General features: G+C 37.0%; 59 protein-coding genes and 1 pseudogene (2 of these 60 only partly in view). 14 read left to right on the top strand and 46 right to left on the bottom strand.

Features of this window, described 5'->3' with window-relative positions; genetic code table 11:
• Positions 1-1,211: the 3' portion of an FAD-dependent oxidoreductase gene (locus tag RE431_RS10535; RefSeq protein WP_309561937.1), read on the top strand. 133 nt of this gene lie to the left of the window's left edge; 1,211 of the gene's 1,344 nt are visible here — the last part of the coding sequence; its start codon lies beyond the left edge, outside the window; it ends in the stop codon at positions 1,209-1,211.
• Between the two features lie 32 nt (positions 1,212-1,243).
• Here RE431_RS10535 and msrA read toward each other — a convergent pair whose 3' ends face one another.
• From msrA to RE431_RS10515, 4 genes are all read right to left on the bottom strand, one after another.
• Entirely contained in the window at positions 1,244-1,906 is a 663-nt protein-coding gene (gene msrA / locus RE431_RS10530) for a peptide-methionine (S)-S-oxide reductase MsrA (RefSeq protein ID WP_309561936.1), read from the bottom strand.
• Between the two features lie 2 nt (positions 1,907-1,908).
• A complete protein-coding gene (locus tag RE431_RS10525; RefSeq protein ID WP_309561935.1) occupies positions 1,909-2,475 on the bottom strand; it encodes a hypothetical protein in 567 nt (188 codons plus the stop codon).
• Positions 2,476-2,652: 177 nt separating this feature from the next.
• Positions 2,653-3,432 (bottom strand): zinc ribbon domain-containing protein, encoded by a 780-nt coding sequence (locus tag RE431_RS10520; RefSeq protein ID WP_309561934.1) that lies wholly within the window; start codon positions 3,430-3,432, stop codon positions 2,653-2,655.
• Between the two features lies 1 nt (position 3,433).
• On the bottom strand, positions 3,434-4,528 hold the full coding sequence (locus RE431_RS10515) for a Nif3-like dinuclear metal center hexameric protein (RefSeq protein ID WP_309561933.1): 1,095 nt from the start codon (positions 4,526-4,528) through the stop codon (positions 3,434-3,436).
• A gap of 89 nt (positions 4,529-4,617) precedes the next feature.
• On the opposite strand from RE431_RS10515, the gene lpxK reads away from it, so the two are divergent.
• Positions 4,618-5,622 (top strand): tetraacyldisaccharide 4'-kinase, encoded by a 1,005-nt coding sequence (gene lpxK, locus RE431_RS10510; RefSeq protein WP_309561932.1) that lies wholly within the window; start codon positions 4,618-4,620, stop codon positions 5,620-5,622.
• Between the two features lie 107 nt (positions 5,623-5,729).
• Here the strand turns inward: lpxK and RE431_RS10505 are convergent, their stop codons facing one another.
• From RE431_RS10505 to RE431_RS10480, 6 genes are all read right to left on the bottom strand, one after another.
• Positions 5,730-7,964, bottom strand: coding sequence for a hybrid sensor histidine kinase/response regulator (locus tag RE431_RS10505; protein ID WP_408914514.1), 2,235 nt, complete (start codon positions 7,962-7,964; stop codon positions 5,730-5,732).
• A 41-nt stretch (positions 7,965-8,005) separates the two neighbouring features.
• Complete coding sequence (gap, locus tag RE431_RS10500) at positions 8,006-9,013, bottom strand: type I glyceraldehyde-3-phosphate dehydrogenase (protein ID WP_309561930.1); 1,008 nt, start codon at positions 9,011-9,013, stop codon at positions 8,006-8,008.
• 7 nt (positions 9,014-9,020) lie between these two features.
• On the bottom strand, positions 9,021-9,902 hold the full coding sequence (lipA, locus tag RE431_RS10495; RefSeq protein WP_309561929.1) for a lipoyl synthase: 882 nt from the start codon (positions 9,900-9,902) through the stop codon (positions 9,021-9,023).
• A 77-nt stretch (positions 9,903-9,979) separates the two neighbouring features.
• On the bottom strand, positions 9,980-10,549 hold the full coding sequence (locus RE431_RS10490) for an RNA polymerase sigma factor (RefSeq protein ID WP_309561928.1): 570 nt from the start codon (positions 10,547-10,549) through the stop codon (positions 9,980-9,982).
• Positions 10,540-11,643 carry a glycosyltransferase gene (locus RE431_RS10485; RefSeq protein ID WP_309561927.1) on the bottom strand — a complete coding sequence of 368 codons (1,104 nt, stop codon included), beginning with the start codon at positions 11,641-11,643 and terminating at the stop codon, positions 10,540-10,542. Before RE431_RS10485 ends, RE431_RS10490 begins: the two co-directional genes overlap by 10 nt.
• Positions 11,644-11,648: 5 nt before the next feature.
• Positions 11,649-11,855, bottom strand: coding sequence for a membrane or secreted protein (locus RE431_RS10480; RefSeq protein WP_309561926.1), 207 nt, complete (start codon positions 11,853-11,855; stop codon positions 11,649-11,651).
• Between the two features lie 167 nt (positions 11,856-12,022).
• Between RE431_RS10480 and RE431_RS10475 the strand changes: the two genes are divergently transcribed.
• Positions 12,023-12,640, top strand: coding sequence for a fasciclin domain-containing protein (locus RE431_RS10475; protein ID WP_309561925.1), 618 nt, complete (start codon positions 12,023-12,025; stop codon positions 12,638-12,640).
• Between the two features lie 53 nt (positions 12,641-12,693).
• Here the strand turns inward: RE431_RS10475 and murB are convergent, their stop codons facing one another.
• From murB to RE431_RS10460, 3 genes are all read right to left on the bottom strand, one after another.
• Positions 12,694-13,707, bottom strand: a complete 1,014-nt coding sequence (murB, locus tag RE431_RS10470; RefSeq protein WP_309561924.1) for a UDP-N-acetylmuramate dehydrogenase — start codon at positions 13,705-13,707, stop codon at positions 12,694-12,696.
• Positions 13,707-14,903 carry a pyridoxal phosphate-dependent aminotransferase gene (locus tag RE431_RS10465; RefSeq protein WP_309561923.1) on the bottom strand — a complete coding sequence of 399 codons (1,197 nt, stop codon included), beginning with the start codon at positions 14,901-14,903 and terminating at the stop codon, positions 13,707-13,709. Before RE431_RS10465 ends, murB begins: the two co-directional genes overlap by 1 nt.
• A gap of 132 nt (positions 14,904-15,035) precedes the next feature.
• Positions 15,036-15,428 carry a DUF1573 domain-containing protein gene (locus RE431_RS10460; protein ID WP_309561922.1) on the bottom strand — a complete coding sequence of 131 codons (393 nt, stop codon included), beginning with the start codon at positions 15,426-15,428 and terminating at the stop codon, positions 15,036-15,038.
• Positions 15,429-15,563: 135 nt separating this feature from the next.
• Between RE431_RS10460 and RE431_RS10455 the strand changes: the two are divergent.
• Positions 15,564-18,131, top strand: a pseudogene (locus RE431_RS10455) (valine--tRNA ligase); the annotation flags it as partial.
• Positions 18,121-18,168: a hypothetical protein gene (locus tag RE431_RS15645; protein ID WP_408914516.1), complete on the top strand. Its 48-nt coding sequence runs from the start codon at positions 18,121-18,123 to the stop codon at positions 18,166-18,168. The pseudogene RE431_RS10455 and the gene RE431_RS15645, both read left to right, overlap by 11 nt.
• 91 nt (positions 18,169-18,259) lie before the next feature.
• Here RE431_RS15645 and RE431_RS10450 read toward each other — a convergent pair whose 3' ends face one another.
• From RE431_RS10450 to rsfS, 6 genes are all read right to left on the bottom strand, one after another.
• A complete protein-coding gene (locus tag RE431_RS10450) occupies positions 18,260-18,532 on the bottom strand; it encodes an acyl-CoA-binding protein (protein ID WP_309561920.1) in 273 nt (90 codons plus the stop codon).
• Between the two features lie 8 nt (positions 18,533-18,540).
• Entirely contained in the window at positions 18,541-19,197 is a 657-nt protein-coding gene (locus tag RE431_RS10445; protein WP_309561919.1) for a phosphatidylserine decarboxylase family protein, read from the bottom strand.
• A complete protein-coding gene (locus tag RE431_RS10440) occupies positions 19,187-19,990 on the bottom strand; it encodes a phosphatidate cytidylyltransferase (RefSeq protein ID WP_309561918.1) in 804 nt (267 codons plus the stop codon). Before RE431_RS10440 ends, RE431_RS10445 begins: the two co-directional genes overlap by 11 nt.
• 3 nt (positions 19,991-19,993) lie before the next feature.
• Positions 19,994-20,605 carry an LUD domain-containing protein gene (locus RE431_RS10435; RefSeq protein WP_309561917.1) on the bottom strand — a complete coding sequence of 204 codons (612 nt, stop codon included), beginning with the start codon at positions 20,603-20,605 and terminating at the stop codon, positions 19,994-19,996.
• A 96-nt stretch (positions 20,606-20,701) separates the two neighbouring features.
• Entirely contained in the window at positions 20,702-22,762 is a 2,061-nt protein-coding gene (gene ftsH, locus RE431_RS10430) for an ATP-dependent zinc metalloprotease FtsH (protein ID WP_309561916.1), read from the bottom strand.
• A 26-nt stretch (positions 22,763-22,788) separates the two neighbouring features.
• Complete coding sequence (rsfS, locus tag RE431_RS10425) at positions 22,789-23,160, bottom strand: ribosome silencing factor (protein ID WP_089666629.1); 372 nt, start codon at positions 23,158-23,160, stop codon at positions 22,789-22,791.
• A 92-nt stretch (positions 23,161-23,252) separates the two neighbouring features.
• Here rsfS and RE431_RS10420 point away from each other — a divergent pair, with 92 nt between their 5' ends.
• Positions 23,253-23,984: a biotin--[acetyl-CoA-carboxylase] ligase gene (locus tag RE431_RS10420; RefSeq protein ID WP_309561915.1), complete on the top strand. Its 732-nt coding sequence runs from the start codon at positions 23,253-23,255 to the stop codon at positions 23,982-23,984.
• 51 nt (positions 23,985-24,035) lie between these two features.
• On the opposite strand, the gene RE431_RS10415 is transcribed toward RE431_RS10420, so the two are convergent.
• Together RE431_RS10415 and pyrE are read right to left on the bottom strand one after the other, a co-directional pair.
• Positions 24,036-24,428, bottom strand: coding sequence for an SRPBCC family protein (locus RE431_RS10415; protein WP_309561914.1), 393 nt, complete (start codon positions 24,426-24,428; stop codon positions 24,036-24,038).
• A 1-nt stretch (position 24,429) separates the two neighbouring features.
• Positions 24,430-25,071 (bottom strand): orotate phosphoribosyltransferase, encoded by a 642-nt coding sequence (gene pyrE, locus RE431_RS10410; protein ID WP_309561913.1) that lies wholly within the window; start codon positions 25,069-25,071, stop codon positions 24,430-24,432.
• An 8-nt stretch (positions 25,072-25,079) separates the two neighbouring features.
• Between pyrE and RE431_RS10405 the strand changes: the two genes are divergently transcribed.
• Positions 25,080-25,703, top strand: a complete 624-nt coding sequence (locus RE431_RS10405) for an NUDIX hydrolase (protein WP_309561912.1) — start codon at positions 25,080-25,082, stop codon at positions 25,701-25,703.
• Here RE431_RS10405 and RE431_RS10400 read toward each other — a convergent pair.
• Complete coding sequence (locus RE431_RS10400; RefSeq protein WP_309561911.1) at positions 25,671-27,422, bottom strand: M14 family metallopeptidase; 1,752 nt, start codon at positions 27,420-27,422, stop codon at positions 25,671-25,673. The two genes, RE431_RS10405 and RE431_RS10400, sit on opposite strands and share 33 nt — an antisense overlap.
• 176 nt (positions 27,423-27,598) lie before the next feature.
• On the opposite strand from RE431_RS10400, the gene RE431_RS10395 reads away from it, so the two are divergent.
• Positions 27,599-29,890: a TonB-dependent receptor family protein gene (locus tag RE431_RS10395; protein ID WP_309561910.1), complete on the top strand. Its 2,292-nt coding sequence runs from the start codon at positions 27,599-27,601 to the stop codon at positions 29,888-29,890.
• 71 nt (positions 29,891-29,961) lie between these two features.
• On the opposite strand, the gene coaD is transcribed toward RE431_RS10395, so the two are convergent.
• Positions 29,962-30,417, bottom strand: a complete 456-nt coding sequence (gene coaD / locus RE431_RS10390) for a pantetheine-phosphate adenylyltransferase (RefSeq protein WP_309561909.1) — start codon at positions 30,415-30,417, stop codon at positions 29,962-29,964.
• A 51-nt stretch (positions 30,418-30,468) separates the two neighbouring features.
• Complete coding sequence (locus RE431_RS10385) at positions 30,469-31,446, bottom strand: D-alanine--D-alanine ligase (protein ID WP_309561908.1); 978 nt, start codon at positions 31,444-31,446, stop codon at positions 30,469-30,471.
• Between the two features lie 101 nt (positions 31,447-31,547).
• On the opposite strand from RE431_RS10385, the gene RE431_RS10380 reads away from it, so the two are divergent.
• From RE431_RS10380 to RE431_RS10365, 4 genes are all read left to right on the top strand, one after another.
• Complete coding sequence (locus RE431_RS10380; RefSeq protein ID WP_309561907.1) at positions 31,548-32,171, top strand: PASTA domain-containing protein; 624 nt, start codon at positions 31,548-31,550, stop codon at positions 32,169-32,171.
• Complete coding sequence (locus RE431_RS10375) at positions 32,161-33,219, top strand: RluA family pseudouridine synthase (RefSeq protein ID WP_309561906.1); 1,059 nt, start codon at positions 32,161-32,163, stop codon at positions 33,217-33,219. Before RE431_RS10380 ends, RE431_RS10375 begins: the two co-directional genes overlap by 11 nt.
• 97 nt (positions 33,220-33,316) lie before the next feature.
• Entirely contained in the window at positions 33,317-34,078 is a 762-nt protein-coding gene (gene yaaA / locus RE431_RS10370; RefSeq protein WP_309561905.1) for a peroxide stress protein YaaA, read from the top strand.
• 102 nt (positions 34,079-34,180) lie between these two features.
• Entirely contained in the window at positions 34,181-34,852 is a 672-nt protein-coding gene (locus RE431_RS10365; protein WP_309561951.1) for a uracil-DNA glycosylase family protein, read from the top strand.
• 6 nt (positions 34,853-34,858) lie between these two features.
• Here RE431_RS10365 and RE431_RS10360 read toward each other — a convergent pair whose 3' ends face one another.
• The 12 genes from RE431_RS10360 to RE431_RS10305 form a co-directional block, all read right to left on the bottom strand.
• Positions 34,859-34,993 (bottom strand): 30S ribosomal protein THX, encoded by a 135-nt coding sequence (locus RE431_RS10360; RefSeq protein ID WP_089666642.1) that lies wholly within the window; start codon positions 34,991-34,993, stop codon positions 34,859-34,861.
• Positions 34,994-34,996: 3 nt separating this feature from the next.
• The gene (locus tag RE431_RS10355; protein ID WP_309561904.1) at positions 34,997-35,140 is read right to left on the bottom strand and encodes a hypothetical protein; all 144 of its coding nucleotides are present in this window, start codon (positions 35,138-35,140) and stop codon (positions 34,997-34,999) included.
• Between the two features lie 76 nt (positions 35,141-35,216).
• On the bottom strand, positions 35,217-35,981 hold the full coding sequence (trpA, locus tag RE431_RS10350) for a tryptophan synthase subunit alpha (protein WP_309561903.1): 765 nt from the start codon (positions 35,979-35,981) through the stop codon (positions 35,217-35,219).
• A gap of 81 nt (positions 35,982-36,062) precedes the next feature.
• Positions 36,063-37,244, bottom strand: a complete 1,182-nt coding sequence (trpB, locus tag RE431_RS10345; RefSeq protein ID WP_309561902.1) for a tryptophan synthase subunit beta — start codon at positions 37,242-37,244, stop codon at positions 36,063-36,065.
• Between the two features lies 1 nt (position 37,245).
• On the bottom strand, positions 37,246-37,959 hold the full coding sequence (locus RE431_RS10340; protein WP_309561901.1) for a phosphoribosylanthranilate isomerase: 714 nt from the start codon (positions 37,957-37,959) through the stop codon (positions 37,246-37,248).
• Positions 37,960-38,748, bottom strand: coding sequence for an indole-3-glycerol phosphate synthase TrpC (gene trpC / locus RE431_RS10335; RefSeq protein ID WP_309561900.1), 789 nt, complete (start codon positions 38,746-38,748; stop codon positions 37,960-37,962). It lies immediately after the preceding gene.
• Positions 38,749-38,752: 4 nt separating this feature from the next.
• Positions 38,753-39,748, bottom strand: coding sequence for an anthranilate phosphoribosyltransferase (gene trpD / locus RE431_RS10330; RefSeq protein ID WP_309561899.1), 996 nt, complete (start codon positions 39,746-39,748; stop codon positions 38,753-38,755).
• Positions 39,749-39,838: 90 nt separating this feature from the next.
• Positions 39,839-40,462 (bottom strand): anthranilate synthase component II, encoded by a 624-nt coding sequence (locus RE431_RS10325; protein ID WP_309561950.1) that lies wholly within the window; start codon positions 40,460-40,462, stop codon positions 39,839-39,841.
• Between the two features lie 10 nt (positions 40,463-40,472).
• A complete protein-coding gene (locus tag RE431_RS10320; protein WP_309561898.1) occupies positions 40,473-41,867 on the bottom strand; it encodes an anthranilate synthase component I family protein in 1,395 nt (464 codons plus the stop codon).
• Between the two features lie 224 nt (positions 41,868-42,091).
• Positions 42,092-42,661, bottom strand: a complete 570-nt coding sequence (locus tag RE431_RS10315; protein WP_309561897.1) for a YceI family protein — start codon at positions 42,659-42,661, stop codon at positions 42,092-42,094.
• Between the two features lie 19 nt (positions 42,662-42,680).
• Entirely contained in the window at positions 42,681-43,334 is a 654-nt protein-coding gene (locus tag RE431_RS10310; protein ID WP_309561896.1) for an NAD(P)H-dependent oxidoreductase, read from the bottom strand.
• Positions 43,318-43,734 (bottom strand): MarR family winged helix-turn-helix transcriptional regulator, encoded by a 417-nt coding sequence (locus tag RE431_RS10305; protein WP_309561895.1) that lies wholly within the window; start codon positions 43,732-43,734, stop codon positions 43,318-43,320. Before RE431_RS10305 ends, RE431_RS10310 begins: the two co-directional genes overlap by 17 nt.
• A gap of 183 nt (positions 43,735-43,917) precedes the next feature.
• Here RE431_RS10305 and RE431_RS10300 point away from each other — a divergent pair, with 183 nt between their 5' ends.
• Positions 43,918-44,232, top strand: a complete 315-nt coding sequence (locus RE431_RS10300) for a rhodanese-like domain-containing protein (RefSeq protein WP_309561894.1) — start codon at positions 43,918-43,920, stop codon at positions 44,230-44,232.
• A gap of 159 nt (positions 44,233-44,391) precedes the next feature.
• On the top strand, positions 44,392-45,081 hold the full coding sequence (locus RE431_RS10295) for an outer membrane beta-barrel protein (protein ID WP_309561893.1): 690 nt from the start codon (positions 44,392-44,394) through the stop codon (positions 45,079-45,081).
• A gap of 50 nt (positions 45,082-45,131) precedes the next feature.
• Here the strand turns inward: RE431_RS10295 and RE431_RS10290 are convergent, their stop codons facing one another.
• The 10 genes from RE431_RS10290 to RE431_RS10245 all read right to left on the bottom strand — a co-directional run.
• On the bottom strand, positions 45,132-46,955 hold the full coding sequence (locus RE431_RS10290) for a sodium:solute symporter family protein (protein WP_309561892.1): 1,824 nt from the start codon (positions 46,953-46,955) through the stop codon (positions 45,132-45,134).
• 278 nt (positions 46,956-47,233) lie between these two features.
• Positions 47,234-47,827 carry an HD domain-containing protein gene (locus tag RE431_RS10285; protein ID WP_309561891.1) on the bottom strand — a complete coding sequence of 198 codons (594 nt, stop codon included), beginning with the start codon at positions 47,825-47,827 and terminating at the stop codon, positions 47,234-47,236.
• 327 nt (positions 47,828-48,154) lie between these two features.
• Positions 48,155-49,690 (bottom strand): alanine/glycine:cation symporter family protein, encoded by a 1,536-nt coding sequence (locus RE431_RS10280; RefSeq protein ID WP_309561890.1) that lies wholly within the window; start codon positions 49,688-49,690, stop codon positions 48,155-48,157.
• Between the two features lie 83 nt (positions 49,691-49,773).
• Positions 49,774-50,904 (bottom strand): helix-turn-helix transcriptional regulator, encoded by a 1,131-nt coding sequence (locus RE431_RS10275; RefSeq protein WP_309561889.1) that lies wholly within the window; start codon positions 50,902-50,904, stop codon positions 49,774-49,776.
• 44 nt (positions 50,905-50,948) lie between these two features.
• Positions 50,949-51,803 (bottom strand): 23S rRNA (adenine(1618)-N(6))-methyltransferase RlmF, encoded by an 855-nt coding sequence (gene rlmF, locus RE431_RS10270; RefSeq protein ID WP_309561888.1) that lies wholly within the window; start codon positions 51,801-51,803, stop codon positions 50,949-50,951.
• 51 nt (positions 51,804-51,854) lie between these two features.
• The gene (locus RE431_RS10265) at positions 51,855-53,279 is read right to left on the bottom strand and encodes an exonuclease domain-containing protein (protein ID WP_309561887.1); all 1,425 of its coding nucleotides are present in this window, start codon (positions 53,277-53,279) and stop codon (positions 51,855-51,857) included.
• 166 nt (positions 53,280-53,445) lie between these two features.
• Positions 53,446-55,242 (bottom strand): vWA domain-containing protein, encoded by a 1,797-nt coding sequence (locus RE431_RS10260; protein ID WP_309561886.1) that lies wholly within the window; start codon positions 55,240-55,242, stop codon positions 53,446-53,448.
• Positions 55,243-55,352: 110 nt separating this feature from the next.
• Positions 55,353-55,826 carry a nuclear transport factor 2 family protein gene (locus tag RE431_RS10255; protein ID WP_309561885.1) on the bottom strand — a complete coding sequence of 158 codons (474 nt, stop codon included), beginning with the start codon at positions 55,824-55,826 and terminating at the stop codon, positions 55,353-55,355.
• The gene (locus RE431_RS10250) at positions 55,823-56,443 is read right to left on the bottom strand and encodes an SGNH/GDSL hydrolase family protein (RefSeq protein ID WP_309561884.1); all 621 of its coding nucleotides are present in this window, start codon (positions 56,441-56,443) and stop codon (positions 55,823-55,825) included. Before RE431_RS10250 ends, RE431_RS10255 begins: the two co-directional genes overlap by 4 nt.
• Positions 56,444-56,470: 27 nt before the next feature.
• Positions 56,471-56,863: the 3' portion of an NAD-dependent epimerase/dehydratase family protein gene (locus RE431_RS10245; RefSeq protein WP_309561883.1), read on the bottom strand. It continues 669 nt past the right edge of the window; the window shows 393 of its 1,062 coding nt (coding positions 670-1,062); the start codon falls outside the window, past its right edge; it ends in the stop codon at positions 56,471-56,473.

Genomic DNA, 56,863 nt, shown 5'->3' with positions numbered 1-56,863 from the left:
CGGGGAGGTCTATTAACCTTGCGATGTCAAACAGAGGATGGAATGCTTTGCGTGAAGCTGGAGTAGAGGATGAGATCAGGGATTTGGCGTTACCTTTGGATAAAAGAGCTATGCATGTTGAAGGCAAGCCGGTATACTTTCAGAAATATGGAGAAGAAGGGGAGGCTATCTACTCAATTTCCAGGGGAGTATTAAATAGAAAAATGATAGATCTTGCGGAAGTGGCAGGTGCTGAATTTCGCTTTGAGGAAAAGATCTGGGATGTAGACATGCAGGAAGCTAGACTCTACACAGGCGAATCTGAAAAAAGCGTTTGGAAAGAATATCAATTTGATTTGATCTTTGGAGCTGATGGAGCCTTTTCAAGAGTCCGTCATAAAATGCAAAGACAGAGCCGGTTCAATTATTCCCAACATTTTATTGATGTTGGATATAAGGAATTAACCATTCTTGCGAATGAAGATGGAACTCATAAACTGGATAATTCTTCATTTCACATTTGGCCACGTGGCAATTTCATGCTTATAGCCATGCCTAATTTAGATGGAACTTTTACCTGTACGCTGTTTATGCCATTTGAGGGAGATACTTCTTTTGAAACGATAAAAACCGAACAGCAGGCAGATGCGTTTTTCGAAAATTATTTCCCGGATATTAAGGATGAGATCTCTAATCTAAAAAAGGATTTTTTCAAGAATCCAACCAGTGCTATGGTGACAATTAAATGTTTCCCATGGTCTTATTATGATAAAATAACCTTGGTTGGAGATTCAGCTCACGCGATCGTTCCGTTTTATGGACAGGGAATGAATGCCGGATTCGAGGATATTTCAGTATTGAATTCAAAAATAGACAAATACGGAGATGACTGGGAACAGATCTTCCAGGAATATCAAACCGAAAGAAAACCAAATGCAGATGCCATTGCAGAATTAAGCTATCGTAATTTTATAGAGATGAGCAGCAAAACTGCAGACCCGATGTTTTTATTAAGGAAAAAGATAGAAAAGAAATTCGCTCAGGCTCATCCAGAATTATGGGCGCCATTATATTCCCGGGTTACATTTTCTGATAAAGCTTATTCAGAAGCGTTGAAAATCGGGGATTACCAGAGAGCCATCATGGATGAGGTGATGAAAACACCAAATATTGAGCAGAATTGGGATAGCCCAGAAGTGGAAAAGAAAATTATAGCTCTAATCAAAAAATAAAAAAAGCTGCCAGGAGGCAGCTTTTTTTATTTTTAGTGAGCATCTTCTTTTAAGATGTCAGGAAACTTTTCTTTGAATCTATTCAATCTCGGGATTGATACTTTCTGAATATATGGATTCTGAGGATTGTTCTTCTCGTAATTCTGATGATAATCTTCCGCAATCCAGAATTTCTGAAATGGCAATATTTCCGCCGCTATTGGCTCATTATAATTTTTAGCAACTTCCGCTTTAACTTCTTCTATGATCTTTTTCTGTTCAGCATTTTGATAGAAAATAATAGAACGGTATTGTGAACCTCTATCTGGTCCCTGACCATTTACCTGAGTTGGATCTTGAGAACCAAAATAGACCTCTACTAATGTCTTAAAACTCACCACTTCCGGATCATAAATTACTTCTACAGCTTCTGCGTGACCAGTTTTTCCTGTATTGCTTTGTTCGTAAGTTGGGTTTTTAGTGTGACCTCCAGAGTAACCAGAGATGGCTTCGTCTACACCTTCTACGCTTTCATAAACTGCTTCAACGCACCAGAAACACCCACTGGCGAAATAGGCCTTTTCCATACCATTTTCTGCCGGAACACTTACAGGTTCGGCATTGGCAATTTCAGCGTTTGTAACGCTATTATCTTTAGTTTGGTTTCCGCAGGCTAAAAATGCCAGGCTTAATAGATTTACTAATAAAAATTTCATTGTTATTTTCTTTTATAAGTTGCTTCCAGGGTTTTCTTACCCAATAATGCATAATCAATGGCAATATCCCCGTCAATAGAAAAACCTTTCCAGTCAAGCTTGAAGCCATTATCTGCAGGTGTAAAAACAGCAATAGGCGTACCAGTTTCAAATTTATCCCAGGGAATATCTTTATTCGCGGTACGAGAAGATTTTCCTTCATAATAGATTTCTATATTTTCTCCTTTTTGTTGAAAACTGGCATTAATAAATAGTTCGTTTTCTTTCAGGCATAATTCAGAGGTGCTGGTCGTAACTTCGATACAAAAACACTGGCAGCTATTATCCTCCATATGATCTGTATTAATATAGTTTCCGGTGAAATCTTCAAAGCTTGCAGGTTCAGCCTTACCAACTTCGGTTTGACTTGTAGTATCCTTGGATTTTTTATCCAGATTTTGTTCTGAGTTCTGATCTCTGTTCTGATTTATATTCTGTTCAGGATAGGCTTCAGTATCATTTTCTTTCTTGGTATCATTGCAGGAAGTTAAACTTAAAAATAAGCCTAACAGGATTATTGTAATTCTCATAATTAACGAAATTGGGTTAGCTAAAGATAGCCTTTATAACAGCGTTTATTGTGAAATACTTGTTAATCCGGTATGTCTGATATTCGGGTATAAAAAAACTGCCTGAAAAACTTTTGCTTCAGATCCTAAGATCTTACTGTTATTCTCCAGGCAGTTTATATTTAAAACTTAAAAAGTTTAGAACTTCTTAAACATACTTTCCATTTTTTCCTGCTCTTCTTTAGCAAGTTCTTCATCTACTAAGATTCTTCCACTATGTTCATCTGTGATGATCTTTTTACGACCAGCAATTTCCATGATTACCTGTGGTGGTATTGTGAAGAAAGAACCTCCAGAAGCTCCACGCTCTACAGGTACTACTGCAAGGCCGTTCTTTACGTTGCTTCTAATTCTTTTATAAGCCGTTACAAGTCTCTCTTCGATATTCTTCTCATATTCCTGAGATTTATCGATCAAAGCCTGCTCTTCTTTCTCTGTTTCCTTAAGAATTTCATCAAGCTCGCTTTTCTTGTGCTTAAGATGCTCCTCACGCTCAGAAAGCTTCTCCTTAGTTTGAGAGATCACTTCTTTCTTTTGCTCGATCTTAACTTTGTATTCTTTGATGTGCTTTTCCGCAAGTTCAATTTCCAATTCCTGGAATTCAACTTCTTTACTTAAAGCATTAAATTCTCTGTTATTACGAACGTTCTTCTGCTGCTCAGAGTATTTTTTGATAGTAGTCTTAGACTCCTCAATCTGGTTCTTCTTGTTCTTGATGTCATTATCAATCACCTCTATATCTGCATCCAGTTTCTCCAGGCGTCTGTTTAAACCTGCTACCTCGTCTTCCAGATCTTCAACTTCAAGAGGTAATTCACCACGTACGTTTCTGATTTCGTCAATTCGCGAATCCACCAACTGAAGATCGTACAGTGATCTTAACTTCTCTTCTACAGTAACATCGTTTTTTTTCGCCATATTATAAATAATGTATTGGATTGGTATTTGTATCTGCTAAAATAAGTGCAAAACTACTAATTTTTTTGCTAAGAAAAGAATATAGTAAATTTTTTGTAAACTGTTCACTTTCATAGTGTCCAATATCTGCTAACACTAGCTTTTCCTCGGCTTTGTAGAAGTCGTGGTATTTAAAATCTGCGGAAATATATATATCTGCACCTGCGGCTTTCGCATTATCAATAGCAAATGCACCGCTTCCTCCTAAAACAGCTACCTTTTTCAAGGGTTTTTTCAATAATTTGGAATGTCTAACACATCCGGTTCTAAAGGTACTTTTTAATTGCTTCAGAAACTCCTTTTCTTCTATTTGTTCAGGTAATTCACCGATCATTCCCATTCCAAGATGCTGATTCTTGTTTTCCAGTGAGATCACTTCATACGCAACTTCTTCATAGGGGTGTGCCTCAAATAGGCTATTCAGTATCTTTGATTCCAGGTGAGCAGGATACGTGATCCCTATCTGGGTCTCATCCTCAAAATGGACTTTTCCTCTTTCACCTTTTACAGGATTAGAATCTTCATTTCCCTTGAAGCTGCCTTTACCGGTTATATTAAAACTACAGTGATCATAATTCCCAATGCTTCCGGCACCAGCTTTAAAAAGAGCCGATCTAACATTTTCTGCATTATCAACAGGCACGAATGTGGTCAGTTTTTTAATGGAATCTGTTCTTGGAATTAGGATCTTTCGGTTCACTAGTCCTAACTTTTCAGCGATCATATCATTCACTCCCTTATGCTGATTATCTAAAGCCGTATGAATTGCATAAATGGCAATATCATGTTTAATTGCTTTCAGAACCGTTCTCTCCACATAATTCCTGCCGGTAAGTTTTTTAAGACCTGAAAAAATGATGGGATGAAAGCTAATTATAAGGTTACAATTTTTTGAAATCGCCTCGTCTACAGTTGCTTCTAAAGTATCTAAGGTGATAAGAGCCCCGGTAACTTCTAAATTAGAGTCTCCTACGAGTAGACCCACATTATCAAAATCTTCTGCATATTTAGTGGGAGCAAAATCCTCAATAAGACTTATTACGTCCTTTATGATCATAATTTAATATTTTAGCTATCAGTTTGCCAAATGAGAAACATCAGTCTATCCTGTTGTCTTTCAAATATAAATATTCTATAAAGCCTTACATGCCGAATTTCAGAAAATTACTTTATCCGTTCTCCGTATTATATCATGCGGTTACCGGTATGCGTAACATATTATATGATCAGCAAATACTGAATTCTGAATCATATGATCTTCCGGTGATCTGTGTGGGGAATCTGAATACGGGTGGTACGGGGAAGTCTCCTATGGTTGAATATTTAATATCTCTTCTGAATAAAAAATACAAAGTTGCTACTTTAAGTAGAGGTTATAAACGGGAAAGTAAAGGCTTTAGATTGGTTGAAACCGATGATAGCGCTGCAATGACAGGAGATGAACCTTTGCAGTTTAAAAATAAATTTCCAGAAAGTTTTATCGCTGTAAATGCGAACAGGAGGGAAGGGATTGCCGAATTGTTGAAATTTTCCCCTGATGTTATTCTTCTTGATGATGCTTTTCAACACCGAAAGGTGAAAGCGGGGTTTTATATCTTGCTAACTGCTTTTGGAGATCTTTACATTAATGATCTTTTGCTCCCTGGTGGTAATTTAAGAGAGTCACACATTGGAGCAGAGCGCGCCGATGTTATAGTGGTAACTAAATGTCCGGAAGATATTTCTGTTGCTGAAATGAACAGAATCACCTCAGAGCTAAAACCTTTACCAGGTCAGGACGTATTTTTTAGCAGTATCGGGTATTCTAACATTTTGTATTCTGATATTGGGAATATTCCGCTAGGTGAATTGAATTCAGAAGAATTCACTTTAATCACCGGTATTGCCAGGCCGCAACCTTTGGTAGAGTATTTACAGAATAAAAATCTACAGTTCGATCATCAGAAATTTCCTGATCATCACAATTTTAATGATAGTGAAATAAGAGAATTGAATAAACTTCAGAAGATCGTAACTACGGAAAAAGATTTTATGAGGTTAAAAGGAAGAATAGATTCTGACCGCTTATTCTATCTGCCCATCAGGACCAAATTTGTAAATAATAGATCTGAATTTAACTCGAAAATACTGGAGTTTGTAAATAAAAAATGAGGTGCGGAAACACCTCATTTTACTTTGGCTAATTCAAACTATATAAGTCTCTTTATCTCTATATAATCCTACTAGCTATTCTTTTTACAAAGCCTGTGCCAAAGATCTTAAATCGCTGTTTCTCTGGCTGCTAGGTACTTATTGATCTTGTGGAAAAACTCTTCTGTCTTATATGGTTTGGGGATAATATCATTAAAACCATTCAGGTAAAATTCGTCAAGGTTATCGTCAAGTGTTACTGCCGTTAAGGCAATAATCGGAATTTCAGGATCGAACTTTCTAATTTCGATGGTAGCTTCTATTCCCGTAATTCCTGGCATGTGAATATCCATCAGGATAAGATCAAATTCATTATTCTTGACCTTTTCAATCGCAATGCTACCGTTATCGGCTACATCACAGATGACTTTATTCTTTTCGAGGATCTTCCTCGTAATCATCTGGTTGATCTTATTATCTTCAACTACAAGGATGCGCTTATCAATCATTATATCATTGGTAAGCTCAGTTTCCTTCACATTAACCGGAGTATCGGCCACAGTGTTTTTGATTTCTGCTTCCGGAGCTTCAAAATCAAGTTCGAAAGTAAATTTAGAACCTTCACCTAACTCGCTTTCCAGTTCAATTTCACTATTAAGAAGACTAAGTAGGTTCTTAACAATAGAAAGTCCAAGACCTGTACCACCAAACTTCCTGTTAATTTGTGTGGATCCCTGTGTAAAGTTTTCAAAAATTGCTTTTTGCTTTTCTTTACCAATACCTTCACCGTTATCCTTTATTTCAAATAGAAGCGATACCGTTTTTTCTTTCTGCTTGGTTTGCTTAACTGAGATCCAAATATCACCATCTTCAGTAAACTTAATTGAGTTTCCAAGTAGGTTGATAAGGATCTGAGAAATCTTAAGCGGGTCCCCAACAAGCTTTTTCGGTATATTCTTGTCGAAGTCGAAGTGTATCTTAGTGTTCTTTTCGTCAGCTGAATTTTTCAGGGCGATAAGAACATCAGACATTCTCTTTTCAAGGTCGAAATTAGACTTCACGATTTCTACTTTATTCGCTTCAAGTTTATTCAGATCAAGAATGTTATTGATCAGAGATAATAAATATTCTCCCGAGAATTTCAAGGAATTAAGATGCTCTTTCTGACTTTCAGTAGGGCTTTCTTCCAGTAATAAGTGAGTTAAACCGGTTACCGCATACAACGGAGTTCTTAATTCGTGGGTGATTGTTGTTAGGAATTGGGCTTTTGCCATAGAAGCTTTTTCTGCGTTCTCCTTGGCTAGTATCAATTCTGAATTCTTTTTCTGTAGTAATTCGTTCGCTCTGGCTCTTAGATTATTGTTCTTATAAAGAGAAAGGGTTAACAGTGATAAAATCGTGATAAGGGCGACACTTAGTATTGTGGTAAGCTTGTTAACCTTCAATGTTCTTTCCTGTTCGGCATTCTGCATTGTTAATTCATCCAGCGTACTTTTTAAGGCATCTACACCTTCTCTTGCATTAGCTTCAGTAAGTAAAGCCTCCTTATTAATATTAAAAACGTACTCTCGAACCTCATTGTTCTTCTGAAGGTATTTTAAAGCTGCTGCAAGATTGTTTCTTTGTTCAGCAATTTCACTCAAAATACCATAACTATACATGGTCATACCTGTATAATCTTCTTTTTGTGCGAGTTCTAAAGCGATTAGAGCGGAATTTTCTGCTTTTTCAAATTCACCTTTAAAATTATAAGCCCTCGCAAGGAAATAATGCAATCTTGAAAGCTCATAATTATTGGTGCTTTCCTGAAGGTATATTTCTGCGTTCTTTAATTCAGCAATAGCCCTATCTCTTGTATCTTCATTGCTAAGCCAAATCACTGCTTTATTCAGGGATATAAGACCTAATTGCTCCTCATCATCTTCTTTTTCGTAATATGTTTTTGCTAGATCAAGGTATTTTATGGCGCGGTCTAGTTCACCTTTGGAATTAAGAATCTTAGAATATAATACATACGAGTAGGCGAGTCCAGACTGATCATCAATCTCTCTCTGGATGGAAATGGCTCTTTCTAGTTGAGTAATACCCTTGTCGTATTCGTGACGAACCTGGAACATTCTCGCAAGAATACCACTGGTTAGGGCTATATAACGCTTATGATCGATCTCTTTAGCGTACTCAAGAGACTGATTTAATTGTTTTTGCGCCTTATCAAATTCCATCATATCGATAGAATGTTCGGCTTTGGTTAGTAATTCCCTTATTTGTTCAGGCTTCGGATCGGCCTTAACCATCTTTGAGTCCTGAAATCCAAAGGTGATAAAACAACAAAAAAGTAAAATTATAAGCTTTAAGTTCTTCATTCGGGAAAATAGCTAGAAGCTGTTAATGTGGTTAAATATAGCTATTTATCGTTAATGAGTGAAATTAAATCGATAAGACGATTGGAGTATCCAATTTCATTGTCATACCATCCAATCAGTTTTACTAGCTTATTACCAATAACAGAGGTCATTTGTGCATCAAAAATGCAGCTTGCGCTGCGGTCTAAAATATCTACAGATACTATCGGGTCTTCGGTATATTCAATAATACCTTTAAAGGCACCTTGAGAAGCTTTTTTAAACAAAGCATTTACTTCTTCGATTGTAGTATCCTTTTTTACGTTCAGAGTCATATCGGTAAGCGATCCATTAGGCACAGGGACTCTAATTCCACAGCCACCAATGACGTCACTTAAATCTGGGAAAATACTGGTTAAAGCTTTCGCTGCTCCAGTAGTTGTAGGAATAATTGATTGTGCTGCAGCTCTACTTCTTCTAAGATCTTTATGTGGTTTATCATGTAAACTTTGATCAGAAGTATAAGAATGAACTGTGGTAATATATGCCTGAGTGACTTCGAGATGATCATGTATCACCTTAAGCATAGGAGCAGCATTGTTGGTTGTGCATGAAGCATTGGAGATAATCTTTTCTGAACCATCTAAGATCTCTTCGTTTACTCCAAGAACCACCATTTTGATCTTATCATCCTGAGGTGGAACCGATAAGATCACTTTATTTACGCTACCTTTTAAATGACCAGTTAAGCTTTCTTCAGTTTTAAATTTCCCTGATGATTCTACCACGAAATCTACATCATGATTTTCCCATGGAATATCAACCGGTTCCTTATGATTTAAAAGTGGAAATAATTCACCGTCAATATAAATTCCTTCCTCGCTGGAAGTTATTTCATTTGGAAGCCTTCCATGAATGGAATCGTATTTCAGTAAATGAGCCAGGCTTTTAGAATCATGAATATCATTTATGGCAACCACTTTAATGAATGGATGATTTAAAAGTATTCTAAAGAGATTTCGCCCGATTCTGCCAAAACCGTTGATGGCAATATTGATAGGTTTAGCCATTCACTGACTAGTTAATGTGTTTTTGTGCTTTATAAGAAGATCTTACCAAGGCGCTACTTTCAACATGTCTGAAACCTAATTCAAGTCCTATTTGCTCATATTTCTTGAATTGATCTGGTGTGATGAATTGTTTAACCGGTAAATGTTTTTTACTAGGTTGTAGATATTGGCCAATAGTAACCACATCAACTCCGGCCTCACGAAGATCCTTTAAAGTCTGAATTACTTCTTCTTCCTGTTCTCCAAGGCCTAGCATGATCCCAGACTTGGTTCTTCTAATCCCGTTATCTTTGAGATATTTTAGAACAGCAAGGCTTCGGTCATATTTGGCCTGAATTCTAACTTCACGAGTAAGTCTTCTAACAGTTTCCATATTATGCGAAACCACTTCAGGTGCCACTTCGATAATTCGGTCTATATTTCTTTCATTACCCTGAAAATCTGGAATTAAGGTTTCCAAAGTTGTATCAGGATTCATTCTTCTAATGGCTTTTACCGTCTCAGCCCAGATTATAGAGCCCATGTCTTTAAGATCATCACGATCTACACTGGTAACAACAGCATGCTTAATTTGCATTAGCTTGATAGATCTGGCTACTTTTTCAGGTTCATCCCAATCTACAGTTTCAGGTCTCCCTGTTTTCACACCACAGAAACCACAAGATCTCGTACAAACATTACCAAGGATCATAAAAGTAGCAGTACCCTCGCTCCAGCATTCACCCATATTTGGGCAACTACCTGAAGTACAGATAGTGTGAAGGTCGTACTTATCTACAAGACTCCTTAATTCAGTGTACTTTTTTCCAGTAGGAAGTTTTACACGAAGCCATTTTGGTTTTGGCTTTCTTTCTGTTTTCGATTTTACGGGCGCAACGTCTGTATTCATAGCAAAAATCTGAGATTCAAAGATACAATAATAAGCTGAACTGCATAAATTAGACACTCCAGGATTTGATTCCTTACTTAAGCTTTTCGGGATTCTATGATTTCGGAAAGTAACTTCTTGGCTCTAAGTAGTTTGACCTTTACATTATTCATTGGTTCATTCAGGCTGCTAGCGATTTCTTTATAAGATTTTTCCTGAAAAAACCTAAGATTGATCACTTCCTGGTAATGCGGTTTCAATTGTTTGATGTCGGCCAAGAGTTGTTCAAGGTTTTGCTCTTTTATCAGCTTGTCTTCAATCCCGGGTGTCTCATCAACGATCTCGTAAACCCGTTCTTCATCATCTACTGAAGTTCTTGAAGTTATTGAAGATTTTCTTTTTCTGATCTGATCTATATGAATATTCTTGGAAATTGCGATCAACCAGGTGGTGAAAGAATAATTTTCGTCGAAGGTGTCTATCTTGTTGAAAGCCTTGGAAAAAGTTTGAATGGTAATATCTTCAGATTCATACTCATTCCGGGTTTTCTTTAACTGAAAACCGTATACATCATTCCAGTATCTATCCAGAAGATAATTAAAAGCTGACTGGCTTCCGTCTTTGGCTTCCCTGATCTTTTCCAGTAGCTGGTCCGGATTTATTTCCAATGTTTTGGTTTTGAAATGAGGTTGGAGATAAATATAACCATTTGCAGGAATATTAAAAATATATCGAAAAATGGAAATAACCAGACTACATCAGTTTCATTCAATTTTCTTGCAGCCTTAATATAAACAAAAGCTTCTGTGATCAATTTAACTCCTAAAATTCCCAATACGATCTTTGGATAGATCTGAAGGATTAATAGCGCTACTAGCATGAGCCAGAATAATACTCTAAAAATATAGAATCCAGCAAGTAGTACTTTATGTTTGGTTTTATAAAATCCGGCAACTGAAACATGTCTTTTCTTTTGATGAAACCATTCGGAAAAACTCGTTTTTGGAACACTTCGGGTAATTGAATCCGGGTGAAAACAAATAGCGGTATTATGTGCCGTGGCTGCTTCATTAACGAAAAGATCATCATCACCAGATCTTAAATGCAGGTGACTTGCAAAACCTTTCAATTCGTAAAACTGATTGGAGGTGTAGGCAAGGTTTCGACCAACTCCCATATAAGGTGAGCCTAAACGTGCGTAGGAGAAATATTGAATTGCGGTAAGCAAGGTCTCGAATCTTATTAATTTATTCAAAATGGATCCGGTGTGCTGGAAATATCCGCCATAGCCGAGAACTATAGTATTTCCTGGCTGGAAATTTCGAGACATTTCTCTTATCCAGTTTTTAGATTGTGGAGCGCAATCGGCATCGGTAAAAAGGAGGTGCTGGTTTCTTGCCTTTTTTATACCAAGGGTCAAAGCATATTTCTTATTTGCCCAGAAAGCTTCATTGTTCTGAACATCTACAACCTTAATTCTTGGATCTATGTTTTGAAATTCTTCAATGACCTCGAGGGTGTTATCTGCAGATGCATCATTAATCACGATGATCTCAAAATCTGGATAATCCTGTTCAAGAATTGAAGGGAGAAAATTTCTAAGATTTTCCTCTTCATTCTTAGCGCATATAATTATTGAAACAGGTACCTCCGGATGTAATTTATTCTTGATTCCCGAGGTCGAGAATGAAAAGAATGAAAAGAAATAGATGAGGTTAACTAAGCTAACAAGAATGAAAAAACCAAGTAATAATGTTCCCATTCAGTCTATTTGATCTTAGGAGTATCATCACAATTTTCCATTTCGTCTGGCATCTTACCACAGAAACTGCAGGGTTCACCAGATTTGTTCAGATATGGATTCTGGCTGGCACAAGTTCCGGCAAATTTACCTTCTTTTTTGCCCCAGATCTTGATCGCAATTCCGGCGAATGCCAGACCTAATAAAATAGCGCTTATTATAAATAGTTTCATGCTAATAGGATTCTGATGCAAAAATAACAATAAAATAGAGCAACTGAAAATGCCGGTCATCATTAATATAACCTTTACAATATTTAACTAAACTTTAATCGAATCCTTAGCAATAACTGCCTTTTGCACAATATCTTGCACTGTTAATCACGAAAAAAACTACGATTATGAAAATTAAAATGTTATTTACGGTTTTAGCACTTTCAGCTATTGTTTTTACTTCATGCGAAGATAATAAGAAGAAGGAACAGGAAGAGAAAGCTAAAATGGAACAAATGGAGGCTGAAAGAGAAGCTGAAATGAAAGCTGAAAAGGAAAAAATGGAAATGGAATCTAACAGTATTGCGGCAAAAGCAATGGAGACCGATACCTTAAGTACTTTAGTAAGCGCATTACAAACTGCTGAAATGGCAGAACTTTTTACAGTAAGTGAAGGACCTTATACAGTGTTCGCACCTAATAATGCGGCATTTGAAAAGGTTGATAAGGCTACTTTAGATAATTTAATGAAACAAGAAAACCAGTCTAAACTTGGTGATGTTCTAAAATATCATGTTGTTGAAGACGAAATCACTTCTCAGGAATTAGTGAAAATGATCCAGGATAATGATGGTGAGTATACTATTTCAACTCTTGGAGGAGGAGAGCTTAAGGCTTCTCTAGAAGGAGAGAAAGTAATTCTTACTGATGAAGCTGGTAATAAAGCTACAGTGGTACAGGCAGATGTTGATGCTTCAAATGGAGTAGTACATATCATCGATGCTGTTGTAATGAAGAAAGCCTAGTAAGTTTGATATATTAAAATGAAAAGGGATCCTGTTTTGGATCCCTTTTTTATTTAGATGATATTGACTTCGGCTTCGAGATCAATTCCAAATTTGTCTTTTATGCTTTTCTGAATAGTTTTTGAAAGATCTAGAATTTCAGAACCTGTAGCTTCGCCATAATTCACGAGCACAAGTGCCTGATTCTTATGCACACCCGCATCTCCGTTTCTATAACCTTTAAATCCGGCGGTATCTATTAACCAACCTGCCGGAACTTTTATTTCATCTTCTGAAACTTCATAGGAAGGTATTTCCGGGAATTTTGATTTAAGACCTTCAAATTGATCTTTACTGATGACCGGGTTTTTAAAAAAGCTTCCGCTGTTGCCAATTTCCTTTGGATCTGGCAATTTAGATCGCCTAATGGCAATTACCGCATTTGAAATATCCTGTATTTCTGGTTCGGTGATTCCCTTTGCTGTAAGCTCTGATCTAATTGAACCATAATCAATATTTAGATGATGATCTTTTTTGGTTAACCTGAATTTTACAGAAGTGATGATATACTGACCTTTCAGCTGATTTTTAAAAACTGAATTTCTATACGAGAAATCACAATCTTCAAGGCTGAATTCTTTTTCTTCCAGAGTCTGGACATTCATTGCTTTGCAGCTAACAAATGTATCTTTCAATTCAACTCCGTAAGCTCCGATATTTTGGATTGGTGCCGTTCCAACGTTCCCGGGAATAAGAGAAAGGTTCTCTAATCCGCCAAAACCTTGCTTTAACGTCCATAAAACGAATTCATGCCAGTTTTCACCAGCTGCGGCTTCAATAACTACTTCAGAATCGGTTTCAGAAACAATATCTTTTCCCTTGAGAGCTATATGAAGCACCATTTTATTCACATCGCCGGTCAAAAGCATATTGCTTCCGCCACCAAGGATAAATAGTTCTGATGCGTAACTTTTGCGAAGTAGATTCCTTAGATCTTCAATTTTCTGAATAGAAATGAACTTTTCAGCTCTAACATCTATGCCAAAACTGTTGTGATCTTTAAGGGAGTAATTTCGCAGTACACGCATTAATTCTTCTGGTTATAAACTTTTATGGCTTTTTCAAGAATTTCAATTGCTCTTTCCAGGTTCTCCTTTTTAAGAACATAAGCTATTCTTACCTGGTTTTTACCGGTATTGGGAGTAGAGTAGAAACCTGCAGCAGGTGCAACCATTACCGTTTCATTGTCATCCTCAAAATCTTCTAATAACCACCTCGCAAAATCATCAGCATCATCAACAGGTAATTCTGCGATACAATAAAAAGCTCCTTTTGGTTTTGCAACCTTAACTCCATCGATCTTTTCAAGACCATCTACTAGGAGATTTCTTCTATATGTATATTGCTCGATAACATCATCAAAGTAAGACTGCGGAGTGTCTAATGCAGCTTCACTCGCAATTTGTGCGAAAGTTGGCGGGCTTAGTCTTGCCTGAGCAAATTTCATAGCCGTGTCTATCACTTCTTTGTTCTTTGAAACAAGGCATCCAATTCTTGCGCCACACATGCTATACCTCTTGGAAACTGAATCTACCATGATGGCATTATCGGCAAGTTCAGGTATACTCATAATAGAGTGGTGAACGGCACATTCGTATGCGAATTCCCTATAAACCTCGTCAGAAACTATGAATAGATCATGCTTTAGTGCGAGATCTGCTAATTGTTTTACTTCATCTTTTGTATATAAATATCCGGTTGGATTTCCAGGATTACACAGAAGGATTGCCTTGGTCTTTTCAGTAATTAATTTTTCAAATTCTGAAATAGGAGGTAAGGCAAAATTATTGTCGATGCTCGCCTGGATTGGTCTTATTTTCACGCCTGAAGCGGTAGCAAAACCATTGTAATTTGCGTAGAATGGTTCAGGGATGATCACCTCGTCACCTGGATCTGTAATACTTCCCATGGCAAAAAGCAAAGCTTCAGATCCGCCTGTGGTAATGATAATGTCTTCTTTATTTACAGGTAGCGCAGTTTTTTTATAGTAACCGGCCAGTTTTTCTCTATAACTTTCAAAACCTGCAGAATGACTATAAGATAACACATCTATATCGTGTTTTCTAACTGCATCAAGGGCAACTTCTGGCGTTTTAATATCTGGCTGACCAATGTTCAGTTGATATATTTTACGACCTTTTTTAGTTGCTGCTTCAGCAAATGGAACCAGTTTTCTTATCGGTGATTCAGGCATTTCCAGCCCTTTATTAGAGATCTTAGGCATAGCTTGTAATTTGTGCAGTGCAAAATTGCAAAATTTAAATATTAATCAATAATATTCTCAGGGTAATTATCCCCTGATTTTAAATAAAAAAAGCCCTCCAGTATGGAAGGCTTTCTTATCTATTTAATAAGATTATTTGCTGTCTCCAGCTTCATCTTTTACAAGACCTTTAATCTTTAAGGCTTTTGTAGGCTCGTCTGCATTAGAATAAACAGTTACTGTTTTTCTAATTGGTCCAACTCTTTTCGTATCATATTTCACCTCAATTTCACCGGTTTTACCAGGCATAATTGGTTCTTCCGGTTTCTTAGGCACTGTACAACCACAGCTGGACTTTACATCTTCGATAATCAAAGGAGCATCTCCAACGTTGGTGAATTCAAAGACTCTAACGCCATCGCTTCCTTTCATTATTTCACCATAGTCAATGGTTTCTGACTTAAATTCTATTTTCGCTGTTTTCTGAGCTTGAGCTGTTGCCAGTCCAGCAAAAACAAAAATGGCTATTGCAATAAGTTTTTTCATAATTCAAAAATTTTAATCGGATTAGTAAAGATAGTCTGAAATACTTCAAATCTCAAAAATTTTAATCATTTCAGTAGCTTTCATAATCCTACATTAATAATTACTTTTGCCATTATTCAAAAACCAGACCAAGAAATGGCAATTGCTTCACAATATAATGCGAAAAAAGTAGAGGATAAGTGGTATGACTACTGGATGAAAAACAACTATTTTCATTCGGAAGTTGACGAAAGAGAGCCATATACCATTGTAATTCCGCCGCCAAACGTGACCGGTGTACTTCACATGGGACATATGCTGAATAACACTATTCAGGATGTTCTGGTTAGAAGAGCTCGTTTAAAAGGTTATAACGCATGCTGGGTTCCTGGAACCGACCATGCATCTATTGCTACTGAAGCAAAGGTTGTAGCAAAATTGAAATCTGAAGGGATTCAGAAAAATGATCTTTCGCGCGAGGAATTTCTACAGCACGCCTGGGACTGGACAAATAAGCATGGAGGAATTATACTTCAGCAGTTAAAAAAACTTGGTGCTTCTTGTGATTGGGAACGTACAAAGTTTACGATGGATGACGATATGTCGGCCTCTGTGATCAAGGTTTTTGTAGACCTGTATGAAAAGGGTCTGGTATATCGCGGTTATCGAATGGTAAACTGGGATCCGCAGGCGAAAACCACACTTTCAGACGAGGAAGTGAATTATGAAGAAAGAAATGGTAAGCTTTACCATCTTAAATATAAAGTAGACGGAACCGAAGATTATCTAACGATAGCAACTACAAGGCCTGAAACTATTCTTGGAGATACTGCAATATGTATTAATCCCAATGACGAAAGATTTACTCATCTAAAAGGTAAAGAAGCAATAGTTCCAATTTGTAATAGAACCATTCCTATTATTGAAGACGAGTATGTAGATATGGAATTTGGGACAGGATGTTTGAAGGTTACACCTGCACATGATGAAAATGATAAAAATCTAGGAGATAAACATGGCCTTGATGTGATCGATATCTTCAATGATGATGCTACTTTAAATTCATACGGACTTCATTATGAAGGAAAAGACAGGTTTGTAGTAAGAGCTGAGATTGTTGAAGAACTTGAACTATCTGGTTTTGTAGATAAGGTTGAAGATTATGTAAACAAGGTAGGAACTAGTGAAAGAACAGGTGCTGTGATTGAACCAAAACTCAGCGATCAATGGTTTCTGAAAATGAAGGAAATGGCTCAGCCAGCTATAGAAGCTGTTCTTGGAGACGATATTAATCTGGTACCGGAAAAATTCCTGAATACTTACCGTCACTGGATGGAGAATGTTAGAGACTGGAATATTTCACGTCAGTTATGGTGGGGTCATCAGATTCCCGCTTACTTCTACGGTTCAGGTAAGAATGATTTTGTAGTTGCTGAAACTGCAGAGCAGGCTCTGGAAAAAGCTAAGGATGCAACAGGAAATAGTGAGTTGACCGCTTCAGATCTTACTCAAGATAAAGACGCTCTGGATACCTGGTTTTCTTCCTGGCTGTGGCCAATGAGCGTTTTCAATGGTATCCTGGAGCCTGAAAATAAAGAAATTGAATATTATTACCCTACCAATGATCTTGTGACCGCGCCAGAAATTCTATTTTTCTGGGTAGCAAGAATGATCATGGCGGGTTATGAATATAGAGGAGAAAGACCTTTTAAAAATGTTTACCTAACGGGAATAGTTCGTGATAAGCAAAGAAGAAAGATGTCTAAATCTCTAGGGAATTCGCCAGATCCATTAGCCTTGATAGATCAATATGGTGCAGATGGTGTTCGTGTAGGGATGTTATTGAGTTCTCCTGCCGGGAATGACCTGATGTTCGATGAAGACCTATGTAAGCAAGGTAGTGGATTTACCAATAAAATATGGAACGCATTTCGTTTGGTTCAGGGCTGGGAAATTTCTGAAGAAATTGATCAACCTAAAACTGCGAGAATGGCAATCGACTGGTATAAAGCAAAATTCCAGAAGACGATCAGGGAAATTGAAGATCATTACTCAAAATATAGAATTAGTGATGCTTTGATGTCTACCTATAAATTGATCTGGGATGATTACTGTAGCTGGTTCCTGGAAATGGTGAAACCGGGTTACGGTGAGCCTATGGATGCGAAAACTTATAAAGCTATTATCGCAATACTCGAAGATAACTTAAAAGTGCTACATCCTTTCATGCCATTCGTAACGGAAGAAATCTGGCAGGAGATCACGGAAAGAACTCCTGAAGAGGCTCTAATCGTAGCTAAATGGCCGGAGCAAGTAGATTTTGATGAGAATATAATTAAAGAGTTTTCTCATGCAGCTGAAGTGATCGCCGGAGTAAGAAAAATTAGAAAGGACAAGAATATTTCTTTTAAGAATAAAATTGACCTTAGTGTTCTGAATAATGAAAACACTTCTCAAACTTTTGACAGTGTGATCGCGAAAATGGGTAATGTTTCGAATCTTGAATATGTAAATGGTTCAGTTGATGGAGCGCTTTCATTCAGAGTAAGATCTAATGAGTACTTTATCCCTATCGTTGGTGCGATTGATGTAGAAGCAGAAAAGAAGAAGATACAGGAAGAATTGACTTATACTGAAGGATTCTTGAAATCTGTAGATAAAAAACTTTCGAACGAGCGTTTTGTAAACAATGCCCCAGAAAAAGTTGTAGCTGTTGAGAAGACTAAGAAGGCTGATGCAGAAGCGAGAATTGAAGCACTAAAGGCAAGTCTAAAAAATCTTGGATAAGATTTATGACATTAAATAAAAAAAGAGGACAGATCGTCCTCTTTTTTTATTTAAAATTTCTAGTATTAACCTGATATTTCACCAATATGCTGCTCTACTAATTCTATATATTTTTCTTCTGCTTGCTTCTTACTAAGATCTTTTACCTGGACAAGCGCATTGATCTTAAAAGCGCTTCTTAGGTCTCCCTGGTTAGTAGGAGGGATATAGAACCCATTCTTTTCTGTAGCTCTTTTATAAAGCGCGTAAAAGTGTAAAAGCACATCAGGTGGAAATTGCTGATCTGTGCTACTTGCCATTTCGTAGGCTTTTAGAAACTTCGAGTTTTCTTCTGCCATCTTATTTTTTAAGAAGCGACATCAGCAATTACGCTAACGCCTCCTTTAACTTTTTGATTAATCTCAACATTCACTTTTGTTCCAACAGGAACAAATACATCTACACGACTACCAAATTTTATAAATCCGCTGTCACTTCCCTGAACTACTTCAGCATCAACTTCTGCATAATTTACAATTCTCTTTGCCAGTGCGCCGGCAATTTGTCTATAAAGGATCTCACCAGCAGTTTCGTTTTTCACAACTACAGTAGTCCTTTCATTTTCTTCACTCGATTTTGGATGCCAGGCTACCAAAAATTTACCTGGATGATATTTGCTATATGTTACTTTTCCTCCAACAGGATGACGAGTAACATGAACATTTACAGGAGACATGAAAATAGATATCTGAAGCCTGTTATCTTTAAAATATTCCTTTTCATAAACTTCCTCGATCGCTACAACCTTACCATCAACCGGAGCAATAATATGCTCATTGTTCAGGCTCGTGTTTCTTTTTGGGTTTCTGAAAAACTGAATGATCAGAAGGAAAAAGAAAATAGAAGCCACCAGAATGGCAAACTTTATCCAGTATACATTAATTAAACTGTATGTAATGATATTTATTGCGATAAGAATGATCGCAGTAATAGTCATTATTTTATATCCTTCTTTATGAAACATAATTCAATATATATAAATAAGCATAAATGAATGGACTGGCAAAGATAATACTATCCAGCCTGTCAAACAATCCACCGTGGCCTGGCATTAACTTACCGCTATCTTTTACACCAGCCTGTCTTTTAAATTTTGACTGAATTAAGTCTCCTAATGTTCCAAAGATGCTAAGAATTATAGCCATTCCAAGCCAGGTCCACATGGTGAGGAAATGTGTATAATACCAGATCGCATAACTCATAATCACACTAAAAACAAGCCCGCCTAGAAAACCTTCGATAGTTTTATTTGGTGAGATCTTTTCGTAAAGCTTTCGTTTACCAAAATTCTTACCTATTAAATAAGCAAAAGTGTCATTAGTCCATATCAGGAAGAAAATCCCAATTACGAGTTTCGGTATAAAAACACCTTCTATAGTGGGAATAAGTGTTAAGAATATGGTAGATGAAATAAGGTAAAAAATGATAATAATGTATTTCTTCTTTTCAAATACCGGAATTTTCTTAACTACCAGCAGGTCTTTTACCAGGAATAGATTTACAAAAACCGTTATCAACAATAACAAAATCGTTGCATCCTGATTAAATTTTAAAAAGCTGAAAAGGTAAAATAGGATAGCCTGTAAAAAGTAAAGTGCATAGCTCTTTAAACGTAGTAGCTTTTGCATTTCTACAAGGCATACTAAACTTAAAAGGTAAAAGAGAATTATGAAGATCACTTCTGAGGATAGGATGGAAGCAACCAATATGGATGTATACAACAATCCCGAAACGGCACGAATAATGGTTTCCCTCATAAATTACAGATCTTCCAGCAGCAGCAAATATAGGTTTTTTGTACTACTTCCATAACTCATGAAATCACCTTCTTTTTGAGTCTCAAAATTTTTGATCGTGGTGATATTGGAAGGGATTTGCTGTTTGTTCTTGAATTTAATTCCTCTAAGTCCTTCTCCGATGGTGTCAATTAGTTGACTAGTAGAGGATAATATGATAAAATTAGCAGGAAGGTCGTGAAGTTTTCTTTCCTTGATCTGGTTGGATGAGATCAAAATTGATCCGTCATTTGCCACCAGAAATTCACATGTTGATAAATAAAATTCAGCGTTTGCCGATTTATTGAATTCGAGATTGAAATCCTTGAACTTGTTCATAAGTTGCTCATCAAAACAGCAACATTGCTTCTCGTACCAGTCATTCTCCATGAGGATATTATCAAAAGCCTCCTGAACTTCTGCGTCATCCACACAGTATAAGAACTTCCCTCCATTATTTTTAAAATTGAGCATAAAACGCTCATCGGTAGGTAATTTTACCTCCGGCATATATTTCCCTCTGTCTGCATTCTCAGGGATATCCTGATCCTGGTCTGCCTTCGACTTGGGATTAAGAAACCTCTTGAATAGATTCATAGAGTTTGGGTGTGATTCTTACAGTCAATTTATCAAAGTTAAAAAATCTGAAATTAACCATTGTTTAATTTCAGATTTTTTACTTCAACTTCTACACTACTTATTAACCGAATCGTTTTCGGTTAATTCTCCTTCTTCGTCTGTATCCTTACCTTTTGAATCTTTAGATTCTGCTCCGTTCTTGGAACCTTCTTCTAAAGTGTTCTTTTCTTTCAGTGGTTTACCTTCTTCCTTTTCTTTTTCAAAAGGACGTTTTCCGAAGATCTTTTCAAGGTCGTCCTTAAAAATTACTTCTTTGTCAAGTAAAATTTCAGCAAGCTGAGTTAGCTTGTCTTTATTGTGTTCTAATAAATCTAGTGCACGCTTGTATTGATCTTCAATTAAATTCGAGATCTCCTTATCAATCAATTCTGAAGTCTTCTCACTATATGGTTTCGTGAAGTTGTATTCACTCTGCCCTGAAGAATCATAATAGGTAAGATTACCTACAGCCTCATTAAGACCGTAAATAGTTACCATTGCTCTGGCCTGCTTGGTTACTTTTTCAAGATCACTAAGAGCTCCTGTGGAGATTTTATTGAAGATGACCTTTTCAGCAGCTCTACCACCAAGTGCCGCACACATCTCGTCCAGCATCTGTTCAGGTCTAACAATTAGTCTTTCTTCTGGTAGATACCATGCGGCACCAAGAGATTGTCCTCTAGGAACAATAGTTACTTTTACTAGTGGAGCAGCATGCTCAAGCATCCAGCTCACCGTAGCGTGTCCAGCTTCGTGAAAAGCAATCGCTTTCTTCTCACTAGGAGTAATAATCTTATTTTTCTTTTCCAGTCCGCCTACGATACGGTCTACCGCATCAAGGAAATCCTGTTTTCCAACTGCCTTATTACCTTTTCTTGCGGCGATAAGAGCAGCTTCATTACATACGTTTGCAATATCAGCTCCCGAAAATCCAGGAGTTTGTTTAGCAAGGAATTCAGTATCCAGTTCATCTGCAACTCTTTTTAGAGGAGCCAGGTGAACTTCAAATATTTCTTTTCTTTCATTAAGATCTGGAAGATCAACATAGATCTGTCTGTCAAAACGTCCAGCACGCATTAATGCTTTATCCAGAACATCTGCACGGTTGGTTGCAGCGATCACGATTACGTTCGTATTCGTTCCAAAACCATCCATTTCAGTTAGTAACTGGTTCAGCGTGTTTTCTCTTTCATCATTAGATCCTGAGAAATTACTTTTTCCTCTCGCTCTACCAATGGCATCAATTTCATCAATAAATATGATTGATGGCGACTTCTCTTTTGCCTGTTTAAATAAATCCCTTACACGAGATGCTCCAACACCTACAAACATTTCAACGAAATCTGAACCTGAAAGTGAAAAGAATGGAACCTTTGCTTCACCTGCAACTGCTTTCGCAAGTAAGGTTTTACCTGTTCCCGGAGGACCAACTAATAAGGCTCCCTTCGGAATTTTACCACCGAGAGCAGTGTATTTTTCAGGCTTTTTCAGGAAGTCTACGATTTCCTGAACCTCTTCTTTTGCGCCTTCTAAACCAGCAACATCTTTAAAGGATGTTTTTACATCTGTATTCTGATCAAATAGTTTCGCTTTGGATTTACCAATATTAAAAATCTGACCTCCTGCACCGCCACCGGCACCAGAACTCATTTTTCTCATGATAAAGATCCATACTCCAATAATCAGGATGAATGGCAGCAACGCCCAAAATAGATCTCCAAGAACATCGCTTGAAGTATCATAAGTAACAACAGTATCAAGATTATTCTCATTCTTGATCTCATTGATATCATTCTCGAAATTCTGAAGGTCTCCGAATTGGAAAGTATATGTTGGTGATTCACCTGTAGGGAAAAGATCAGGATCGATATTCTTCTTATGAATATCCTTTTCTTTTGCCTCTTTGGTTAAATAAACTCTTGCCTGGTTACGGTTAATGATCTCAACTTTCTTTACATCACCGCTTCTTAAGTACTCTTTAAATTCTGCAGGATTGGTCTTTGCAGGTTCTGAGAAACCTCCATCACCAAATAGATTAAGTCCTAAAAATATAATAATGATCGCCGCATAAATCCAGTAGGCACTAAATTTAGGTTTTTTGGGATCTAATTTTTTCTTCGGTTTTTGATTCGCCATTCTGTGCTTCTTCTAATATTTTAGATTTAATAACTGCTTTCTATAGAAGTGATCTTCGCATCACCCCATAGGCTCTCAATATCGTAAAATTCCCTGATATGCTTCTGAAATACGTGAACAACTACATTAACGTAGTCCATTAACACCCATTCTGCATTTTCACTCCCTTCAATATGCCAGGGTTTGTCTTTCAGGTTTTTACTAACTGTTTTTTGTATGGAATTTACTATGGCGTTAACCTGCGTGTTTGAAGTACCATTGCAGATTATGAAATAATCACAAACTGTATTTTCAATTTCTCTAAGGTCCAGGATATCAATATCATTACCCTTCACTTCTTCTATCCCTTTTATGATATGTGCAATAAGTTGATCGCTGTTTTTTTCCTTTTTCGACATTAAATTAATTTATTTACGCAAATTTATCATTTTTTGCTCTTTTAAAGAGATTGTTAAAGAAGATTTTAACGCCTTATCTCTTATACTAATATATGCGTATAATCAAAGTTAATGCCATTGAGTCTACCAATTCTTTCGTTAGGAAGTTTTACGAAGGTAATGCTAATTTCGATCCTATTTGTGTAAGAGCAATTGCCCAGACAGCAGGACGAGGTCAGCGTGGATCTAATTGGGAGTCTAAAGCAGGCGAAAACCTCACCTTCAGCATTCTGTATCCTCAGAATAAACTAAATATTTCCCGGCATTTTCTATTGAGTGCAACCATATCTTTATCTGTATTAAAGGTGCTTCAGCAAATTGAAATTCCTGATATTAAGGTGAAGTGGCCAAACGACATTCTGTCAGCAAAACAAAAGATAGGTGGCATCCTGATTGAAAATATTGTAAAGACCGAAGGAATCGTAGCCAGTGTCATTGGAATCGGGCTTAACGTTAATCAGGATAATTTCAACCAATTACCCCAGGCAGGCTCCCTGAAATCGGTTACAAAAAAATCTTATGACCTGGATGAACTTCTCTTGCGGTTCATAGCTGAAATTGAAAAGGCTCTTAAGAAATTAAATTCAAGAGAGTCAACAGATATTCTCGAGGAATATGCAAGAAATATGTTTCGATTGAATGTGGTTTCTTCATTTTCCTCTAAAGAAGGGGAGAAGTTCAATGGAATAATCAGGGGAGTTACCACAGAAGGAAAATTGAATCTGGAAATAGAAGATGCTGTTTTTAGAACTTACGACCTTAAAGAAATTAAGCTGCTTTATTAAATAAAAAAAGCCGGAGCAATGTCCGGCTTCTAATATTCTTTGATCCTAAAATTACAGTTTACCGATATTCTCAGTTAAAGCTGTAATAAACTTTTTCAAAGGTGCTTTTATCATCATGCTCATCATAGCATTGAATTTTCCTTCAAAATCCATATTCACTTCACTCTTTTCATTGCCGGCATCTGTAATATGAGTTTTTAATTGGAAAGGAAATTTATCTGATGTAGAACCCAGAACCACAAGATTTGGTTCATTAGTTTCAACGATTTTAAGACGAATTTCTGGCATTCCTTTTAATTGAAAAAGAAAACTGTCTTCCGTTAATACTTCAAATTTCTCTTTGCTCGAAGGCATTATTTGTTCGTAATTCTCAACATTCGTCAGGAATTGAAACATTTCCTGCTGACTCTTATCTGCTGTTACTTTTTGGCTTTCTAATTTCATATTATGGTTTCCAGTTTGCAGGATCTTCTCTCCACTTTCGTAAAACTCCTGCTTCTTCAATATTTATATAATTCGTGTTCTGAGCTGTCTCTATTAGATTTTCATAATCACTTAAGGTATGAAGCTCAATATCCAGATTTTCAAAGTTTTTAACCGAAGTATCAAAACCATAAGTGAAAATAGCGAACATTCCTTTCACATTTGCTCCAGCCTCGTGAAGGGCTTTCACTGCATTAAGACTACTATTTCCAGTGCTGATTAGATCTTCGATCACTACTACAGTCTGACCTTCTTCCAGGTTTCCTTCAATCTGGTTCTGTCTTCCATGGCCTTTTGGTTCAGGTCTAACATATGCGAATGGAAGACTTAGGTATTCTGCTACCAACATACCAATACCTATGGCACCCGTCGCAACCGCGGCGATCACATCAGGCTTGCCGTACTTCTCTTCGATCTGTTTGGCAAAGTTTTCCCTAACGTAATTCCTGATCATCGGGTATGACAAAATGATCCTGTTATCACAATAAATTGGCGATTTCCAGCCGCTGGCCCAAGTAAATGGCTCTTGTGGTTCTAATTTTATTGCTTTAATTTGCAATAAAAGCTCAGCAGTCTTTTTTGCTGTTTCTTTATTCAAAATCATAGCTGCAAATGTATAAAGTTTTTGTGAATGATATTCCCATAATTGTTTCAACCAAGAAAGAAATCGGGGAAAACTACACTTCTTTTCCTTTAAAGACTGTCCGACTTAAAAAAGTGATCAGAAAAATTCTGAAAGGAAAACTACATTACGTAAACCTTTATCATAAAGACGAAAACAAGCTTTTAAAGCTTCTTCTGAAAAAAATGAAGGTGGTGACTGCTGCTGGTGGTATGGTAGTTAATTCTAAAAAGGAAATCCTTTTTATATACAGAAATAATCGTTGGGATCTACCAAAAGGTAAAACTGAAAAGAATGAAAGTATCGAAGAATCTGCAATTCGAGAAGTAGAAGAAGAAACAGGAGTTAAGAATCTCGAGATCACTCGTTTTATCACAAAGACTTACCACGTATTCAAGCGAAAAGGCAAACTAAAACTTAAGGAAACATACTGGTATGAAATGCATACAGATTATGACGGTGAGCTTGTTCCTGAAGTGAAAGAAGGTATTAAGAAAGCTAAATGGAAAGACCTTGAAAAAAGTCAAAAAGCTTTGAAAAAATCCTATGCCAATATTAAAATGTTATTTCCTGAAAAATTCTTAGCGGGGAAGTCTGAAGACTGGGTAGCGTAAATGTGCGTCTTCATAGTTGCTGGATCTTTTATGGATCCAATCTAACTGTGTATACCAGTTATTTCTAAATTCGGCATCACTGCTTTTCTTGTTCTCAAATTCTTCTTTAAGTTCTGGATCTTTGTCCAGCATATCTTTTGCGATATCTTCAAAAACATAAGGCGAAAAACCTTCTTTCTGCTGAAGAACCGTGTCGAAGAAATTCCAGTTAAAAAATGAATCTACCGCAGATGGTTCCAGGGTTTCAATTAAATATCTGGCTCCGTCCTGAAAAGTAGTTATCATATAATCTCCTTTCTGGAATCTAACATCTTCAGAACTTGTTGAAACCTTAGTATTTTTATGAGGATAATGGCCTTCGTAAGCCGTTTCTGAAGTTTCATAATCTTCGATCTTATAGACTTCAACGTTTATAATGGTATCCCTGTCTAGAGTTTCCATTTTAATATCATTCATCTTCAACCTGTCTACAACAGTCCACCAACCTTGTGGAATGATGTATGCCCTAGGAATCTCAATTTCTTCTGTCACCTTAAAATTGTCAAAATATTCGATCTCTTTCGTGAAAGTTTTATCACGATCATATTTTAGTCGCTCCTGTCCGGTTACTTCGCTGGCGATATTTTCAGCTTCAAAACCTTTAAATTCTCTCTTTGATGGATTCTCTTTATCAATTTCAAACCTTAGATTATATTTTCTATCGGTAAGATATTTTCTTCTAGCCTGATTTCTAAGATCTTTGATCACTGAGCTTTCAGCATCGGTGATCTTGATCATCGATCTCATTAATTCATAAGTTCCCCAGACTCTTTTTTCATAAGGCTTCAGCATATGGGTTTCCACCATCATTCCCAGCGTATTCCAGAGGCTGGTATAGCCCGTAGAATATCTTGGTGAATCCATGAATTGTGAAAATCCATTTTCCGGAACTTCATTAAAAACGTTCACGTAGGGAGTAATGTCCCAGTCTTTAGCTTTTAAAGAGTCTTCCAGTGCCGGCATCATTTTTTTCTGAACATAATCTCCAAGGTTACCCCCAAGTTTATCATGCTGAGTAAATAAATGAGTAAGTGTATACTGGTAATCTGCTCCGTTGCTCACATGATTGTCTATAAATACATCGGGATCCAGATAATGGAAGATTTCGTAGAAGGTCTGAGCGTTTTTAGTATCAGACTTTATAAAATCCCTGTTTAAATCGTAGTTACGGGCATTTCCTCTAAAACCATATTCTTTTGGTCCGTTCTGATTAGTTCTGCTGCCTGAATTTCTGTTAAGAGTGCCACCAACATTATAGATAGGAATAGTAGCGATTACTGTATTTTTTGGTGATGCTATGGAATCTCCGGCCATATCCCGGAACATCATCATCGTTGCATCAATTCCGTCGCTTTCACCGGGATGAATTCCATTGTTGATAAGCATGACGCTGTGGGACTTTCGAAGCTTTTCCAGATCAAATTCTCCACTAGGATTATAAATGGCAAGATGTAGCGGAAGTCCGCTGTCGGTTTCACCAAATTCCTGAAGGCTGATGCTTGGATATGCCTCTGCCAGTTTCTTATAAAATTCTATAACCTCTGCATAAGTACCGGTTTCGGTACCATCAGTTTTTTCAAATCGGGTTTCGAAATCGTAATCTTTAACCAGCTTGTACTTAGAAAAATCACAAGATGAAAGGCTGATCACAATCCCCAATGCCAACCACAGTTTTTTCATAAAATTTTCTAAAAATATAGCCGTAAACTTAATTAAAAAGTCTGAAAGCAACCAAAAACATCGGCCTTATCTATATTTCCGAGAATTGGAATAATAAAAATCACTGTTTTATAAAACTCTCCAAACCCGGTTTTTTTATTGAATATTGGTTAAAATTGTGGTCTAAAGCTAAAAACTTGAAGAACTCTCTATTCATATTCTCATTGATTCTATTTCTAATCCAGACTGCCAACGCCCAGCAATTTAAAGGTCGGGTACTTGATAGTAGATCTAAAATTCCTTTGGAAAGGGTTAAGGTAACTGATAGAAACTCCGGTGAAAGTCAGTTAACTGACAGGTTTGGGAATTTCAGTTTTGATGAGGTTAGCTTTCCTGTTGAATTAGAATTTTGCCGTGAGGATTATTTAGGTTCAATTTTGATCTTTCAGGAAAATGAAAGTAGAATAGAGGCTTACCTGGAAAAGGATATAGATCAATTATCTGAAATTGTTGTTCGAAGCGCTAATATTCCTGAAAAGATCAGGGAAATTCCGGCATCGGTTGGTTTAATCTCAAAAAATGATCTTCAAAGAACCGATAACTTCAACCTGGTTCAGAATTTTAATTATGTTTCTGGTGTGTTTGTAAGTCAGGGTGCATTGAATACGAACAAGATCAATATTCGGGGGATTGGCGCCAGGTCTCAATATAGCACCAATCGCATTAAAGCATATATCAATGGGATTCCACTTACTACAGCTGAAGGCGAATTGACGCTAGATGATTTTGATGCTGAATATCTCGATCGAATCGAGATCTATAAAGGTCCGGTGTCCTCAGCTTACGGTGCCGGTTTAGGTGGCTCCATCAATCTTTATACTAACAGGAATCAAAAAGATCAGCGATCTATTACTACCAATTTCAATTATGGAAGGTTCAATACCCGAAAAAACGGAGTCAATTTGAGTTATGTGAAAGATAGTCTCGATCTTTCTTTTAATTATAACCAGGTTCAAAGTGACGGATACAGGCAAAATGGTGCATATGACCGTATTTCAATGCTTGGTTCGGCAGGTCTTATCAATAAATCGGGTAATTACTGGTCGTTCTTTTTCTCATACACTAATCTCAAAGCATATATTCCGAGTTCCTTGAGTGAATCAGATTTCAGAAATGATCCTGAAAAAGCAGCTTTTACCTGGAATCAGGCGGCTGGTTATGAGTCTTATGACAAGAATATTTTTGGTGTCGCCTACGAACATAATTTTTCTGAAAAGCTCATCAATACTACTTCGGTATTCTATAATTCTCGGGATGGGTATGAGCCACGACCTTTTGATATTCTAGATGAAGACAGGCAGTCTATTGGAGCAAGAACAAGGTTTAATTTAAAAACCGAAATTTTTAAAAAGGAATCTGAATTCAGTTTTGGGACGGAAACCATGTTTGAATTTTATGAAACTGGAACTTTTGAAAATCGTTATGAGCAAGCAGAAGAAAGAAGAAGTATTCAGGGAGATCGATTAAGCCTGAATGAACAAGATAGAAATTATGTAAATGTATTTGCTCAGCTTAATAGCCGACTGACTCCTAAGTTGAGGGCCGAATTAGGATTGAATTTTAATTCAACGTCATATGATCTTGAAGACAGGTTTGCTGATGGTGATATCGATCAATCTGGTAGTTATTCGTTTGATCCTGTAATTTCACCAAGAATGGGATTGAATTACGAGGTTTTTGATGGGAAGAATGTTTACGCCTCGATGAGCCATGGATTTTCAACACCAACAGTTGCCGAAACTCTAACGCCGGAAGGATTAATAAATACCGATCTTCAGACTGAAACTGGGTGGAACTATGAAATTGGTTTCAAAGGGAACTGGTTAAATAATAAACTTTTTACTGAATTGAACCTGTATTCCATTCAGATAAGGAATTTATTAGTGGCAAGAAGAGTGGGGCAGGATCAATACGTTGGAGTTAACGCCGGAAAAGCAGATCATAACGGAATTGAGTTCACCTCGATATATCAAACCAGCTTTCCAAATGAAATTGGATTAAGATTATTCCTGAACTCTAATTTCAACTTTTTTACTTTCGATAAGTTCGTGGACCTTGGGGAAAACTATTCAGGAAACGAAATTCCAGGAGTGCCGAAATATATGATTTCACCCGGAATAGAATTTAGTATTAAAGATCTAACAGCAAATCTCAATTTCCAGGCATTCGGTGAAATGGCATTAAATGACTCAAATTCGGGTTACACAGATCCTTATGAACTGCTCAATTTAAAATTGAATTATAACTGGAATTTGAATGAAAAATTCGATCTGCAGTTCAATTTCGGGATCAATAATATACTGGATGAGAATTATGCAGCAAGCATCGTGACGAATGCTGTTGGTTTCGGAGGTTCATCTCCACGATATCACTATCCCGGAAATCCAAGAAATTTCTTCGGAGGCGCTAGATTAAAATTTGATCTTTAAAAGCTGTTTTCCTGAAATTATTTCAGAATTAAGATTCTTAAATTCTCCACTTCGTTTGGAAACGTCTTAATCTATTTTTTTCTAACCACATCTGGCACCATAAATTCATAGTTTCCGCCATGATGCATTACGTCCCGAACCACGGTAGAAGAAATATGTGCTTTTCCGGAGCTTGAAATTAGAAAAATACTGTCGATGCCAGACATTTTATAATTAGTTTGCCCGATGGCTTTTTCAAATTCAAGATCCTGCCCGTTTCTTAATCCGCGTAAAATAAACCCGGCGTTCTTAGATTTACAAAAGTCTATTGTAAGCCCTTTATAGGTCTCAACTTTTATTTTCGGCTCGTCCTGATAAGTTTCTTTCAGAAAATGTAGTCGTTCTTCCAGGCTGAACATATATTTTTTGCTTGAATTTGTGCCGATCGCCAGAATGATCTCATCAAAAAGAGGTAGCGCACGGTCAATAATATCGGTATGTCCTAAAGTTAAGGGATCGAAAGATCCGGGAAAAACTGCTTTTCTCATCAGGCGGTTTTAGATAGGTTTTAAATGTAAAAGATAAACAGAATTTATGATTTATTGATTTAAGGCAGCTTCAATAGTACTTCCAAAAAGATCTTTCAGACTTATCCCGGCCTTTTCGGCCTGTTGAGGTAAGATACTGGCCTGGCTTATTCCAGGATTCGTATTCATTTCAATAAAATGAGGCTCGCCATTATGAAAGATAAATTCTGATCGGGAAAGTCCTTTCATCTTCAGTTTTTTGTAAATCATTACAGCGATATCCTGAACCTTTTTAGTGTCTTCATTAGAAATTCTTGCCGGTGTGATCTCCTGAGACTTTCCTAAATACTTCGCTTCATAATCAAAGAATTCACCATCCGGAACTATTTCTGTGACTGGTAAAGCCAAAACTTCGCCATTATAAGTAATCACTCCAACGGAAACTTCGGTTCCATCCAAAAAGGATTCAATAATGGCTTCATCATCTTCAGTAAAGGCTGTTTTAGCTGCACTTATTATTTCGTCCTCAGTTTTAACTTTGGTTACTCCAAAGCTGCTTCCGGCACGATTCGCCTTTACAAAACATGGGAGTCCAACCGTATCAACAATTTCTTTGGTATTGATCTCCTGATCTTTATTCAGAAAATAATTCGTGGCAGCTTTTACTCCGTATGGCTTTAAAACACTAATAAGATCCCTTTTATTAAAAGTCAGTGCAGACTGATAATAATCACAACTTGTTTGGGGAATTCCTATTAATTCCAGGTAGGCCTGTAAAAGTCCATTTTCACCTGGTGTTCCATGGATGGTATTAAATACGCAGTCGAATGTAATTACCTTATCGTCAATTTTTACCGTGAAATTACTTTTGTTGATAGGATAGGGAGTATCATCTTCTGCCACGACAAACCATTCGCTCTGTAAAATATGAACCCGGTAAGGCTCATAAAGATCACGATCAAGGTGTTTGTAAACAATATTTCCGCTGTTGATGGAAATGCGATATTCACTGGAATATCCGCCCATTGCAATGGCAATTTTTTTCTTCATATTCAATATATCCGGTTAGAACTCGTTAAACAAAAATATCACTTAAAAGGGCAGTCACCAAAACCAAAGGGTTTTATATCTTTGCCCATTATCTAAAAACTATGGGATTATTTCGATTTATTTTCAGCAAGACATTTTTAATTCAACTTGTCCTTGCAGTAATTGTATTAGTCGTGCTATCATTTTTAACGATGCAATGGCTTGATTATTCTACCAATCAGGATCAGAGAATTGAAGTTCCAGACCTGGCGAAAATGAATCTGGATAATGTTGAAGAGAGGTTGGAAGAAATGGATCTTGATTTTGAGATCCTTGATTCAGCAAATTTCAATCCCGATTTCCCAAGATATTCTGTAATAGATCAGGTGCCAGCTCCGGGAAAATTTGTGAAGGAAGATCGAAAGATCTATTTGACTCTGAATCCTTCAGGATATAGAAAAATTGAAGTACCAATGAATCTTATCAGGAAGACCAGAAGACAGGTGGAGCCTACTTTAAGATCTCTTGGATTTGAGATTGGAGAGGTATCTTATAAACCAGATATCGCTGAAGATGCGGTTCTTGAATTAAGGCATAAAGGTAAACTGGTAGAGCCGGGTGATGAATTGATGAAGACTTCTGTGATAGACCTGGTTCTTGGAGATGGAAGCGGTAGATACCGAAGTACCGAAGAAGATACGCTTGATGTAGAAAGCGAAACCGAAAGCGAAGTTGATGAATTCTAATAAAGACCAGAGAGAAGAGATAGAAGATGAAGAAGAAGACGAAAGTCTTTATGAACATCACAAATTCGTAGCTGAGGTAGGGCAAAGACCGCTTCGTGTGGATAAGTATTTGATGAATTTCATCGAAAATGCTACTCGAAATAAGATTCAGAAAGCTGCCAAAAGCGGAAATATCTACGTAAATGGAGATACCGTCAAGCAGAATTATAAAGTAAAAGGCGGTGACACCGTTCAGGTAATGTTCGAGCATCCACCTTATGAATATTTACTGGTTCCAGAAGATATTCCTCTTGATATCGTCTATGAAGATGAAACTTTACTGGTAGTGAATAAACCCGCCGGAATGGTGGTGCATCCAGGTCATGGAAATTATAGCGGAACTTTGATCAACGCCTTGGTTCATCATTTTGATAATTTGCCGAATAATAGTAGTGATCGTCCTGGACTAGTTCATAGAATCGATAAAGATACCAGCGGACTTCTGGTTGTCGCAAAGACTGAGGAAGCCATGGCACATCTGTCTAAACAATTCTTCGATAAAACGAGTGAGCGTGAATATGTTGCCATCGTTTGGGGAAATATTGATGAAGAGGAAGGCAGGATCGAAGGGAATATTGGCCGAAATCCAAAGAATAGATTACAAAATATCGTATATGAGGGTGATGATGCCGAAAATGGTAAACCAGCCGTTACTCATTTTAAGGTCATTGAGCGACTTGGTTATGTAACACTGGTTTCGTGTAAACTTGAAACCGGAAGAACGCATCAAATTCGTGTTCATATGAAATATATCGGCCATACACTTTTTAATGATGAGCGTTATGGTGGTGATAGGATTTTAAAAGGAACAACTTTTACTAAATATAAGCAATTTGTAGATAATTGTTTTAAGATACTTCCAAGACAGGCACTTCATGCAAAGACTTTAGGATTTGAACATCCAACAACTGGAAAGTGGATGAGCTTTAATTCAGATATTCCTGAAGATATGGTAAACTGCATTGAAAAATGGCGTGGATATGCTAAAAATCAATTAGACGATTTATAGCATAAATGGCTTCTATAGATTCATAAGAAACAAATTTCAGGGATTTTTCAGTTTTTAAGATGATAAGTTATCTTTGGTAGAAAATAACCTAAGAGAAATGAAAATTGTTGTTTCGCCGGCGAAAACGCTGGATTATGAATCAAAATTACCAACTACAAGAGGCACTCAGCCTGAATTTCTGGAAACAGCTTCTAAGCTGAACCGCAAACTTGCCAGACAAAGCAAAAAGCAGATTTCAGAATTAATGAGCATCAGTGATAAGCTGGCAGATCTCAACTATACTCGATATCAGGAATTTCAGGAAGATCATGATAAGAAGAATTCCCGTCCTGCCATGTATGCTTTTAATGGCGATGTATATACTGGTTTGGATGCTTATACGATTCCAACAGATAAACTCGATAAACTTCAGGACACGTTAAGAATTCTTTCCGGAATGTACGGAATTCTGCGACCACTTGACCTGATGCAGCCTTACCGACTGGAAATGGGAACTTCTATTGGGATTGAAAGAAAAAATAATCTATATGAAGTATGGCAGAAAAAGGTGACCGAATATTTGAATGATGAACTGGAAGATGATGAGCTTTTTCTGAATCTTGCCAGTAATGAATATTTTAAGGCGGTGGATACAAAAAAACTAAAAGTCCCTGTGATCTCACCGGTTTTCAAGGACTTTAAGAATGGAAAACTTAAGATTATTAGCTTTTTCGCTAAAAAGGCACGTGGTTCTATGGTTCGCTATATCATCGATAATGACTGCAAAACTCTGGAAGATGTAAAAGGCTTCGATTATGATGATTATCGATATAGCGAAGAGCACACAGAAAATGAGAATGAACCAACATTCATAAGATAAAAACATTGTCATGCTGGACTTGTTTTAGGATCTGAGAAGCTGAAATCGAAGAGTCAACGAAGTTAAACAAGTTCAGCTTGACGGTGCACAATAAAATTGAAGATCGATTTGGAACTTTTTCATCATAAACATCCTTACCCACCATTTATTCCTGAAACAGCGACGAAGCTGGTTGTTGGAACTCTTCCGCCGCCTAGATTCACTCAGGGGAAATTTAAAGAAGATGACGTGGATTTTTGTTATGGTAGCCGGGATGGGCAATTATGGATCATTCTAAACAGGATTTTTGATCTCGATCTCAAATTTGAAAATACTCAGGAAGCTATTCAGGAGCGAAAAGATTTTCTGATCAACCGAGGAATTGGGATTTGCGATGTGGTTGAAAGCAGTAGGAGAGAGAAGATCGATGCTTCAGATCTTGGAATGCAAAAAGTGGAGCTTCGCGATATGATCAAAATCCTGCGTGATAATCCTAAGATTGAGACTTTGCTTTTTACTGGAGGAAATTCTAAAAACGGGCCTGAGTTTTTCTTTAGACGATATTTGAAAGAGAATCACCCGGATATTAAGATGAAAGTCATTACAAACAAATCGCCTAGAATTCATCAATTTATTTTAGATGGCAGATTGATAAAAACAGTGTCTCTTATAGCACCTTCAGGAGCGGCAAATATCGCTGTGGGAAGCAATCCACTGTATAAAGAATTGAAAAAGAAAAACCCTGAATTCAATACGCTTGATTTCAGGGTTCTTCAGTATAAAGAATTTTTCTAAGTCGAATTATTGCAATTCTTTTTTATCCTGGTCTGCCAGTGTCGTAGGTTTTATTTTGAACTTTTTTCGTTTCGGCCTTAATTTGCCACTGGTTCCAATTGCAATTTTTCCTCGCTTAGTTTTTTTATCTCCTTTTCCCATAAACTATTGTTTATTCTGTTGGTCTTTGATGGTTGTTTCATCAATATCTACTTCATTCGTTTTTTCATTACGATTTCCGGTAGGGTTTGTAGGATTCTTTTGATCCTTCGTTCTACCTTTGTGTTTATCTTCAATTGGTCCTCCCATAACTTTTGTTTTTATGATTTACTCTAAGATAGGTAGAACTAGTCTTAAAAGCTGCTAAGAGCCTGTTACAATTAGGTTAAAGCTTAACTTTCTGGACAAAGGACGGAATATTTGAAGTCCCATTCTCAATTAGATGCTTGATAAAAGCACTTCCAAGAATTGCTCCTTTCGCATATTCTGTAGCCTGGTTGAATGTCTCTTTGTCTTTTATCCCGAATCCAACGATCTGTGGGTTTTTTAGATCCAGATCATTTATCCTTTTAAAATATTCCCTAGTTTCTTCACCAAAGCCACTGGTAGAACCGGTGACGCTGGCACTACTCACCATGTAGATAAAGCCATCAGAAACCGAATCTATATAACGAATTCTTTCATCTGAAGTCTGTGGTGTAATAAGAAAAATGTTCCTCAAACCATACTTTTCGAATAGCTGTTTGTATTTATCATGATAAACATCTACGGGCAAATCTGGAATAATGAGTCCGTCGATACCAGTTTCCTGGCATTTTTTGCAGAAATCTTCAACGCCATATTGAAGCATAGGATTAAAATAACCCATGATGATAAGTGGAATTTCAACTTTTTCTCGAATTCCTTCTAACTGCTGAAAAAGTTTCTCAGTGGTCATTCCATTCTTTAAAGCCTTCGTAGAACTCTCCTGAATGGTAGGTCCGTCAGCCAGAGGATCACTAAATGGTAGTCCGATTTCAATAAAATCGACCCCATTTTTTTCCAGATCCACGATGATCTTTTCGGTATCCTCAAAATCCGGGTATCCGGCGGTAAAATATATGGAAAGCAGTTTATGGTCTTCCTGCAGTTTTTTATTTATTCTGTTCATTTTTCAATATTCTTAGTAATTCGTCAGTCTGAATTTATTTCAGCGTCTCAATAGATTCTGAAACAAGATCAGAATGATGAACTATAAATTAAAATATTCGATATACGTATTCAGGTCTTTATCACCACGACCGGAAAGATTTACCACCACGATATCATCTTTTTCAAACTTCCTGGTTTCAAAAATTGCCAGAGCATGAGAAGTTTCGATGGCGGGAATAATACCTTCCAATTTTGCCAGTTCCAGCCCGGCTTTCATCGCATCCTCATCGGTGACACTAATGAATTCCCCGCGACCACTCGTAAATAAATTTGCATGCATTGGACCTACACCGGGATAATCTAACCCGGCAGAAATTGAATAAGGTTCGGTAATTTGTCCGTCGCCAGTTTGCATGAGTAAAGTTTTACTTCCGTGGATAATTCCGGCTTTCCCGAGTGCTGAGGTAGCCGCACTTTCTCCTGAATCTACTCCCTTTCCGGCAGCTTCAACCGCGATAATTCCAACTTCAGGATTGTCCAGATAATGATAATATGCTCCGGCAGCATTGCTTCCACCACCAACGCAGGCCACTACAAAATCAGGGTCTTCCCTGCCTTCTTTTTCCTGAAGCTGATTTTTAATTTCTTCTGAGATCACCGCCTGGAATCGTGCCACCATATCTGGATATGGATGAGGTCCAACGACAGAACCGATGATATAATGCGTATCCACCGGATTGTTGATCCAGTCACGGATTGCCTCATTTGTTGCATCCTTCAAGGTTCTACTTCCAGATTTAGCCGGAACTACCTTCGCTCCAAGCATTTTCATACGAGCCACATTCGGTGCCTGTCTGTCTATATCGATCTCGCCCATATAAACAATGCATTCCATTCCCATTAAAGCGCAAACGGTTGCCGTAGCAACTCCATGCTGACCTGCACCGGTTTCCGCAATGATTCGCTTCTTGCCAAGTTTCTGCGCCATCAGGATTTGTCCGATGGTATTATTTACTTTATGTGCGCCGGTATGGCACAGATCTTCCCTTTTCAGGTAAACTTTTGTACCGTATTTCTCGCTAAAGCGTTTGGCATAATAGAGTGGTGTAGGCCTACCTACATATTCTTTCAGAAGATCCTTGAATTCTTTCTGAAAAGACTCTTCTTTCATGATATCTAAATAGCGCGAACGCAATTCTTCCACGTTTGGATACAGCATTTCGGGAATGTAGGCGCCGCCAAATTCTCCGTAATATCCTTTTTCATCAACCTGATAGCTCATTTTATGAATTTATCTGAGTTTTGAAATCTTTCAATTCCTTTAATTTTTTTAGTCCGGGTTTTAATTCGAATTTGCTGTTCACATCTACAGCATAAAGCAATCCCGGTTTGCCATCTCTGTAAAAATGACTTTTTAATTCGGCAATGGCCTTTCCATGTTCGGGGCCAATTCCTCCGCTTAAGAAGAAAGGCGTATTTGAAGGGTAATCTTTTAAAATCTTCCAGTCGAATTCAGTTCCATTTCCACCGCGAAGCTTGCCCTTGGTATCAAAAAGGAAATAATCGACAATGCCTTCAAAGGCTTTGGTTTCCTGAAAATCGAAATCATCTCCAACAGAAAATACCTTGATGATCTCCGGGGTGTTGCCCAATTGCTGAAGTTCTACTTTCAGATCTTTAGCAAAATCTGCCGATTCATCTCCATGAAGCTGAACTGCATTCAGGCTATATTTTATAATCTTTTCTTTTATTTCTTCGATTTCAGCATTTACAAAAACACCAACTTTCTTGATTTCCGGAGCGATCGCAGGTAATTCACCGTCAAAATAGCGAGGCGATTTTTCGTAAAATATCAACCCCATATAATCGGGCTGCAATTCGGCTACCTGAATCATATTTCCGGCCTGTTGCATTCCACAAACTTTAATACTCAATCCTGAACTCTGTCCCGACGCCGAAGTGATCAGGGCTTTTTGTTTCATGTTCTCTTGATCCATTTAAACAATAGATTTTAATTCTGTAATAAATTCTTTTGCAGCAGCTCCCGGATTATCGGTTTTCATGAAATTTTCCCCGATGAGAAATCCCTGATAACCGTAATTTTTAAGATCTGCTATTGCTGAGGTATTACTAATCCCACTTTCTGAAACTTTTACAAATTCATTCGGAATTAACTCTGCCAGTTTCTTTGAATTTTCGATACTGACCTCAAAAGTTTTTAGATTCCGGTTATTCACACCGATCATATCAGCCTTCACCTTTAATGATTTTTGCAGTTCTTCTTCATTATGAATTTCCAGAAGCACATCCATTCCTAGTTCCTTTGCCGAATTTGCAAGATAGATCAATTGTTCTTCAGTCAAAACCGCAGCGATCAAGAGAATAGCATCAGCTCCGTAAGCTTTGGCTTCTGTAACCTGGTATTTATCGATCATGAATTCCTTTCGAAGAATTGGAGTTTCTACCGAAGCTCTGGCATAAAGCAGATCTTCAAGAGATCCCCCGAAATATTTGCCATCTGTTAATACTGAAATTCCTGAAACTTCGGCGTCTTCATATCCTTTGGTCACATCCTGAACATTATGGCTTTGATTGATCACCGACTTTGAAGGAGATCTTCTTTTATGTTCAGCTATAATTCCTGAACCGCTTTTCAGGTTTTCAGCAAGGGAAAAACATTTTCTGTCAAAAAGCACTGAACTTTCAAGCTGAGAAACCGGGATCAATGATTTCTTTAATTCGACTTCTTTGAATTTATCTGCAATGATCTTATCGAGAATATTCATGGATTTAAAATTGACTTAATTCCTGTAATTTTTTAAAACTTTCAAAGGCCTGGCCAGATTCCAGAGATTCCTTTGCTGTGGCAAATCCATCCTGCGGACTCAGGTTTCTGGAAGTCGCAATGGCCATACCAGCATTGGCACAAACCACATTGTTCTGTGCTGAGGTTCCTTTACCTTTCAGAATATTGGTCAGGATCTCTGCTGAACTTTCTATGGAACCGCCGCCCGCGATCTCAGACATTTTTAATTCTGAAACTCCAAAATCTGTAGGTTTTAGAACTCTTTCAGAATTATTGCTGATACTTTTTGTTTCACCGGTTAGAGAGATTTCATCATATCCGTCTAACGCGTGTAAAATAGTATAATTTTTATCGGTATTCTGATATAGATAGGCATACATCCTTGCCAGTTCAAGACTGAAAACACCTACTAACTGATTCTTAGGAAATGCTGGGTTTACCATCGGTCCGAGCATATTAAAGAAGGTTTTTACCGCCAGACTCTTTCTCACCGGAGCCACATTTTTCATAGCCGGGTGGAATAACGGAGCATGTAGAATGCAAATATTAGCCTCATCGATACACTTTTCCAGAAATCCAGCATCATTGCTAAATTTAATTCCGAGATATTCCATGACGTTCGAGCTTCCGCTCACCGAAGAAACCCCGTAATTTCCGTGTTTAGCTACTTTCACCCCGGCACCGGCAGTCACAAAAGAAGATGTTGTGGAAATATTAAAAGTGTCTTTTCCGTCACCTCCAGTTCCGCAAAGATCTACTGCTTCGTAAGCAGAAAGATCTACTTTAATGCATAATTCAAGAAGCGCATCCCTGAAACCTTCGAGTTCCTCAATAGTGATACTTCGCATCATATAAACGGTAAGAAAAGCAGCGATCTGGGTTTCGTTATATTTACCTTCAGAAATATTGAAGATCACCTGCTTAGCCTCTTCCGTGCTTATGGTTTCGTGACTGATAAGCCTGTTTAAAAGTTCTTTCATTTTTTATGTCCTCTCTCTATATCAAGCTGAATTTATTTCAGCTACTCTCTAAATCCTGAAAATGAATTCAGGATGCCGAATTTTGTCAATTTATGATATTGTTTTTTCCGATTTTGATACTTCCTCTTTTTGAATATTATCTTGTTCTGGGCCATTCACCCAGTTTTTGATCATTCTTTTTCCTTCTGGAGTAAGCACAGATTCAGGATGAAACTGAACTCCACGCACGTCAAATTCGGTATGCCTGAGCGACATGATTTCTCCTTTTTCATCGTAACTGGTTGCCTGTAGAGTAGGAGGTAAGTTCTTTTCGACTACCCAGGAGTGATAACGTCCTACCTGTAATTCTTTATCAAGACCGGCAAATAAATATTCGTCGTCTACGAAAAGCTCAATTTTAGTAGCTACACCGTGATAGACATCATCGAGATTCAATAATTTTCCACCGAAAACTTCACCGATGGCCTGCATCCCCAGGCAAACTCCAAGAATACTTTTAGTCGCTGCATATTTTTTGATAATGGGTTTTAAAAGTCCTGCTTCATCTGGAATTCCCGGCCCTGGCGATAATAATATTTTGTCGTAATCTTCCACATCATCGATATGCAACTGATCGTTTCGCCTTACATCAACCTTGCAATCCAGCTCTTCGAGGTAATGCACCAGGTTATATACGAAAGAATCGTAATTGTCTATTACCAGTATTTTCTTTATCTCTTTCATTCTATATTTCTTCAGCAATTTCAAGTGCTTTGGTCAAAGCGCCTAGTTTATTATAAACTTCCTGTAATTCATTCTCTGATTTAGATTCAGAAACAATTCCTGCTCCAGCCTGGTAATGTAATTCGTGGTTCTTACTCACAAAAGACCTGATGATAATTGCGTGATTAAAATTCCCTTCAAAATCCATGAATCCAATGGCTCCTCCGTAAGCGCTCCTATTTACATTCTCGAATTTTTCGATCAATTTTAAGGCCATGGGTTTTGGTGCACCGCTTAAAGTTCCTGCCGGGAAAGTATCGGCCACAATTTGGGGGGTTGGAACTTTTGTATCTATTTTTCCTGTAACCTTACTTACCAAATGGATCACATGAGAAAAGAACTGGATCTCCCTGTAATTTTCCACTTTTACATCACTTCCATTTCTACTAAGATCATTACGAGCCAGGTCTACCAGCATCACATGTTCAGAGTTTTCCTTTTCATCTACGGCTAATTCCTTTGCAATCTCTGCATCTTTTTCATCATTTCCGGTTCTTTTAAACGTTCCGGCAATTGGATGAATTTCAGCTCGACCTTTATTTACAACCAGCTGTGCTTCTGGAGAACTTCCGAAGATTTTGAAATTCCCATAGTCGAAATAAAATAGATAGGGGGAAGGATTCACATTTCGCAAAGCGCGATATACGTTGAATTCATCGCCCTTGAATTTTTGAGAAAATCTTCTGGACAAAACCAGCTGAAATACGTCTCCGCGATGGCAATGTTCCTTGGCCGAATCTACCATTGCTTTATATTCCTCATCATTTAGATTGGATTTTGGCTTTTCATTTCTGTTGAAATTGTAAGACGCAAAATTTTTAACTTTCAGCAGTTGCTCGATTTCTTCAATCTTACTTTCAGAATTATAGGAATGATCAAAAATATACGCCTCGTTCTTGAAGTGATTTATGGCAATGATATTTTGATAAACAGCATAATAAATATCCGGAATCTGAAGATCTTTTTCTTTTCTACTGACTTCAACATTCTCAAAATATCGAACCGAATCATAAGCGATATAGCCAAAAAGTCCGTTGTTTATGAACTTGAATTCCGATGAATCTACTTTAAATTTTTGAGAAAACTTCTGGATTTCTTTAGGAACAGAAATCTTAGAATCAACGTTCAATTTTTCTGTTGATCCATCGGGAAATGCTGTGGTGATAACTTCATTTTCCAGTCTGAATGAAGCTATAGGATTGCAACAGATATAGGAGAAACTATTATCGCTAGCATGATAGTCACTACTCTCCAACAATAAACTGTTTGGATATTTATCTCTTAATTTAAGATAAATACTCACCGGAGTAATGGTATCGGCCAGGATCTTCTTGTATTTTGTATCTAATTCGAACATTGAATATTAATTTTATGCAATAAAAAAAGGCTTGTCGTGAGACAAGCCTTGGTATTTTCTATAATGGAAATAGCAGTTTAGCTCACGAAGTTTGACGTAAGTTATTCCACCACCAGTTATTTTTATTCATTTTAAACATGACTTCAAATATAGAGATGAAATTTTTCTAAACAAACAATTTACCAAATAAAAATTCCGGAAGTAGGGTTCCGGAATTTCGCAAATTAGAACTTCAGTTTAACATCAAGTTCAAAATTGTCATAAATAGTCTTGTCTCCAAGATTGTCGAAGAAGCTTCCAGAACCATATCTAACATTGTATTTTGATCTGTCTATGGTAAGACTTGTTGAAGCTGAATTTCCATCCATTTTCAAATCGAACGTTATAGGATGTGTCTCTTCTTTAATAGTAAGATCACCAACAATTCCATATTTTCCATTTCCTTTGGCTGCTGCACTCGTGATCACAAGCTTTGCTTTTGGATGCTTTTCTACGCCAAAGAAATCTTCAGATTTTAGGTGTCCTTCTAACTTTCCTTTATTTTCTCCAGAAAGATCGGTAACTGTAATAGTGCTCATATCCATTACGAATTCTCCACCAACGATCTTATCGTCTTCCATCATTAAATGTCCGCTTTCTAATTCGATAGTTCCATTGTGGGAACCGGTAACTTTTTCACCTACCCAGGTGATCTCACTTGCTTCAGTATTTACTTCTTTCTTTGTATTTGTAAATGCTACTGTTGTTAAAACAATTACTGCGGCGATTCCGCCTTTAATAATTCTATTTTTCATAGTTATCCATTTTTGGTTTTTAAATTATTTCAATTAAATCTGACTTTGATTTTCTTACTTTAGTTAAATGCTGATATTGATCATCATCGCTTCTATAACCTATTGGAGCGATCACAGCAGTAGTTAAATTTTTGTCTTTTAATCCAAGGATCTCATCAAATTTTTCCGCTTCAAATCCTTCCATAGGACAGGTGTCTATCTTTAAATTCGCTGCAGCAGATAATAAATTACCTAATGCGATGTAAGCTTGCTTAGCTGCCCATGGGTTCTGAGATTCTGCTGGTAATTGTAAAGTAGTATTCTTTATCATGTCCTCCATCCCTTTAAGATCCTCTCGAGAAAGATTACGTGTCTCCGCTATATTATCTAGATATGAATCGACGTATGATTCTTTAACCGATCTAAGGTTAGCAAAGACCAAAAGATAAGATGCATCTGTAATCTGCGTCTGATTCCATGCAACTTCCTTTAATTTTTCTCTAATATCTTTATCCTTTACTACGATCACTTCGTACGGTTGTAATCCATATGAGGAGGCTGTTAACTGTATACTCTCAAGCAAAGAATTTAAATCTTCCTGTCTGATCTCTTTCTCAGGATTGAATTTTTTAGTGGCATATCGCCAGTTGAGATCTTCGTTATAAGTGTTTTGGGTGTTAACTTCTAAGTTCATTTAATTTTTCGTTAAGTGATAAAATTTCTTTTTCGTTTATTTTTTCAGCAATATTGTTCTCGTGATCCTCGATTAATGGATCTAATTTTTCCAGCAATTTTAATCCCTGTTCGGTAATCCTAATTTCAACTTTCCTTCTGTTAGAAGGGCAAACAATTCTTTCACATAAATTCTTATCTACTAATTTGTCTACTAACCTTGTAGTATTGCTCATTTTAGATACCATCCTTTCCTGGATTGTTGAAAGGTTGGCAGGTTTTCCTCTCTGTCCTCTAAGGATTCTAAGAACATTAAACTGCTGACTACTTATATCAAATGGTTTGATTATTTCAGCTAATTTTTCGCTTAAGTAATTAGCGGTTACAATAATATTCAGAACTAGTTTTTTGGATTCTGCCATATTATCGGTTTTTAGCTGCTCTTCAATTTTCATTTGTATAGACAATTGTTGTATGTACAAATATAATTAAATTCATGGTTGATTATTTTAATGTTCTGTTAAAATTTTCTGACAGGCTGTTTCAGATTTCTCAGCCAAAAAATTAGATTATCTTTACATATCCAATAATAAAACTTAACTACGATGAAAGAATTAAGTCAGGAAGAATGGCAGAAACAATTAAATGACGACAAGGATTCTGTTATTCTTGACGTACGTACTGAAGAAGAGGTAGAAGAGGGTTATATCCCAAACTCAAAGAATATAGACATATATAAAGGGCAGGGATTTATCAATGAAGTTGAAAAACTGGATAAATCTAAGCACTATTATATCTACTGCCGATCTGGTAAAAGAAGTTCTCAGGCCTGTACACTTTTAGATCAAATGGGTTTCAGTGAAACTTATAATCTATTAGGTGGTTTTTCAGAATGGGAAGGTGACAAGACTACAGACTAATAAATTATTATTGAATTGAGAAGCACCGATTCCAGGTGCTTTTTTTATTGAAAAATACTGAAACTTGTTTTTTTACGTTAAAAACATAGGCTCAACTATTTGAATAGTCTATTAAATTGATATATTTAACCCCGATTGTCCGCGAATTATACTATGATCATGAATAAAGCATTTTATCTACTTATTGTTGGCCTGCTTTGCTTTACAGCAACTAGCGCTCAGGAATTTAGCTTCGGAATTAAAGGTGGCCCTAGTTACATCATGGGAGGGCAGATCACCGGTAGAGTAGGTGGTGGAACCGATTTTGGCGGAACTGTTGAAGGCGATTCCCAATTCAAATATCATGGAGGGGGATTCTTTGAAGTCCGTCTTAATAAATTTTTAATTAGACCTGAAATTATCTATAGTGCAATGGAAGTTGAATTTCAATTTCCAACACAACCATCAACTTATACTTTGGATAAAATTAGCGTGCCATTGTTGTTAGGTTATAACGTATGGGGACCAGTCGATGTTTACGCTGGACCTGCTTATCAGAAAATATTAGAAGTTTCACTTGAAGGAAACGAGGCAGATCAACCAGTTATTGTACAGAATAGTCCTCTAGCGGCTCAAGCTGGAATTAAAGCTGCATTTGGTAGATTTGAACTTGATTTAAGATATGATCGTACACTAGCTAGTAAAGAACCTTATATAATTAATATAGTAAATGGAGGTCCTGATGGTTATGGAATAAACACTGCCAATTTTGATGACTCAAGGCTGAATCAAATATTATTGAGTATTAGTTTCAAAATATTTGATAGTGCGGCTAATCCGGGAAGAAGAAAAGGTGGATGTTACTTCTAACACTTCATAGATAAATAAAAAGAGCTCCATGAAAATGGAGCTCTTTTTATTTAGAAAACATTGGACTTAATCCTGAACCATAACTTTCTTAGAAAGTATGATAATATGATCACAACGATTGTAATTATCGAAGCTTTTAAATACTTCCCGTAAATCCAGTAACCTGTACCAAATAACGCGCCATAGATTGTAAAACAACCTAGTATAGTTGCTAGTATTCCAGCAGGAACATTCCACTCTTTTCTCTCGTAGAACTCATCCAATTCAGTTAATATTTTTTGCCAGCCTGGACCTCCAGGTTGGGTTTTTTTATAGAATTCGATCAAAGTAGATGTTTTTTCAGGTTTAGTGATATAGGTAACTAAAATCCATGAAATGGTTGTGATTAGCACTACCATTGGATACGTAGCCCAGCCAGGTAGTATCCCAATAATCTCCCGATTATTATCAGGATCTATACCCCCAAAAACTATAACACCAAGTGATGTGAAATTAAATAAAATAGAAATTACTCCTGAAACGAACATAGCAGTAATCTCGCTCCAGGCATTTATTCTCCACCAGAACCATCTTAATAAAAAAATTAGTCCGGTTCCAGCGCCAAACATTAATATTATATTAAATAGCTGTAAAGCATTTTGAAGAACTAACGCCAGCGTCGCGCTAATGATCATTAATAGCACAGTACTTATTCTACCAACATTTACTAGCTCTTTTTCAGAAGCTGTTTTCTTTATATATCTTGAATAAAAATCATTTACGATATAAGAAGAACCCCAATTGAGATGAGTTGATATGGTAGACATATAAGCAGCGACCAGTGAAGCAATTACCAATCCTAATAAACCAGCAGGTAATTTTGTAAGCATAGCAGAATAAGCAAGGTCATGACCTAATTTATCCTGACTCACATTAGGAAATGCTTCCTGAATACTAGCGATATCCGGATAGATAACCAAGGATGTCAAGGCTACTAGAATCCAAGGCCATGGTCTTAAAGCATAATGAAGTACGTTGAAAAAGAATGTTGCACCAATAGCGTGATTTTCATTTTTTGCCGCTAACATTCTTTGAGCTACATATCCGCCTCCTCCAGGTTCTGCACCCGGATACCACGCGCTCCACCATTGTACTGCTAATGGTATGATCAAAAGTGTAATTAAAGCTTCTGTATTTGAGAAATCTGGAAGTATACTTAATTTATTCACCACATTTTCATGCATTAGTAAATTATCTAAACCTCCTACTTCAGGTAAATTCACACAATAATATGCCGCGCCAATCCCACCTATGATGGCAGTGAAAAAAAGAATGAAATCGGTATATACCACGCCTTTGAATCCACCCATAGTACTGAAAATAACAGTGACGATTCCGGCTAACCCGATGGTTTCAATAGCGCTTAAACCTAACATTACCTGACCAATCTTTATGGCCGCTAAAGTTACTGCAGCCATCGCCAGAACATTAAAAATAACGCCAAGGTAAATTGCTCTAAAAGCTCTTAGGAATTTTGCTGGCTTACCACCATATCTCAACTCGTAGAATTCAATATCTGTATCAACATTTGATTTACGCCAGAGTTTAGCATATATAAAGACAGTCAATAGCCCAGTTAATAGAAATGCCCACCATACCCAGTTTCCGGAAACACCATTATTCCTAACTATATCTGTCACAAGGTTTGGTGTATCTGTCGAAAATGTGGTTGCGACCATTGATACACCAAGAAGCCACCAGGGCATCGTTTTACCTGATAAAAAATATTCAGAAGAACTTTTACCGGATTTTTTGGAGACGTAAAATCCAACGCCAAGAGTAATTGCAAAAAATGAGAATATTAGGATGTAATCAATTACAGCTAAATCTATCATAGTATTTTAGGTACAGGTGAATTTGAATAACCAATAACGAAAATAAATCTGATATTCTGATAATTCTCTTTTAAAAAACTAGTGAGCAACATCATTAAATTGAAAAAGGGATAACAGTAGCTATCCCTTTTCTTGAGTTGGTTAGTTAAAGAATAAGGTTGAAATATCACCTATGCTATATACTTACTCGATAACCAAAACTTTGAAATTTAAAGTTATACTTATTTTTCTAAATATCCTATAGAGGGTAAACCCGCAAAAACTGAACATTTTAGTGATTACAACTTCTGAAGCTTGGCCCACATTTTCATTAATTTCTTTAAGTGTTTTTTCTTAACCGGTGCAAGAACCTTTAAGGCATATTTTGTGTGAAATTTATGAGCCTGCAGGAAATCAAGCTGGATTTTCAGCCAGTCCTTTTCAGATAATTTTAGATTATGATGTTTTAATTCAGAATAGAGTTTGTTTGAGTAGTGATCATAAGTGTCGGTTCCCAAATAAAAAAGATCTGCATCTGCTACTATATCTTCGTAAATATTATGGGTTTTCTGAGGAATTCTAGTGGCATTGATCATTCCGCAGATCATTTTAATCTCTTCTTTAGAATAGTCATATTGAGGTAATTCCTGACTTGCCAGTTTACAGCTTTTTTCCTCATGATCCTTTCTGCCGATTATAAATCCGGCGTCATGGTATAAAGCAGCAACTTTAATTAAATGAATTTCAGCTTTGCTGAGGTCTTCCTTCTCAGCAAGGAAAACTGATTTTTCAATAACAGATTTTGTATGCTCTGGATCATGATAATGAAGATAATCAGGAAGGTCATTCTCAAGCCTTTCATGGACGATATCGAAAATCTCCGAATTCTTCATCGATACTGAACTTTATAGAGTTTTTGAATGCCCGGAAATTCTAACGAGCAAATAGGAAAATCGCGAATTGCATTCAACTCACAATTAAAGTTCCATTCGCTAAAATGAATTGTATCCATAAAAAAGAGTTTAGGTCGCTATGTCTAAATTTAAGATCCTGACGCTATACCAATATAGTTTAAAAAATTGATTTTCAGTAAACAGCCCTTTAAACAAAGAAAGAGATAGACTCCCCATTGTCTATCTCTTTTAAAAAATTGAACCATTATAAATATAGTTTGTCATTTACGAATTTTATGACGCTTACCTATAAAATATTGACGTAAATCAACTTTTTGAATTTATAAGTTTTCGATAGCGCTTTAGTTCTTCAGCAACTTTCGGACTCAATATGAATAGCCCTATCATGTTTGGAACCAGCATCGAAAATATCATGGCATCACTAAAATCGGTTACCGCTCCAAGGGTGGCAGCGGCACCTATAATGGTGAATATGCAGAAAATTAATTTGTAAGCGTATTCAGTTTTCTTTCCACGACCAAATAAGTAGCTCCATGCCTGGTAACCGTAATAGGACCAGGAGATCATACTTGAAAAGGCAAATAATATAACGGCAAATGAAAGTAAATATGGAAACCAGGAAATGCCACTTTCCAATGCCTGGGCGGTCAACAAAACACCTTCCTCATTACTTAATTCCATATTAGGGGTAATAACATTGGTAATAATAAGAACAAGCGCGGTCATGGTGCAAACCACCACGGTGTCTATAAATGGTTCCAGTAAAGCCACAAGCCCTTCGCTGGCAGGATATTTTGTTTTAACAGCGCTATGAGCAATGGAAGCACTCCCAATTCCAGCTTCATTGCTAAATGCCGCTCTTTTAAATCCCTGTATCAAAACACCTACGAAACCTCCAATAATACCTTCAGGATTAAAGGCTCCATTCCAGATAGACAAAAATGCATCTGGGATTTGCTGATAGTTCATCCCAAGAATGATTATTACTGCCATAATATACATCACCACCATGAATGGAACGATCTTGTCGGTTACTTTTGCAATTTTCCGAATTCCACCAATAATTACAATTCCTACTAAGACAGACATCATTAGTCCAAAGATCCACCCCCTTTCATAAAGAATACTTTCTGTTCCGCCGGTCACGTGTTCAAATAACTTAAATGCCTGGTTTACTTGAAACATGTTCCCACCACCAAAACTTCCACCAATACACATGATCGAGAATAGTATGGCTAGTAATTTTCCTAATTTCTTAAACCCTTTTTCCTGCAGTCCTTTTTTGAGATAATACATAGGTCCGCCAAAAATGGTTCCTTCAGAATTTACTTCACGATATTTTACGCCTAAAGTACATTCCACGAATTTTGAAGACATTCCCAGCAGGCCAATCAAGATCATCCAGAAAGTTGCTCCAGGACCGCCGATTCCAAGTGCGATGGCAACTCCAGCAATATTTCCTAGGCCAACTGTAGCAGAAATCGCTGCGGTTAGCGCCTGAAAATGGGTGACCTCTCCATCACCGGCAATTTTTTTAGGAGTTTTATCGTCTCCTTCTATTTGAACAATTTTCTCATTTGAATCTGGATTTTCCAGATGTTCAAAATCGCCGCGAACTACTTTGATCGCGGTAAAAAATTCTCTGAAGTTTACTAATTTGAAATAAACGGTAAAGTATAAAGCTCCTAAAATCAAGACGATCAACACCCACGGAATTCCAACATTTTCGGTAATCGGTATTTCAGCAAAAACGGCATCGATAAACCAGCCAGTTGCATTCAGAAATTGCGCGTTTATGGTTTCATCCAGATTTTGTGTAGCATTAAATAATAGTATTGACATATTTTGAAGATTTTCAGACAAATTGGTCTAAATATCCTCTGGTCAAAAGCTTAAGTACTGCTGTTTTATTTTAAAGGATATGCTTAAGCATGTGTTTGAGCATCATCATGTGGCGTTGCATATTTGGTAAGATCATTTTTCTTTGCGAAAATGATCAATTGCTCTTTCCCGCCGCTACCACTAACATTAAGGAGCTTTTTGATCTGGTAAATGTGAGTTTGAAATCCTTCCAGACTAATATTCATGGCCATGGCTATTTCAGAATAGGATTTCTCAAGTCCAAAGTATGCCAGATTCCCCAAAACTTCTTTTTGCCGGTCTGAAAATGTCACTTTTTGGTTTTCCTTTAATTCTGAAAGTTCAGTTTTCATCGTTCGAATGGTATCTAAATGGCTTTCATTAGACAATTCCAGACGTTCCAGTTTAGCTTTGAGTTTGGCATTTTCAGAATGTAATTCGCCAGCTAAAGTTTCCTGTTGTTCTTTTTCGGACAGGAATTTCCAGCTATACAGTAAAATCGAGAATAAAAGAATGAAAAGAAATTTAAAAGATATTGCGGTTATACTACCAGCCATCGCCCAGAATTCCTGATCCAGGACTTCCAATGCCCTGTCTTGCGGAATGATTCTATGACTTACAGCGATAACAATTAACGCAAAAAGCGCAAAAGTCGGCAGGAGCATGAACTTCATTTTTCGCGAGGTAAAAGCACTGTTCAGTTCGTATAAAAGTGATAATGCAACGAATATTGATATTGGAATATCAATTAGCCAGATGAAATTATTGCTAGCTGTGGCATTTGAATAAGATGCAGCAATAAATACGAACGAGATCATTCCCATGACTCCGCAATAAAGACCTATGAATTCCTTTGAACCGAATCTTTTGACCAGTCTAACGATAAAACTTCTTTTCTTTGAATGTTCAATCGATGGAAGTGAGAGAAGTATAAACAGGGAATTTGCGAGGGAAATAATAACACCGGTATAGATAAGGAGCTTATTTGTTGGCGACCAGTTTAAAATTTCAGTAAAGATGAAATTAAGAATTGCGCCGAACCCCCAGACGAATATTGCCAGTCCAAACCATTTAATGCCCTGTATAGATTTTACAGCTGTTCCTCTGGATCTTTCCTTTATAAAGATGCGCTGAATGATAATTGCCGTAATAATGCAGACAATTGCGGTAATCGCATATTCTATGGTAGAGAGCATAAAAACCTGTTTCTGCTAAGATATAGATTTTTAGAAATTCAGAATTATAGGAACGTCCAGGCGATAAACCGACTTTTCTTATTTCCCTGATCCATTTCTATAGTTTTAAACTGGGCTCCAGATTTCTTCAGCAGTTTATAGATCTTAGGTAAGTTTTCTTTTTTAGAAACAAGAGAAGTAAACCAATCTATCTGTTCCTTTACCAAAACACTTTCTTTGATCATTCTTTTAATAAACAGTGCTTCACCACCGTTGCACCATAACTCGTTAGCCTGACCACCAAAATTGAGTTCTGATGATTCCAGTCCAAGGTTTTTAATTTTTCTGGATGCAGCTTTTTTTGCTTCTTTTTCTGACGCATGAAAAGGAGGATTGCACATGCTAAAGCGATAGTGTTCTTCCGGCTTCAAAACACCTTTAAAAATGCTGCCCCGATCTTCCTGATGAATTATTTCAACATTATCAGCGATTTCCGGATTTGCCTTAATGTTTGCTTTTGCGTTCTCAACCGATCTCTTTTCGATATCGGTTCCCAGCATTTGCCAGCCATAGATTCTATTTGCCAGAATAGGGTAGATCGCATTGCCACCAACGCCTATATCGATTCCCTTGATTTCTTTCTGAATATTTTCTTCAGCCAGGAGATCATTTAGATAATGAATATAATCAGCGCGACCGGGAATAGGTGGACATAAATAGTTCTTTGGAATATCCCAGTTCTCTACCTGATAATGACACTTTAATAAAGCTTTATTTAAATGTAGTACTGCTCCCTGATTAGAAAAGTCTATAGATTTGTTTCCATATTTATTTAAGAAGACAAATTCACCTAATCTTTTGTGAGATTCGATTAATCTTTCAAAATCATAAGAAGCATTGTGAAGATTGTCTGGATGCATTGGCGCTTTTTGAAGTTAAGCCAAAGATATAGGTTTTAATATTTCCTCAAATTACCCGAACCAGGCCTCATTTTCTGCCAGTTCTTTCTCTTCAGTATTTAAAGGAATTCTTGAAAGATTTTTTTCCGTGTTTAAATATCGGCTAACTATCCTATCTGCATAGCTTGAAGTTTTCGACGGATTCAGGAAATTCCTGAAATCTTCAGGCTGATTGAAATCTTCAGCATCTGAAATAAATCCATACCCGGCAAACTTTCCTTTATTCAGGTAAATAAATGATTTCTCTTTGTTAGTACGCCCTTTTTCAAGCAACAGACATGATTCGTCATATGCCGAAATAAAATCTACCGCCTTTTCTACCCGGTTATTATATTCTTCCAGGCTGATTTCATTTTTGCAAACTCCGCTGCAAGTGGTGATCTTATAATGATCACAATATTTAACACCAGCCTGTAAACCGCAATATTTAGGACATAGTTCAAATTTTTCACATAGAAACTCCATGAATTTAATCGCTTCTTCCCGCGTATAGAATTTCATCCAGCTAACCGGTGCGATTTTGTTTTTATGAAGCGCAAATTGTTCGATCCCTTTTTGATTGTGATAGGAAGTGAGCGTATAAGGTCTGGAAACCTTTTTCTGCGCTTTATTATACTTCGGAAAGAATTTCAGGATCAATTCAGATTCTCTTAAAAGCGCAAGCAATTCATTCCCTGTTAATTCATAATCGATGCTATAAGTTTCCTGCATCATTTTATACTTCCGGTTAGATCTTTCCTGAAAATGAGACTTTATCCTGCTCTTTATATTCTTTGCTTTTCCTATGTAAATGGGAATTCCATCTTTATCCTTGAAAAAATAAACTCCGGTAGCTTTCGGGAGTTTTTCAAAATCTGAACTTTTAAAATTTGGAGGTAAATAAGAAGCAGCAGTTTTTTGATTCAATAACTGACTAATCACTTCGAATTCAGGATCCAGGGAAAGACATCTCTGAAATAAGGTTACCGTCGCATCACAATCGCCTTTAGCCCTATGCCTGTCCATATGCGGAATATTGATTGAAGTACATATATTTCCAAGACTGTAAGAAAAAAGCCCGGGGATCAGTTTCTTGGTAAGCCTTACGGTACAAAGTCTTTTCCGTTTGAAATCACGACCTATACTGGCAAATTCCGCTCGAACAATATTATAGTCGAAATTCACATTATGAGCTACAAAAACACAATCTTTTGTAATTCTTTCCACTTCATCTGCAATCTCTGAAAACTGAGGAGCATTAAGAACCATTTCATCGTTAATTCCTGTAAGGCTTTCAATGTATAGAGGTATTGACTGACTTGGATTTACCAGCGAGGAGTATTCATCGATCACTTTTCCATCCTGTACAACGATCACACAAATTTCAGTAATGCGATTGCCTTTAATACCGTTGCCGGTAGTTTCAATATCAGTGATTGCGAACTTGACATCTTTCATGCTGGAAAATTACTTCATAAATGGAAAATATCCAAATGATAGGAAAAATTCCATTCAGTGCGATAATCACGATTAAATTGTCGGAGTTTCTTCGGAAAACTTTCGGAAATAAAAAAACGGACCTGTTTTCAGCCAGATCCGTTAGTATACTTCAGATTTTTAAATCTTATTCTTTAGCCAGGTCTACCGGTTTTTGGTAGCTTTTTACCAGTCTTATAAATTCGGCTCTGTAACCTTCTTTATCTTTTCCGCGACCTTTTTCAGCCAGATCCAGAACCATGGAAACATCTTTTTCGTTGGTGAATTCAGATTCGCTTAATTGCATTCCGAAAAGAGACAAAGCAGAAATAAAATTGAAATCGGTTGAAAGCTCTTTTTCAGCTGAGGTATAAACTACTTCTTCCAGTAATTTGCTTTTATTACCGTCAGGTTCTTTATATCTAAATTTCACGGTGACCAGTTCATTAGAATTATTGGCGGTTGGAACATGTTTGGTGTATTTATAATCGTCAATGTCCTTTAGGAATTCACTTTTTACTCCGGCTGGAATGATCTCGTAAACCGCAGTTACCGAGTGTCCGCTACCCAATTCACCAGCATCTTTCTTGTCATCTTTAAAATCTTCATCATTTAAAAGTCTGTTTTCATATCCAATAAGTCTAAATGCTTGAACATTATCAGGGTTGAATTCCACCTGGATCTTCACATCTTTTGCAATGGTGTATAGAGTTCCACCAAATTCGGTTCCCAGTACTTTCTGAGCTTCCTGCATGGAATCTATATACGCATGATTTCCATTTCCTTTTTGCGCCAGAGTTTCCAGCTTGGAATCTTTATAATTGCTCATTCCGAATCCAAGAGCGGTGAGAAAAATTCCGGAATCTCTTTTCTCTTCAATCAGATCTTTCATTGCGCTGTCGCTACTAAGTCCCACATTAAAATCACCATCTGTGGCAAGGATCACGCGATTATTTCCACCTTTTATGAAGTTATCACCAGCCAGCTTGTAAGCTAATTGAATTCCTTCACCACCCGCAGTTGAACCTCCGGCAGAAAGTTTATCCAGTGCTTCATCGATCTTGATCTTTTGATCTCCTGAAGTTGGTTCCAGTACAGTTCCTGCAGCTCCTGCATAAACAACGATAGAAACTTTATCCTGTTCTCTTAACTGACTGGTAAGAAGTTTAAAAGCTGATTTTAATAATGGAAGTTTATTTGGACTGTTCATTGATCCGGAAACATCTAATAGAAACACCAGATTGGAAGCTGGTACATTTTCCAAAGGGATCGTTTTTCCCTGAAGACCGATCTTTAATAATTTCGTGTCTTTGTTCCATGGTGTCTGAGCATATTCAGTTTGAATGGAAAAAGGATGTTTGCCTGTTGGTTGCTCGTATTCGTAATTAAAATAATTGATCATTTCCTCGATCTTAACCGCATCTTTTGGAATGTCAATTCCATTATTGATCATTCTTCTAATATTGCTGTAACCCGCTTTATCAACGTCAATTGAGAAAGTAGATAACGGCGAAGCTTTTACAAGTTTGAAATTATTCTCTTCTCTTTCTTTGTAAGATTCATTTTCAGTCACCGTTGCGCTGGAAACACCTCGTATTCTTATTCCGTGCGCATAACCGGTAGATGCCATTGCCAGACCGTGAGTTACAACTACCTCGTCTAAGGAACTGCCATCTGTCTCCATTGTCACATTCAAAACCGTTTTCTCGCCAACTTTGACTTCCTTTGTTTTCATTCCTACAAAACTGAATACGAGAATATCTCCCTTTTTAGCTTCAATAGAATATTTTCCATCAAAATCAGTGGTTGTACCTGTTGAAGTTCCTTTAATAATAACATTAACCCCGGGGAGCGAAAGATTATCGGTATCAATAACTTTTCCTGTGATCGTTTTGGCCTGTAAGTTCAAACTTAAGGTTAAAAATAGAATGTAAATTAATCTCATGATGAATTAAATTGAGATCAGAAGGTAGGGCGACTGATAGTTAGTATGTAAAAGCATGTCACAAAATTCAGGCCGAAATAAAGGTCAAATCTATATTTCAGTTTTCAAACCTATGGGTTTTTACGATCTTCCATAAATTTATGCAATAAACTATTGGTCTTTTGCTGAATTTTTTTCTTCATAAAAGGAGTCCAGCCAAGTAAGAATCCACTTAATCCTAAAGCTTGTCTTGACCAGTTCCATAAGTTGAATTTATCGGTGTGCTTTATAATCTTCGCATCCTGGAAAACCAAATGAGCAGTAACATGATTAACCACTTTTCTTTTTTTCGGGCCGTAATTATAAATGGCAGTCCAGGCTACCTTCGCAGTATTTCCGGAAGTTTCCAGAATTTTATGGGTTATATGAATTTCGTTATTCCTGCTTAAAAGCATTCGCCACATACTTCTAGCACGTTCTTTTTCAAGTTTGCCAAATGCCGGATCCTTAAATACTACATTTTCATGGTAAGCAGTGATCATGCCTTCCGCATCTGCCCTGGCAAAAGACTGGTAAAATTGCTGAATAAGTTCTGTATTGCTCATTGATCAGTTTTCATTTTCTGCAATCCTTCCACGATAATTTCTGCTGCGATCTGGCTTCCTTTTTCTGAAGGATGAAATTGATCAGGTCCGTAATAATCAAAATTTCCAGTATTATCGAAATGCTTTTTCCACACTTCACCTACTGGAAATAGCATTGCCTGATTAATTTCAGCAGCCTCTTTATGATTTTTGATTACTCCTTTAAATGTATGATAATATTCCCGGGAAGGCCAGACCATAAAGTAAGCTAGCTTCGCATTATTTTCTGAACAAAGATCTTTGAGTTTCTTACCGTATTCTATCAGGATATCTTTGCCGAAATCCTGCGATGATGGGCCTTGCTGAATAATAACAAGATCAAAATTTCTGTTTTTGATCATTTTCTGAACTTTTCCTTCGTTCCAGTGATCCAGCAAAGCGTAGTTAGGTTTGGCGATCATCTTAGAACGTACTTCCAAACCCTGAGCTTTTGCAGTTTTTTCTACCAATTCAGGCAGGTCATTAGTATAAGTCAGGCTATTTCCAATAAAAAGTAAGTCTAGCTCATCATCTTGAGATAAAACTGGATAACTGATGAATATTATCAGAATAATAAAGATGAACCTGAATTTTCTCATTGCCTGTTTCTGAATTTATACAGCAATTTAAATGATTTTATTATCAATTAACACCTGGAAAGAATCTTCCATGGTTTCGCGCATAGGTCTGAAATTGATATTTAGATCTTTCTTTATTTTAGAATTATCTGCCTGCCATTCTACATTTACATTATTACGAATGAACTTTCTGGAAAGATTTTTATTCACAAAAGGTCCAACCAGCAGCAATAGCCATTTTGGCATCGACTTCGTTGGGACCGGATACGAATCACCATATTTTGGTTCCAGTGCTTCTCCCAACTCCACAAAATTGGTGTTATGGGCAGAAGTAATGTAGCGACCTTGTGCTGAAGGAGTAAAGCCAGCCTGATAATGAGCTTCGGCAACATCTCGAACATCTACTAAACCAATTCCCAATTTTGGTGCTCCCATTTTAAA

The organism is Christiangramia sediminicola (genome assembly GCF_031344135.1).
Lineage (GTDB): Bacteria > Bacteroidota > Bacteroidia > Flavobacteriales > Flavobacteriaceae > Christiangramia > Christiangramia sediminicola.
This window is presented reverse-complemented; position numbering and strand designations above follow the sequence as displayed.

What these genes read in the sequence shown, in the direction of transcription:
- RE431_RS10420 (WP_309561915.1), top strand. Translation starts at nt 23,253, where the DNA reads ATGCGTATAATCAAAGTTAATGCCATTGAGTCTACCAATTCTTTCGTT.
- gap (WP_309561930.1), bottom strand. Translation starts at nt 9,013, where the DNA reads ATGGCTAAACCTATCAATATTGCCATCAACGGTTTTGGCAGAATCGGG.
- RE431_RS10485 (WP_309561927.1), bottom strand. Translation starts at nt 11,643, where the DNA reads ATGGGAACATTATTACTTGGTTTTTTCATTCTTGTTAGCTTAGTTAAC.
- lipA (WP_309561929.1), bottom strand. Translation starts at nt 9,902, where the DNA reads ATGAATACAGACGTTGCGCCCGTAAAATCGAAAACAGAAAGAAAGCCA.
- RE431_RS10315 (WP_309561897.1), bottom strand. Translation starts at nt 42,661, where the DNA reads ATGAAAAATAGAATTATTAAAGGCGGAATCGCCGCAGTAATTGTTTTA.
- RE431_RS10440 (WP_309561918.1), bottom strand. Translation starts at nt 19,990, where the DNA reads ATGAGGGAAACCATTATTCGTGCCGTTTCGGGATTGTTGTATACATCC.
- RE431_RS10295 (WP_309561893.1), top strand. Translation starts at nt 44,392, where the DNA reads ATGAATAAAGCATTTTATCTACTTATTGTTGGCCTGCTTTGCTTTACA.
- RE431_RS10310 (WP_309561896.1), bottom strand. Translation starts at nt 43,334, where the DNA reads ATGAACTTAGAAGTTAACACCCAAAACACTTATAACGAAGATCTCAAC.
- RE431_RS10305 (WP_309561895.1), bottom strand. Translation starts at nt 43,734, where the DNA reads ATGGCAGAATCCAAAAAACTAGTTCTGAATATTATTGTAACCGCTAAT.
- RE431_RS10515 (WP_309561933.1), bottom strand. Translation starts at nt 4,528, where the DNA reads ATGATCATAAAGGACGTAATAAGTCTTATTGAGGATTTTGCTCCCACT.
- RE431_RS10290 (WP_309561892.1), bottom strand. Translation starts at nt 46,955, where the DNA reads ATGATAGATTTAGCTGTAATTGATTACATCCTAATATTCTCATTTTTT.
- trpA (WP_309561903.1), bottom strand. Translation starts at nt 35,981, where the DNA reads ATGAACAGAATAAATAAAAAACTGCAGGAAGACCATAAACTGCTTTCC.
- trpC (WP_309561900.1), bottom strand. Translation starts at nt 38,748, where the DNA reads ATGAATATTCTCGATAAGATCATTGCAGATAAATTCAAAGAAGTCGAA.
- RE431_RS10465 (WP_309561923.1), bottom strand. Translation starts at nt 14,903, where the DNA reads ATGCCTAAGATCTCTAATAAAGGGCTGGAAATGCCTGAATCACCGATA.
- yaaA (WP_309561905.1), top strand. Translation starts at nt 33,317, where the DNA reads ATGAAAATTGTTGTTTCGCCGGCGAAAACGCTGGATTATGAATCAAAA.
- RE431_RS10260 (WP_309561886.1), bottom strand. Translation starts at nt 55,242, where the DNA reads ATGAGATTAATTTACATTCTATTTTTAACCTTAAGTTTGAACTTACAG.
- RE431_RS10285 (WP_309561891.1), bottom strand. Translation starts at nt 47,827, where the DNA reads ATGAAGAATTCGGAGATTTTCGATATCGTCCATGAAAGGCTTGAGAAT.
- RE431_RS10280 (WP_309561890.1), bottom strand. Translation starts at nt 49,690, where the DNA reads ATGTCAATACTATTATTTAATGCTACACAAAATCTGGATGAAACCATA.
- RE431_RS10475 (WP_309561925.1), top strand. Translation starts at nt 12,023, where the DNA reads ATGAAAATTAAAATGTTATTTACGGTTTTAGCACTTTCAGCTATTGTT.
- trpD (WP_309561899.1), bottom strand. Translation starts at nt 39,748, where the DNA reads ATGAAAGAACTTTTAAACAGGCTTATCAGTCACGAAACCATAAGCACG.
- rsfS (WP_089666629.1), bottom strand. Translation starts at nt 23,160, where the DNA reads ATGTCGAAAAAGGAAAAAAACAGCGATCAACTTATTGCACATATCATA.
- RE431_RS10275 (WP_309561889.1), bottom strand. Translation starts at nt 50,904, where the DNA reads ATGCTCTCTACCATAGAATATGCGATTACCGCAATTGTCTGCATTATT.
- trpB (WP_309561902.1), bottom strand. Translation starts at nt 37,244, where the DNA reads ATGAGCTATCAGGTTGATGAAAAAGGATATTACGGAGAATTTGGCGGC.
- RE431_RS10360 (WP_089666642.1), bottom strand. Translation starts at nt 34,993, where the DNA reads ATGGGAAAAGGAGATAAAAAAACTAAGCGAGGAAAAATTGCAATTGGA.
- pyrE (WP_309561913.1), bottom strand. Translation starts at nt 25,071, where the DNA reads ATGATTTTGAATAAAGAAACAGCAAAAAAGACTGCTGAGCTTTTATTG.
- RE431_RS10340 (WP_309561901.1), bottom strand. Translation starts at nt 37,959, where the DNA reads ATGGATCAAGAGAACATGAAACAAAAAGCCCTGATCACTTCGGCGTCG.
- RE431_RS10445 (WP_309561919.1), bottom strand. Translation starts at nt 19,197, where the DNA reads ATGTTTCATAAAGAAGGATATAAAATAATGACTATTACTGCGATCATT.
- RE431_RS10400 (WP_309561911.1), bottom strand. Translation starts at nt 27,422, where the DNA reads ATGAAAAAACTGTGGTTGGCATTGGGGATTGTGATCAGCCTTTCATCT.
- RE431_RS10300 (WP_309561894.1), top strand. Translation starts at nt 43,918, where the DNA reads ATGAAAGAATTAAGTCAGGAAGAATGGCAGAAACAATTAAATGACGAC.
- RE431_RS10320 (WP_309561898.1), bottom strand. Translation starts at nt 41,867, where the DNA reads ATGTTCGAATTAGATACAAAATACAAGAAGATCCTGGCCGATACCATT.
- msrA (WP_309561936.1), bottom strand. Translation starts at nt 1,906, where the DNA reads ATGAAATTTTTATTAGTAAATCTATTAAGCCTGGCATTTTTAGCCTGC.
- RE431_RS10250 (WP_309561884.1), bottom strand. Translation starts at nt 56,443, where the DNA reads ATGAGAAAATTCAGGTTCATCTTTATTATTCTGATAATATTCATCAGT.
- RE431_RS10375 (WP_309561906.1), top strand. Translation starts at nt 32,161, where the DNA reads ATGAATTCTAATAAAGACCAGAGAGAAGAGATAGAAGATGAAGAAGAA.
- rlmF (WP_309561888.1), bottom strand. Translation starts at nt 51,803, where the DNA reads ATGCATCCAGACAATCTTCACAATGCTTCTTATGATTTTGAAAGATTA.
- RE431_RS10255 (WP_309561885.1), bottom strand. Translation starts at nt 55,826, where the DNA reads ATGAGCAATACAGAACTTATTCAGCAATTTTACCAGTCTTTTGCCAGG.
- RE431_RS10525 (WP_309561935.1), bottom strand. Translation starts at nt 2,475, where the DNA reads ATGAGAATTACAATAATCCTGTTAGGCTTATTTTTAAGTTTAACTTCC.
- RE431_RS10450 (WP_309561920.1), bottom strand. Translation starts at nt 18,532, where the DNA reads ATGGCAGAAGAAAACTCGAAGTTTCTAAAAGCCTACGAAATGGCAAGT.
- RE431_RS10380 (WP_309561907.1), top strand. Translation starts at nt 31,548, where the DNA reads ATGGGATTATTTCGATTTATTTTCAGCAAGACATTTTTAATTCAACTT.
- RE431_RS10460 (WP_309561922.1), bottom strand. Translation starts at nt 15,428, where the DNA reads ATGAAAAAACTTATTGCAATAGCCATTTTTGTTTTTGCTGGACTGGCA.
- ftsH (WP_309561916.1), bottom strand. Translation starts at nt 22,762, where the DNA reads ATGGCGAATCAAAAACCGAAGAAAAAATTAGATCCCAAAAAACCTAAA.
- RE431_RS10480 (WP_309561926.1), bottom strand. Translation starts at nt 11,855, where the DNA reads ATGAAACTATTTATAATAAGCGCTATTTTATTAGGTCTGGCATTCGCC.
- RE431_RS10405 (WP_309561912.1), top strand. Translation starts at nt 25,080, where the DNA reads ATGTATAAAGTTTTTGTGAATGATATTCCCATAATTGTTTCAACCAAG.
- RE431_RS10265 (WP_309561887.1), bottom strand. Translation starts at nt 53,279, where the DNA reads ATGAAAGATGTCAAGTTCGCAATCACTGATATTGAAACTACCGGCAAC.
- RE431_RS10520 (WP_309561934.1), bottom strand. Translation starts at nt 3,432, where the DNA reads ATGGCGAAAAAAAACGATGTTACTGTAGAAGAGAAGTTAAGATCACTG.
- RE431_RS10415 (WP_309561914.1), bottom strand. Translation starts at nt 24,428, where the DNA reads ATGAAATTAGAAAGCCAAAAAGTAACAGCAGATAAGAGTCAGCAGGAA.
- RE431_RS10355 (WP_309561904.1), bottom strand. Translation starts at nt 35,140, where the DNA reads ATGGGAGGACCAATTGAAGATAAACACAAAGGTAGAACGAAGGATCAA.
- lpxK (WP_309561932.1), top strand. Translation starts at nt 4,618, where the DNA reads ATGCCGAATTTCAGAAAATTACTTTATCCGTTCTCCGTATTATATCAT.
- RE431_RS10385 (WP_309561908.1), bottom strand. Translation starts at nt 31,446, where the DNA reads ATGAAGAAAAAAATTGCCATTGCAATGGGCGGATATTCCAGTGAATAT.
- RE431_RS10435 (WP_309561917.1), bottom strand. Translation starts at nt 20,605, where the DNA reads ATGAATCTATTCAAGAGGTTTCTTAATCCCAAGTCGAAGGCAGACCAG.
- coaD (WP_309561909.1), bottom strand. Translation starts at nt 30,417, where the DNA reads ATGAGAAAAGCAGTTTTTCCCGGATCTTTCGATCCCTTAACTTTAGGA.
- RE431_RS10505 (WP_408914514.1), bottom strand. Translation starts at nt 7,964, where the DNA reads ATGAAGAACTTAAAGCTTATAATTTTACTTTTTTGTTGTTTTATCACC.
- murB (WP_309561924.1), bottom strand. Translation starts at nt 13,707, where the DNA reads ATGCGTGTACTGCGAAATTACTCCCTTAAAGATCACAACAGTTTTGGC.